Source organism: Streptomyces sp. NPDC007896 (assembly GCF_042959425.1).
In the GTDB taxonomy this organism is placed as follows: domain Bacteria; phylum Actinomycetota; class Actinomycetes; order Streptomycetales; family Streptomycetaceae; genus Streptomyces.
Genome location: NZ_JBIBKX010000019.1, coordinates 113,062 through 170,732 on the forward strand (window position 1 = coordinate 113,062; position 57,671 = coordinate 170,732).

The window sequence follows — 57,671 nt, forward strand, 5'->3', positions numbered from 1 at the left end:
CGCCCTGCGCAACTGGCTCGACGAACGCGGTGACGGCAGCGAGGGCGTCTTGCCCCGCGCCCTGATCCCCGTCTCCAGGCGCCGCCCGCGCACCGCGCACCCTCAGGGCAACCGGCTCTCCGGTTACCTGATACGGCTTCCCGTCGACGACCCGGACCCGCTCGGCCGGCTCCGTTCGGTGCGTACGGCGATGGACGCCAACAAGGACGCGGGACCCAACCGGGGAGCGGGCGCCGTCGCGCTGCTCGCCGACCATGTGCCGCCGATCGGCCACCGCCTCGGCGGTCCCGTCGTCGGCCAGGCGGCCCGGCTGCTCTTCGACATCCTGGTCACCAGCGTGCCGCTGCCCAGCCTCGGCCTGAAGCTCGGCGGCTGCCCGCTCACCGAGGTCTATCCGCTCGCCCCGCTGGCCCGCGGCCAGGCGCTGGCGGTGGCCGTGTCGACGTACCGCGGACGGGTCCACTACGGGCTCGTCGCCGACGCACAGGCCGTGCCGGACCTGAACCGACTGGCCCGCGCGCTGTCCGAGGAGGTGGAGACGCTGATCATCGCCTGCGGCCCCTGAAACGGCCCGCGGGGACCGGTGATCATCTCGGGTTTGGCGCCTTGCCCTCTTGCTCCGTAAAATTCCGCCTTCGAAAGCGAGCGCGGTTCGAGCGCGGCGCGAGACCCGAGGAACGGCACACGCGATGACGGTGACAGAGGACGGCCAGGCGGCTCTCGCCGTGGACACGGCTGAGGACGACCGGACGGCTTCCGCCGTGGACGGGGAGGCGGTCTCCTACGGGCCGGGCATCGACCCGGAGCGGCTGGCCGTCTGCCTCGGCGTGCTCGACGAGCTCGACAAGATCGAGGTCGACCATCCGGACGCCATCGCCGTGCGCCGCGCCACCGCGGGCGTCTACCGCACGGTCAAGCAGCGCCGCCGCCAGGAGCGCAGGGCCGCCAAGACCGCCCACGACAAGGCCGTCACCGAGTCCACCGCGACCGGCTCCGCCCAGCGCATCGACGACGAGACGGAGGGCATCCTGCCCTCGTCCGTCACCGACGCCGGCGAGATCGCGGGGATACTCCAGCGCCCGCGCTCCTGCTACATCTGCAAGAAGCGGTACGTCGAGGTCGACTACTTCTACCACCAGCTCTGCCAGGACTGCGCCGCCGAGAACCGCGCCCGCCGCGACGCCCGCGCCGACCTCACAGGCAAGCGCGCGCTGCTCACCGGCGGCCGCGCCAAGATCGGCATGTACATCGCGCTGCGGCTGCTGCGCGACGGCGCGCACACCACCATCACCACGCGCTTCCCGAACGACGCGATCCGCCGCTTCAAGGCCATGCCCGACAGCGACGAGTGGATCGGCCGTCTGAAGATCGTCGGCATCGACCTGCGCGACCCGGCGCAGGTCGTGGCCCTGGCCGATTCGGTCGCCGCCGAGGGCCCGCTCGACATCCTGATCAACAACGCGGCCCAGACCGTACGCCGTTCCCCGGGGGCCTACAGCGAGCTGCTCGCCGCCGAGTCCGGCCCGCTGCCCGCCGGTGAGCTGCCGCCCGCCGAGGTCATCGGCACCTTCGGCTCCGGCGCGGTGGCCGCGCTCCCGGTCGCCGGGGGGGGCGCGCTGACCGCGCAGGACGTCACCGACCTGGCCCTGGTGTCCGGCTCGGCCTCCCTGGAGCGGATCGCGGCCGGTACGGCCATCGACGCGGGCGGGCTCGTGCCCGACCTGCACGACACCAACAGCTGGATCCAGTCGGTCGAGGAGGTCACGCCGGTCGAGCTCCTTGAGGTCCAGCTCTGCAACTCGACGGCCCCCTTCATCCTGATCAGCCGGCTGCGCGCGGCGATGGCGGCCTCCGGGGCCGACCGCACGTACATCGTGAACGTCTCCGCCATGGAGGGCGTCTTCAACCGCGGCTACAAGGGCGCGGGCCACCCGCACACCAACATGGCCAAGGCCGCCCTGAACATGCTCACGCGCACCAGCGCCCAGGAGATGTTCGAGAAGGACCGCATCCTGATGACCGCCGTCGACACCGGCTGGATCACCGACGAGCGCCCGCACCCCGACAAGATGCGTCTCGCCGACGCGGGCTTCCACGCCCCGCTCGACCTGATCGACGGCGCGGCCCGGGTGTACGACCCGATCGTGCGCGGCGAGCAGGGCGAGGACCTGTACGGCGTCTTCATGAAGGACTACGCGCCCGGCAAGTGGTGACCCCACCGTCATCCGCGGGTGAAGGTGCCCAGGCCGTCGTGGTCCCAGGCCTCGACGGTCACCCGCGACGCCTTCGAGCCGCCGGACCCCGGTGAGCCCGAACCGACCTTGAACGTCACCCCCGAGAGCCCGGTCGCGTTCTCGCCGACGGTCCGGAAGCTGAACCTGTCGCCGTCGTAGTGGGTGAGCCGGAACTTCGTGTGCTTCGGGCCCAGGCTCATGCCGAGTTCGCCGTTCGCGGCCGTGACGGTGAGCGGACCGTAGTAGGCGTTGCCGTACGTGCCCGTGTACGTGTCGAGGGCGCGGGCCGGGGACGCGTTCCGCGGGGGGCTGCCGTAGTCGGTGGGGGAGCGGCCCTGCTGCTCCTGCTGCCGGTAGACCCGGTCGATCAGGGGCAGCCAGTCCGTCGTGGGCTTCCCGTACTGGGCGGTGTCGAAGAAGTCCTGCGCGACCGAGTCGGCGAGGCCCACCGGCGCCGCGTTGGTCAGGACGGTGATGCCGAGCTGTTCGCCGGGCAGCATCGTCACATTGGTGTTGGCGCCGAGTTCGAAGGCGCCGGAGTGGCTGAGGCGCAGTCGGCCCTGGTCGTCGTATCCGACGTTCCAGCCGAGGCCGTAGAAGCCCGCGCGGCCCGCCGGGGCCTGCGGGGGCTGGGCGACGATCTCGGGCAGGTGGGTGCGCTCCAGCGGTGCGGCGGGGATGATCTGCCTGCCGTCCAGCTTCCCGTTCGCCAGTTGCAGTCGCATCCAGGTGGCCATGTCACGGGCCGTGGAGCTCGCGCCGCCCGCGGGCGACTGGGCGTCGGCGTCCCGGACGTACTTCGCCTGCCACCCGCCGTCCGCGTTCTTCACATGGGTGACGGCCTTGTCCTTGGCCCGGTCGTAGTCGAAGAAGCGGGAGCTGGTGTTCTTCATGCCGGCGGGGCCGTACAGCGTGTCCTGGGAGAGCTTGTCCCAGGTCGTGTCCTTCGCGTTCGCGACCGCCTGGGCCGCGGCGGTGACCCCGTAGTTGGTGTAGGCGTAGCTGGCGCGGAACGGGCTGAGCGGCTCGTATCTCAGGTGGTCCAGGATGTACGCCCGGTCGTAGCCGAGGTCTTCGAGGAGGTCACCGGAGTGGTCGGGCAGGCCGCTGCGGTGGGAGAAGAGGTCGGCGTACGTGACGTGCGCCGTGACCCAGGGGTCCTTGAGCGAGAAGCCGGGCAGATGCGCCGTGACGGGGTCGTCCCAGGCGAGCGTCCTGCCGCCGACGACCCCCGCGACGACGGTCGAGGCCAGCGGTTTGGACAGGGACGCGAGCTGGAAGACGGTGTCCGGGTCGACGCCCCCGGACCGTCCCGTCCGACGCTCGCCGAAGCCCTTCAGATAGACCACACGGTCCTTGTGGACGACGGCCACGGCGACGCCGGGAACGCCGGTCTTCTTCATGGCGTCCCGCACGATGCCGTCGAGCTTGCCGACGGCATCGTCCACCTCGGCCTGGGTGAGCCGCTGCGGCGGCTGGGGTGGCGGGGCCGCCGCGACGGCGGAGCCGGAGGCGGTGCACCCCGCGCTGAGCAGGGACGCCGCGGCGGCCGCGATCAGCGCCCTGCTTCGGTGGTGTCCCGCCCGTCGCCGCACACCCATGGTCACCATTGAACGCGCGCTGTGAGGCTTTGTCCTGCGGAGTCGGGCGGGGGCCGTGCGGAGCCCTGCGGGGGCGGGCGGGAGATGGGCCTGAGCCGCAGGGAGCCGGGCTGGCCTTTATGCGTCGGGCGCGCGGGTCCGCAGGCGTTCGTGGACGGTGTCGGCGGGAGAGTGCGCGGAGCGGACCCGGGTCCCTCCGTCGACCAGCAGATCGGCGCCCGTGATCCACCTGGCCGCGTCCGAGGCCAGCCAGACCACCGCTCGCGCGATGTCCTCGGGCCGGCCGATCCGGCCCAGCGGGAGCCCCGCGCCGAGCTCGTCCTCGGCGTTCTCCCAGACGAACCGAGCCATCTCGGTGCGGACGAGCCCCGGCGAGACGGAGTTCACCCGCACCTTCGGGGCGAGTTCGCCGGCGAGCTGCTGGGTGAGGTGCAGGAGGGCCGCCTTGCTGGTGCCGTACGCCCCCACGTTCGGCCCCACATGCCCGGCGCCCTCCGTGCACACGTTCACGACGGCGCCGCCGTGCTCGCCCATCCAGGCCCGCCAGGCATACTGCACCAACCGCAGCGGGGCCTCGACATTGACCGTGAACGCCTCGCGCCAGTGGTCCGGATCGGCGTCCATGAGCGGGCCGTACGGCTGGTTGGTCGCGGCGTTGTTCACCACGACGTCGATGCGCCCGAACTCCCGCAGCGCCAGCTCGGTCAGCTCCCGCAGATGCGCCGGATCGGCCACCGAGCCCGCGAGCCCGACGCCGCCGAGCCGTTCGGCGGCCCGGCCCACCGCGTCCGGGTCCCGGGCCGTCACACACACCCGCGCCCCCGCTCGGGAGAGCTCCTCGGCGACGGCGAGACCGATCCCGCGCGAGGCCCCGGTGACGATGGCACCCCTGCCCTCTAGCCCGTACGGCGTCGTCATCCGCGTACCGTCTCATGACGGACCGTCAGTCGACAGCCCCGAGCCGCGAGTGCTGCGCCGCCACCAGCTCCAGCACCGTGCGCCAGTCCTCAAGGACCCCGGCGTCGAGACCGGCGACCCTGCCCGACTCGTCCGAGTGGCGCAGGCTCAGCATGTCGTCGGTGTCCGTGTCGTCGGCCCATCCGCCGGTGTGCAGGCGGACGAGCCGGGAGACCCGCTCACCGAGCAGCGGCCGGACCAGGTCCGCCGCCAGGTCGGCGTGTCCGGCCGTGTCGCCGGGCCGCAGCAGGTGCCCTACGGCGTGGACCAGGCCCGCCACCTGGAGTTCCTTGTCCGCGGGACGACTTCGGCGCAGGAGCGCGGCGGTCTGCAGGGCGTGGTCGTGCAGATCGACTCGGCCGCCACAGCGGCCCGGGGTGTCCCGCGCGCCCCGGCAGGCGTGCAGCAGATCCATCAGCTCCTCGACGCTGCGCAGCTCCATGCGTCAGTCCTCCCGAGTCCTCCCGCGGGAAAAAGCCGTTTCCGGGCGCCAGCAGATCATGGCTGCCTTGCGAATCGGCCAACGGGACCTGAACTGCGCGCCGTGTTCAGTGGTGCCCGTGGCCCTCGGCCCCCGGTGCCCCGTGCCCGTGGCTGTGGGCGTCCGGCGCCGGTGCCCCGTGATGGTGGGCGTCCGCCCCGGGTGCCCCGTGATGGTGGCCCTCCGGCTCCGGCGCCCCGCCCATCATCCGCAGCATCTCCCGGCCGCCCGTGCGCAGGAACCGCCACACCAGGGCCGCCGCCAGCAGCAGGAAGGCGATGTTGAGCCAGGTCGTGTAGTTCCAGGAGACGCCCTCCATGGGGATCTCCGCGTCGGCCTGGTCGGGGATGAGCCCGAGGCCGCCGAAGAGGAACTCCACGACGTATCCGGCGAGCACCATGGCGGCGTAGAAGGTGACCAGGAGGAAGCCCGTCATCCGGAGCCCGTAGTACTTCCGGTAGATGTTCAGGATCGGCAGGATCAGCAGGTCGGCGAAGATGAACGCGACCACACCGCCGAAGCTGATCCCGCCCTTCCACAGCACGACGGCCAGCGGCACGTTTCCGATCGAACAGACGAACGAGGCGATCGCCACGAGCGGGCCGACCAGGGGGCCGATCAGTTTCGCGGCGAGGGGATGGCCGTCGAGGAAAAGGGACTGCCAGAACGCGTCGGGCACCCAGGCCGCGATCGCGCCCGCGATCAGCAGGCCGATCACCAGATCGCGCAGGATCGCCGCCCACTCCATAACAAACACGTGTGCGACGGAGGTGTAGCCGTCGCGCGAGAGCAGCCGCCGTGCGAACGAGCCCTCCGTCTGGATCGACATGTCCATCGCGGCATGCCCTTCCATCGACCCAGCGAGCCCGCGCTCCGCCTGCTCCCGGGCCTCGCGCAGCAGTCGTTCGCGCAGAAAGATCCGGAAGAGCACGGCCAGCACCACGATCATGATCGGGCCGCCGACGAATTCGGCGACCGTGAACTGCCAGCCCATCAACAGGGCCAGGATCACGCCGAGTTCGACGACCAGATTGGTGGAGGCGATCTCGAACGCCATCGCCGCGGTGAAGTTCGCGCCCTTGCGGAACAGTGAGCGGGCGAGCGCGACGGCCGCGTACGAGCAGGACGAGGACGCCGCACCAAGCCCCGCGGCCAGCGTGAGGGTCCGTGGCCGGTCGTCACCGAGGAGCCGCACGATCGTCGCGCGACGCACCACGGCCTGGACGACGGCGGAGAGGCCGAACCCCAGGATCAGCGCCCAGGTGATCTCCCAGGTCATCGACCCGGTGATGGACAGTGCGTGCAGGATCGCGTGCATCGGCCTCACTCTTTCCCGTCCGGCTTCCCCGATTCACGCGCGACTATACCCCCTAGGGGTATGGGATACCGTGTGGTGACCGGGCGGGTCGCGCCGGTTCAAGGTTCCGCAAAGACTTCGGAGGGCTGCCCCGAGGGGAGGGCCGGGCTCCGCGGATCGGCCCATCGTCCCCGTCCGGGCGCCGGGTTGAGTCTTCCAGTCCTGGTCACGCGGGGTCTGGCGGTATGCCGAACGGGTGGTGCGCGAGAGGGGATACATCATCAAATAGGGCCAGATCGGGGGCCGATGGACCCTGATCGACGCAAGACGGTTACCTCGTGTTTTCAGCCCCATCGAGCGGGGACCCGCTCATTTGGTTACCCTGTATCGGACGGACAGCCTGAAGGGTTCCACCCACACCCAAGGTCCGTCCCGGGACAGCCGGTCACCACGGACTGCTCTCAGATGAGTTACCGGCGCCACCGCGTCCTTAACTGCCTTCGACTCATACCCGAGGGGATGTCAGGCGACCGGAAGCAGACTGGCCCTGTACGTCCCGAGGGTGACCCGACACATAAGGAGTGCGCGGTGACACCGGAGAAGACGAATCGCGATCAGCGCCCCAAGGAACGCACGGAGCGCGGAGGCCGGCCCGAGAAGAAGCTCGGCAGCCTCGACGTGTGGGCCAGGTCCGCCCCGATCCGCCTCGCGGGGTACGAGGACGACCTCGCCGAGCCCCACATCCTGCCCAGCGTGGACTGACCGCTCCCGGCGGGACTCATCGCGATCGTCGACGGCATGGGCGTGCCAGACTCACGCCCATGCTGATCAGAGAAGCCGCGGCCGACGACTGGCCGCGGATCTGGCCTTTCTGGCACCGGATCGTCGCCGCGGGTGAGACCTACACCTGGGACCCGGGCACCTCCGAGGAGGCGGCCCGGGCCCTGTGGATGGCACCGGGCAAGCGTGTGTACGTCGCCGAGGACGCCACCGGAGCGGTCGTCGGCTCGGCCTACGTCACCCCCAACTACGGCGGCCCCGCCGCCCGCGTCGCCAATGCCGGATTCATGGTCGACCCCGACCACGCCGGGCTCGGCGTCGGGCGCGCGCTCGCCGAGCACATCCTCGCCGCGGCGAAGGCCGACGGCTACCGGGGCATGGTCTTCAACGCCGTCGTGGAGACCAATCCCGCCGTCACGCTGTGGACCGCGCTCGGCTTCACGATCCTCGGCACCGTGCCGGACGCCTATGAGCATCCCCGGCACGGGCGGGTGGGACTGCACATCATGTACAAGCCGCTGTGAAGCCCCCGCGCCCCAGGCCTGATCCGAACGACAGGCCCTGGGGGCTGTCGCCGCTCCTCAGTCCAGTGGCGCCGTCCGTCGCCACGGCCGCAGTTCCTCCAACTGCCCCGCCAGCTCCAGGAGTTCGAGCTCGGTTCCGGGTCGTCCGACCAGCTGTACGGCCGCCGGGGCCCCGCTCGACAGGGTTCCGAACGGTACCGCCATCGCGGGCCACCCGGTGAGGTTCCACGGCGGCGTCAGCGGCGAGTAGTTGGTGTTGACCAGCACATTGCGCAGCCAGCCCCGCTCGTGCCACGGCGCGGCGGCCGGCCCCCGCCGGGCCAGTGCCGGGGTGAGCAGCACGTCGTGCTCCGCGAAGAACGGCCGCAGACGCCCGCGCAGCTGCTCGCGGCGCTCACCCGTGCGCACCCCCGCCACGAAACGGCGCCCCACGGCGGCGTGCACCCGGGTCCGCCGGGTCAGCCGGCGCGGGTCGAGGTCCTCGGCGTCCACCGCGGTGCCCGCCGTCCAGTGCATCAGCGCGGCGGTGCCCAGCCAGTAGGGGTAGGGCGGGTCGGCGGGCCGCACCTCGTGGCCCGCCCCGGCCAGCAACTCGGCGGCCTCCCGGGCCGCGTTCGCGTAGGGACGGGCGACACTCACGCCGACCAGCGGACTGCGCACGGAGACGGCCACCTTGCGGACGAGGTTGCCCGAGGGGCGTATCGCCTCGGTGTCCGACAGGACCGCGAACATCAGGCGGGCGTCCTCGACCGTGGTCGCGAGCGGCCCGTTCTCCGACATGCCGAACCAGTCGCCGTGACCGATGCCCGCCGGGATCGTGTCACGGCCCGGCTTGAGGCCGACGATGCCGCAGTTGGCGGCCGGGATGCGCAGCGAACCCATCCCGTCGTTGCCCAGCGCGATCGGCACCATCCCGGCGGCGACCGCGGCCGCGCTGCCCCCCGAGGAGCCGCCCGCCGTGCGCGAGGTGTCCCAGGGGTTGCGGGCCGTGCCGTGCACACCCTCGGAGGTGCCGAAGACACAGAGCTCGGGCACGTTGGTCAGACCCACGACCACGGCGCCCGCCGCGCGCAGCCGCGCCACCGTCGGATGGTCGTGATCGGCGGGGGTGTCCGCGGTCGCGGCGGAGCCGTTGCGGTTCGACTCGCCGCGCACCGCGAGGTTGTCCTTGACGGCCACGGGCACCCCCGCGAGGGGGAGTTCGGCCAAATCCGCGCGGGCGGCCAGCTCGTCGGCCTCCGCGAGCGCGGCTTCGGACCGCACGACACGGAAGGCACCCACGCGCGCGTCGAGCCGCTCGATCCGCGCGAGGTGACCGGCCACCACCTCGCGGGGCGTGGCCCGCTTCTCGCGTACGGCTGTGGCGATCTCGGTGGCGGTCCGGCCGGCCCAGCTGGTCACGGGTGCTCCTCGGGGACAAGGGATTACTGGTGAGTACGAGGAGCACTGTGCCCGGCGGCGGGGTGCCGCGTCGAGGGCCGTCGCCCTTGGACATTCGGACCGGTCTTCTTGGACTTTTGCGCTCGGGCTTGTCCGGTATCTCCGCTGAGTTGCAGATCATCCGATCACTTACTCAACTTTCGCACCTGCCCGCCCCATTGACAGGATCTGGTGGCGCCTCAATCATCAAACATCCGATGAATTGGAGCCGCTATGAGCACGTATCCAAGACGTCAGGTTCTGGGCGCCGCGGCCGGAGTGGCCGTCGCGGCCACTCTTCCCCTCGCGGCCACGGCCGAAGCGCGACCGGCGGTCGAGCCGCACGGCCAGTGGGTTCCCGTCCCCGACCCGATCCCCGTACCGCTCGACGCGTACACCGACAACGACGGCATCGACACGGCGGCCGCCCCAGGCGGCAGCTTCGACGGCTCGGGGTACACGTTCCCCGGCGAGGAGCTCCCGGCGGGCCCCGTAGAGGTGGACGGCATCGCGTTCGTCTTCCCCTCCTCCGCCGCGGGCGCCCGGAACAACGTGGTCGCCCTCGGCCAGCGCATCGACCTCCCCCGCGGACGCTATCTCTCGGCCCACTTCCTCACCGCGGGCAGCTACGGCGACGCCTCGGGGCGGGCCACCGTGCACTACGCCGACGGCTCGACGACCACCGCCGGGCTCGGCGGCGCGGACTGGTACGCGACGGGTGGGTCGCTGTCGGCCCCGTACCGCTACCGGCCGGACGGCACGAAGGACGAGCACGGCGTGGGGATCGGCACGGCCGAGGTCTGGATCGACCCCCAGCGCGAGGCGGTCGCCCTCACCCTGCCGACCACCAACCCCGCCGAGGCCGGCAAGGCCTCCCTCCACCTCTTCGCACTCTCCCTGCAACCGGCCGCCCAGGGCCGGGCGTTGGCCCTGCGGGACGCGCACTCCACCTTCTCCCTGCTGGAGTCGAGCGGCGCGCAGAGCGTGGAGGTCACCGTCGTCAACGCGGGCACGGTCGCCGTCCTCGCCGGCGACCGGGTGTCCGTCGGCGTCGACGTGCCGGGCGCCCGCACCGTCGAGCCCGCGCACGTGATCCGCCTCGACCCCGGCGAGCAGGCGCGCGTCCGGGTCGGCATCCGCAACCGCGTGGGCACGGCACCGGGCACCGCGCGGCCCGGAACAGTGACCGTCACCGGACGCGGTCAGCAAGTCACCTCCGCGGGGCGTGAGTTGACCCTCGGCGTGCCGGACTACCAGCCCACCGAGAGCTCTCTGGCCGGCCACCAGGCCCCGTACTGGTTCCACCGCGCCAAGTTCGGCATCTTCATCCACTGGGGTGTCTACTCGGTGCCCGCCTGGTCTCCGGTCGGCAAGCAGTACGCCGAGTGGTACTGGAACCACCTGCAGAGCCAGGACAACGCGGTGTACGCCTACCACCGGGACACATACGGCGAGAACTTCGCCTACGACGACTTCATCCCGATGTTCACGGCGGAGAAGTTCGACCCCCGGGCCTGGGTGGAACTCTTCCGTGACGCAGGAGCCCAGTACCACGTCCTCACCTCCAAGCACCACGAGGGCTTCGCCCTGTGGGACACCAAGGTCTCCGACCGCAACGCCGTGAAGATGGGCCCGAAGCGCGATCTGATCCGTGAACTCTTCGACGCCTCGAAGAAGTTCACGCCCGAGCTGCACCGCGGCCTGTACTTCTCCATGCCCGAGTGGTTCAACCCCGACAACCCGTGGATGGGCCACGCCCCCCGCAATCCGTACACGCTGGAGCCGCTCCCGTACACCGGATACACGGCGGGCAAGGACTATGTGAAGGACTATCAGGCCCCGCAGATGCTGGAACTGATCCACAGCTACGACCCGTCCCTCATCTGGTGCGACATCGGCGGCGCGAACGACAGCCTCCATGTCCTCGCCGAGTACTTCAACCACGGCAAGAACAGACCCAAGCCGTACGAGGTGACCGTCAACAACCGTTCGGGCATCGGCTTCCACGACTTCACCACCCCCGAGTACACGACGTACGAGAACACGGTCGTCGCGAAGTGGGAGTCGAGCCGGGGCCTCGATCCCTTCAGCTACGGCTACAACAAGGCGACGCCCGACGCCGCCTACATGACCACCGAGGAGGTCGTACACAGCCTGGTCGACATCGTGTCGAAGAACGGCAACTTCCTGCTGGACATCGGCCCCCGCGCGGACGGCACCATCCCGGAGATCATGCAGACCCGGCTGCGCGAGACCGGCCGCTGGCTCAGGACCAACGGCGAGGCGATCTACGACACCACGTACTGGTCACGGATGGCACAGCTCGGCGAGGACCTGCGCTTCACGGTCCGGCAGAACAAGGCGTTCTACATCCACTCGCTGACCGCGCCCGGCGCCACACTGACCGTCGAGGCGCCGGTGCCGATCCGCGGCGGGGACAAGGTGACCATGCTCGGTCACGACCGTCCGCTGACCTGGACGGTGAGCGGCGGGTCGCTGGTCATCGACGTGCCGGAAGCGGCCCGCAAGGCAGGGCAGTACGTGTGGGTGTTCAAGGTGGAGTGGCATGGCTGACCAACGCGCCGCACGGTCCGTTCGGAGCAGGTGGACGCGGAGGGCCGTCGGCTGCGTGGTGGCGCTGCTGCTGACGGTCGCGACGCCGGTCCCGGCGCTGGCGCGCACGGCGGAGGCGCGGACGGCGGCGGTGCCTCCCGTCACGGTCCCCGCCCTCTCCGACTGGACACCGCGACAAGGCAGTTACTCCTTCGGCCCCGGCTCCCGCATTGTCGCGCGCGACCCGGCGGCACGCCGGGTCGCGGACACCCTCGCCGACGATCTGCGCGCGGCGGGCCACGGCACCGTTCCCGTCCTACGGCAGGGCGCGCACGCGGGTGACATCGTGATCGGCGTCGATCCCTCCTCGTCGCGGCTCGGCGCGGAGGGCTACGAACTGCGCGCCGGCAAAAGCCTGGTGGTGACCGCCGCCGCCGAGACCGGTGCCTTCTACGGCACCCGCACCCTCCTCCAGCTCCTCGCCCGGAGCGACCGCGTGCCCGCCGGGAGCACGGTCGACGTGCCCCAGTACAAGGAACGCGGTGTCGGCGTCTGCGCCCGCTACGTCCACATCTCGATGCCCTGGTTGGAGAACCTCGTACGCGACATGGCGTACCACAAGCTCAACCAGCTGCTGCTCGAACTGAAGGTGAAGAGCGACGTCCATCCCGAGTCCGACACCTGGGGCTACTACACCAAGGACGAGATCCGCCGGCTCGTGGCCCTCGGCGAGAAGTACCACGTCGAGATCATCCCGGAGATCAACTCGCCCGGACACATGGACCCCTGGATCCAGAACCGCCCGGACCTCCAGCTCAGCGACGCCGACGCAGTGAAGCAGCCCGCCCGGCTCGACATCACACAGGACGCGGCCTTCACGTACTACACGAGCCTGATCGACGAGTACGCGCAGGTGTTCACGTCCGGGTCCTGGCACATGGGCGCCGACGAGTACATGCTCGGCTCCGACTTCGCCAAGTACCCCCAGATCCTCGCCTACGCACGGGCCAGGTACGGCGCGAGCGCCACTCCGCAGGACGCGTTCATCGACTTCGTCAACCGCGTCCAGGCCTACGCGGCGGCCAAGGGCAAGAAGCTGCGCATCTGGAACGACGGTCTCACCGGCGCCAACACCGTGCCCGTCACGGCCGGTACGACGGTCGAGCACTGGCTGGACGTGGCGACGAAGCCCAGCCAACTCATCGCCCAGGGCCATCCGTTGATGAACGCCGCCTACTCCCTCTATCTCGTCCGCGGCGGCTTCCACACCGACACGAAGGCGCTGTACGACCAGAGCTGGGACCCGCGCAGTTTCGAGGGCGAGAAACTCGCCTCACGCGCGGGCGTCACCGGGGCGAAGATCAGCCTCTGGCCGGACAACGGGCGCGGGGAGACCGAGAACGAGGTCGCGACGGCCATGGACCCGGCCCTGCGGCACATCGCCCAGGTCACCTGGGGCTCGGCGCACCCCGACCCGACGTACGCGGAGTTCACCGCGCGCGGTGCGGCCGTGGGGCACGCGCCCGGGTGGCGGGACCTGACCCGGGTGCCGGTGGCCGAGGGGACGTACACCTTCCGCGGTGGGGCCGCGACCGCCGATCTCCAGGTCCGGCGGACCGCGGACGGCTATGTGACCCTACGGTCCACGACGGGTGGCGGCTGTCTGGAGGTGAGCGGCGGAAAGCTCACGCTGAACGTGCCCCTGGACCCCGGTGTCGAGGTGACCGAATCGCCGTGCGTCGCCGCGGACACCTTGCAGCGCTGGGAGCTGGAGCCGGTGCGCGGCGGCGGATACCGGCTGGTCAACGCGATCACGCGGATGGCGGTGCACGTGACGGACGAAGGGCGGCTCCTCCAGTACCCGCCGGACCAAGAGCAGCCGTCCGTCTGGCAGCTGACCATCCACTGATGCGAGGAGCCCCCACCCCATGACCATCTCCAGACGCCTCTTCGTCCTGGCATCCACCGCCCTCGTCGCGTCCGCCGGCACATCCGTCGCCCTCGCGGCGCCCGGCGAAGCTCCCTCCCGCATCCCCGTCAGCCCCTCCGACACCGAGGACGACCTGGTCCGCAAGGCCTCCCAAGTGCGCCCCACCACACGGCAGATCGCCTGGCAGAACCTCGGACGAACCGCCTTCCTGCACTTCGGCGTGAACACCTTCACCGGCCTGGAATGGGGCACCGGTGACGAGGACCCGGACGTCTTCCAGCCCGTCGGGCTCGACACCGACCAGTGGGCCCGAGCCCTGCGCGACGGCGGCTTCGAGCTCGCCATCCTCACCGCCAAGCACCACGACGGGTTCGTCCTCTACCCGTCGCGCTACACCGACCACTCGGTGGCGTCGAGCGGTTGGCGCGGCGGCAGGGGCGACGTGCTGCGCTCCTTCACGGACTCCATGCGCCGCCACGGGATCAAGGTCGGCGTCTATGTCTCACCGGCCGACGAGAACCAGTACCTGCACGGCGTGTACGCCAACGGCAGCGCGCGCACGGAGCGCACCATCCCGACGCTCGTCGAGGGCGACGACCGTACGGAACCGAAGGCGTTCACGCTGGACGCCACCGACTACGGCGCCCATATGCTCAACCAGCTCTACGAAGTGCTCACCGAGTACGGACCCGTCGACGAGGTGTGGTTCGACGGAGCCCAGGGCCGCATTCCGCCCGACAAGGTGGAGAAGTACGACTGGGACAGCTGGTACGCGCTGGTCCGTGCCCTCGCCCCCGACGCCTCGATCGCCGTGTCCGGGCCCGATGTGCGCTGGGTCGGCAACGAGGGCGGGCTCGCCCGCGAGGACGAGTGGAGCGTCGTACCGGTCACGGAGAAGGACAACGGCCGCACCGACTACGCGCTGGCCTACGACGCACCCGACGAGGGCAGCCGGGCCGCGCTCGTGGCGGCCCGTCCGGTGGCCGACTATCTCCAGTGGTGGCCGGCCGAGTGCGATGTGTCCATCCGCGACGGATGGTTCTACCACGCCGACCAACAGCCCAAGAGTGTGGACGAGTTGACCGACATCTACTTCCGCTCGGTCGGCCGCAACTCAGTGCTGCTGCTCAACATCCCACCCGACACACAGGGCTTGCTGCCGGACGCCGACGTGGTGCGGCTGCGCGAGTTCCGCGAACGCGTGGACCGGGAGCTGCCGGAGGACCTGGGGCGCGGGGCCGTGGTCCGGTCCTCCCCGGGGGTCTTCACCGTCGACCTCGACGCGGAGCGCGAAGTGGACCGGATCCGGCTCGCCGAGGACATCCGGCACGGCCAGCAGGTCGAGAACTTCGTCGTCGAGGCGTACGGAGCGGGCACCTGGAGTCGGGTGGCCGGGGCGGGCACGATCGGAGCGAGCCGGATCCTGCTGCTTCCCGCGCCCGTACGGGCCCGGCGCTGGCGCCTTCGGGTGACGCGGTCGCGGCAGACCGCGCGGATCGCTGAGTTCGCGCTCCATCGCTCACGGATCTGACGCGTACGGGGGTGGACGCCCCGCACGGCGTCCACCCCTCAGCGTCTGCGGCTCCGGGTCCTCTCCTCAGCGTCTCCGGCTCCGCGTCCACCCCTCACCCTCTCAAGCCCCGCAGGGCCCCGTACTCTCCCGTTCGATCAGCCGCGGCACCGGTACCTGCACCGTCCGGGCGGGACCGCCGTCCAGTAGCGCGGTGAGTTCCTGGGCGGCCGTGCGGCCGAACTGGACGGTGTCGCGGGAGAGGGCCGACAGCCAGGGTTTGACCATGCGGCACAGGGGCGAGTCCTCCCAGGCGACGACCGAGACGTCGCCCGGTACCAGGAAACCGAGTTCCGTGGCGGCGGCGACGCCGGCGACGGCCATCACGTCGTTGTCGTAGACCAGCGCGGTCGGCGGGGCGCCGCTCTCCAGGACGCGGCGGGTGACGGCGGCGCCCTCCGCGTCCGAGTAGTCCGTGGGGACCGAGCGCACCTCCGTCAGACCCCGCCGCCCGGCCTCCGCGCGCAGAGTGCGGATCCGGCGCTCGGTGTGGGCGAGCCCCGGCAGGCCCGCGATGTGCACGATCCGGCGGTGGCCGAGCGCGTACAGCTCGTCCACCACCGCGGCCATCGCGCCCGCGTCGTCCGCCCAGACGGTGGAGATCCCCGGGTGCCCCGCGTCCGGCACGCCGCCGATCACCACGGCGGGCAGACCCAGCTCCTCGAGCAGGTCAGGGCGTGGGTCGTCGGTCCGCGGGTCGACGACCATGACACCGTCCACGCGGTGCTCGGCCCACCAGCGCCGGTAGACCGCGCACTCGTCGGCCACGTCCTCCACCACCTGGAAGAGCAGGCCGAGATGACGCTCCGCCAGCACCTCCTGGATACCGGAGATCAGCTGCAGGAAGAACGAGTCCACGCCCAGGGTGTCGGCGGGGCGGGCCACGACGAGACCGACCGTGGCGGCGCCCTCGCCGGACAGCTGGCGCGCCGCCGTGCTCGGCCGCCAGCCCAGCTGTTCGGCGACGCGGCGGACCCGGTCGCGGGTGATCTCGGAGACCCCGGGCCGGTCGTTGAGCGCGAAGGAGACCGCGCTCTCGGAGACCCCGGCGCGCTGCGCGATGTCCTTCATCGTCGGTCGGCGCGCGGGTGACCGCTTGGCTGGCAACCCTGTTCCCCGTTCTGCTGAGCTGATGTACTAATGCGCTTGAGCTGAGGCAATCTAAAGCGCATTAGTGATCGATTGCAAGAGGCTGGGCGAACGTCTGTGACCAGCCATGTTGTGGCACTAATGAATTTAGCTGAGCCAAATCCATTGACTTGCCCGGCGAGTTGGCTGCAAGGTCTGCCCCGGCACCGTTACCCCTGCTGCAAGAGGAGCCCCATCCGTGCGCATCTCCCGCAGAGCTCTCGCCGCCGCTGCCACCGTCGCCGTTCTCCTGCCGCTGAGTGCCTGCGGTTCCGGGAGCGACGGCAGTGGCTCGACGGACGCCTCCGGCAAGGTCGAGGGCGACATCACCTTCCAGACCTGGAACCTGAGGGCCAACTTCAAGCCGTACTTCGAGGGCGTGATCGCCGACTTCGAGAAGAAGTACCCCGGCACCCACGTGAAGTGGATCGACCAGCCTGCCGAGGGCTACGCCGACAAGATCAGCGCGGACGCGGCCGGCGGCACCCTGCCCGACGTCGTCAACGTCTCGCCGGACCTCGTCGCCCCGCTCACCAAGGCGGCCCTCGCCCTCGACCTCGACAAGTCCGCCGCGCAGTACAAGAAGGAGTACCTGGACGGCGCCTGGGCCAGCCACCAGATACCGGGCATGACCGGCACGTACGCCTTCCCCTGGTACCTCAACACCGGCCCGCTCTTCTACAACAAGTCCCTCTTCAAGGAGGCGGGACTCGACGCCTCCAAGCCGCCGACGACGTACGACGAACTCTTCGCCGACGCCCTGCAGCTCGCGAAGAAGAACGACGGCAAGGTCGCCACACTCGCCAACGTGCCCACCGTCGAGGACTTCGGCCGCTACGGCGTCGAGCTGATGAACAAGGAAGGCACCGCTTTCGCCTTCAACGACGCCAAGGGAGTCGAACTCCTCACCAAGTACAAGGAGTTGTACGACGCGAAGGCGCTCGACCCGCAGGCGCTGACCGCGACCCCGGAGTCCTCGGGCAAGAAGTTCCTCACCGAGGCCGTCGCCATGAACCCCGGCAGCGCCCTGGACCTCGGCAACTTCAAGAAGCAGGCCCCGAACCTCTACAAGAGCATCGGCATCACGGACCAGATCACCAGCACTGGCAAGGTGAACATGTACGTGATGGGCGTGATGGTCAACTCGCGCACCAAACACACTCCCGCCTCGGTCGCCTTCGCGCACTTCGTCACCGACGCGCAGAACCAGATGTCCTTCGCCAAGAAGGTCGCGATCTTCCCGAGCACCGCGGGCTCGCTCGACGACCCGTACTTCACCAAGGAGGACGGCACCGACGAGACGCGCGTGCGGATCGCCGCCGCCAAGTCCCTGAAGAACGCGGTCAACTACACGCCGGTCCTTTTCAGCGAGCAGATGAAGACCGCGCTGCGCAACGAGGTCGCCAAGGCCCTGCAGGGCAAGGAGAGCCCCAAGACGGCTCTTGACAACGCTGTCAAGGCCTGCGACACGCTGCTCAAGCAGCAGGGCTGAGCGGGGCCATGGCGAGTTCCTCCGGCACCGCCCGCGTACGGCGCCAACTGCCGACCAGTCCCTGGCTGTTCGCCGCTCCCGGCCTCCTGGTCGTGGGCGTGTTCATCCTCTATCCGTTCGTCTCGACCGTGGTCAACGCCTTCACCGACCGCCGCACCCTGATCCCGGGCACGTTCGTGGGCCTCGCCAACTTCCGCGAGCTGCTGCACGACGACATGTTCTGGATCGGTCTGCGCAACAGCACGCTCTACGTCCTCGGGGTCGTCCCCGCGCTCGTCCTGCTGCCGTTGCTGCTCGCGCTGCTGGTCCAGAAGAACATCCCCGGGATCACCTTCTTCCGGTCGGCCTTCTACACCCCGGTGGTCGCGTCCATCGTCGTGGTCGGTCTGATCTGGGTGTGGCTCCTGGACGAACGCGGCCTGGTGAACTCGCTGTTGGAGTCGATCGGCGTCGGCAGGGTCGGCTTTCTCAGCGACCAGTGGCTGCTCCTGCTGAGCGCCATGGCCGTCACGGTCTGGAAGGGCCTCGGCTACTACATGATCATTTATCTGGCCGCGCTCGCCAATGTGCCACGCGAGCTGCACGAGGCCGCGTCGGTCGACGGCGCCGGCGCGGTCCGGCGCTTCCTCACGGTCACTGTGCCGGCCGTCCGCTCCACCATGGTGCTGGTCGCCGCGCTCTCCTCGGTCGCCGCCTTCAAGGTGTTCTCCGAGGTGTACCTGATGGCGGGCCCGGACGGCGGCCCGGCGGGCGAGGACACCACCCTCGTCATGCTCGTCCAGCGCACCGGTACCGGACTGACCGGCCGGGTCGGCTACGCCTCCGCCATCTCGGTCGTCGTCTTCGTCGTCACCGTCGCGCTGATGCTGCTCGTGCTGCGCGCCGACCGCAAGGAGGACGTGTGAGCGCGCCGGAGGGAGGACGTGTGAGCGTGCGGGACGGAGGATGTGTGAGCGTGCGGGAAGGAGGACGTGTGAGCGTGCGGGGAGACGGACGCGCGAGCGTGCTGGAGAAGGAGCGTGTCGCCGAACGGCGTCCGCCGGCCGGGCGCGGGCCCCGTCGCCGCCGTATCACCGACGAGCACGGCCGCCGTGTCCGCGGCTGGGAACTCGCCCTGCGCTACCTGCTGTTGCTCGCCGTCCTCGCCCTGACCGTCGGCCCGTTCCTGTGGCAGCTGTCCACCTCGCTCAAGGGCCCGACCGAGGACATCTTCAGCTCGCCGCCGAAGTTCCTGCCGGGCGATCCCACGCTGCACAACTACAAGCGGGTGGCCGACACCATCCCCGTCTGGGACTACGCCTTCAACTCCCTGAAGGTCGCGGGCGCCAATGTCGTCACGAACTGCGTCGGCTCGGCCCTCGCGGGCTACGCCCTGGCCCGCCTGCGCTACCGAGGCAGGCGGGTGGCGACCCTCGTCTTCATCCTCGCGATGCTGGTCCCCGTCGAGGGCATCATCATCGCCCAGTTCACCACCATGCGTGAGCTCGGCCTGAACAACACGCTCATCGGGGTCGTCCTGCCCGGCTGCATCGGCGCGATGAACGTCCTGCTGATGCGCAATGCCTTCCTCAACCTGCCGTACGAGATCGAGGAGGCGGCCTTCGTGGACGGCGCGAACACCTGGCAGCGGTTCCTGCGGATCGCGCTGCCCTCGGTGAAGGGCACGCTCGCCGTCGTCGCGATCTTCGCCTTCATGGGCGCCTGGGACGACTTCCTGTGGCCGCTCATCGTGCTCAGCGACCCCTCGAAGTTCACCCTCACCATCGGCCTCAACTATCTGCACGGCACCTTCGCCAACGACGAACGGCTCGTCGCCGCGGGCACGATCATCGCCGTGGCGCCGCTCATCGCCCTCTTCGCCTGCCTCCAGCGGTACTTCTTCCGCGGGGTGGGGGAGGGCGCCGTCAAGGGCTGACCTCCCGCACCCCCGATTCGCTTCGCAAGGATCCTGCATGCCTTCTGCCGTGCGCTTCGGCGTCAACTACACGCCCAGCGAAGGGTGGTTCCACCACTGGCTCGACTTCGACCTCGACTCCGTACGCGCCGACCTCGACTCCATCGCCGCGCTGGGCCTCGACCACATCCGGGTCTTCCCGCTGTGGCCCTACTTCCAGCCCAACCGCGCGCTGATCCGCCCGCGCGCCGTCGAGCAGCTGCTCCAGCTCGTCGACGCGGCCGGAGAGCGGGGGCTCGACGTCAACGTGGACGGTCTGCAGGGCCACCTGTCGAGCTTCGACTTCCTGCCCGCGTGGACGCGGACCTGGCACCGGCGCAACCTGTTCACCGACCCGGAGGTCCTCGACGGCCAGGCGGCCTATCTGCGTACGCTCGCCGCGGCCCTCGCCGACCGCCCCCACTTCATCGGCATGACGCTCGGCAACGAGGTCAACCAGTTCTCGGCGGGGCCGCCGCATCCGGACCCCGACCGGGCGAGCAGCGCCCAGATCGACGACTGGCTGGAGCGGATGCTCGCCGCCTGCGAGGAGGGCGCCCCGGGCAGGCTGCATCTGCACGCCGAGTACGACGCCACCTGGTACCAGGACGACATGCCGTTCACCCCGGGCCAGGCCGCCCGCCGCGGCGCCGTCACGGCCGTGCACTCCTGGGTCTTCAACGGCACCGCCCAGCGGCACGGCCGTACCTCCGTGCCGACCGAACACCACGCCGCGTATCTGATCGAGCTGAGCAAGGCCTGGGCCGACGACCCGCACCGGCCCGTCTGGCTCCAGGAGGTCGGCGCACCCGCCCCGCTGATCCCGCCCGAGCACGCCGCCGCCTTCACCGAGGCCACCGTCGGGGCCGCGCTGGACTGCCCCGACCTGTGGGGCATCACCTGGTGGTGCTCCCACGACGTCTCCCGCGACCTCGCAGACTTCCCCGAACTCGAATACGGGCTCGGCCTGTTGACCAACGACCGGCGCCCCAAGGACAGCGCGCGGACGCTGGCCCGCGCCGCCCGCGAGCACCACCACACGCCCGCCCCCCGCACCACGGCGCTGATCGTCCCCGCCGACCCCGCCGTCCGTTCGCTGTGCGCCCCGGGCGGCGCCGTCTTCGAGGCGTTCTTCCGGCTCACCGCCGACGGCGCCCGCCCCACCACCGTCCTCGACGTGCGCGTGGACGACAAGGAACACCTCGCCGCGCGTGGCATCACCGAAGTCGTCAGTCCCGATCAGGTACTCCCCATCCCACAAGGAGAAACCCGCTCGTGAACCCCACCAGACGCACCGTCCTGCTCGCCGGCGCGGCCGCCGCGCTGCTGCCCGCCCTGCCCGGTCTGCCCGCCGTCGCGGCGACGAAGGCCGCCGCGACCGCGGCACCCCCGTACGCCTCCTACTGGTACCCCGACTCGCTGCCCTCGGGCACCCCCGGCACCGGCATCACCTGGCGCAGTCTCAAGGCATGGAGCGCCGCCACCGACGCCGACCTCGCGTTCAACGCGTCGACCGTGCCGCTCGCCGCGCGCTTCACACCGACCCCGGCCAACACGACGGCCCACAGCGGACAGGCCCGGATCCAGTCCCTCGTCTCCTTCGGCCCCACGTCGAGCAACCCCTCGCAGGGCGCCGCCACCGCCGACTACTACGCCCTCACCCACTGGGCGTACCTCGACCAACTCGTCTTCTGGGGCGGCTCGGCGGGCGAGGGCCTGATCCTCGCGCCGAACGCCCCGATCGTCGACGCGGCCCACCGGCACGGCGTGCCCGTCCTCGGCAATGTCTTCCTGCCGCCCGTCGCCTACGGCGGACAGCTCCAGTGGACCCGCGACCTGGTGCACAAGGACTCCACCGGGCACTACCCGCTCGCCGCGCAGCTCGTCGCGGTGGTGGCGGCGTACGGCTTCGACGGCTGGTTCATCAACGCCGAGACCAGCGGCGGGAACACCGCGCTCGCCACCGACATGCTCGGCTTCATGAACGAGCTCAAGGCGCTCGGGACGGCCGAGGGACAGCGCGTCACCTGGTACGACGCGATGACCGTGAGCGGCTCGGTGAGCTGGCAGGGCGCCCTGAACAACCAGAACAAGACGTTCTTCCAGGCCGCCGACTCCATGTTCGTCGACTTCCGCTGGTCCCGGAGCAGCCTGGCCTCCTCCGCGACGACGGCCAGGCAACTCGGGCGCAGTCCCTACGAGTTGTGGGCGGGCGTCGACGTCGAGGCGAACGGCACCAGCGCGTCGGTCAACTGGGACGCCATCGTGCCGAGCAGCAAGGCCCACGTCACCTCCCTCGGCTTCTACCGGCCCGAGTGGACCCGCAACCACCTGCCCGCGAGCCGTACCCCCGGCGACTTCCACGCCGCAGACGACCTGTTCTGGACCGGCTCCTCCCTCGACCCTTCCGAACCGAACGCGAGCGCGAGCTGGCGCGCCCCGGCCGTCTCCGTCGCCGACCGCTCGACGGTCGCCTCGCTCCCGTTCGCGACCGTCTTCAACACCGGCCACGGACTGAAGTGGTACGAGGACGGCGAGGCCACCTCGGACACGGCCTGGAACCACCTCGGCCTCCAGGACCGGCTGCCCTCCCGCCGCTGGGTCGTGCGCACGACCGGACAGCGCCCCGCCGTCACCTTCGACTTCGCGGACGCCTGGCGGGGCGGGAGCAGTCTGCTCGTCGCCGGCGCCCTCGACGCGCCCACCACGCTGGACCTGTACGCGACCAGGCTGCCGCTCACCGCGGACACGGTGGTCGAGCTCACGTACCGCACGGACGCGGGCGCCGCCGCAGTGGAGCTGGCCGTCGCCACCGCCGAGCCGGGCGCGGCGGGCGGGGAGCCCCCGTACACGTACTTCCCGGTCACGTCCTCGGGCGACGGCTGGGGGACCACCACCGTGCCGCTGACCGGGCTCACGGGGACCGTGCACGCGCTGGGCGTACGGCTGACGGCGAGCAGTGGGTCGGTGCGCTGGCGCCTGGGCGGGCTCGCGGTCCGCGATGCCGTGCTCACCCCCGCCGCACCCACCGACCTGCGCGTCACCGGCGCCGACGGAGGCAACCTGCGCTTCGCCTGGCAGGGCGCCCCCGGAGAAGTACACCACTACGAGCTGTACCGGACGCTCCCCGACGGCACACGCCGCTTCCTCGGCGGCACCTGCCAGAGCGCGTTCTACGTCGGCGGTCTCACCCCCGAGCAGGGTGAGTCGGCCGGGGGGTTCGAAGTGCGCGCGGTGGGGGAGCTGTTCACCGTCTCGACCGCCGCCACGACGACCCACACCTGGTAGCAGCACCACCTTCCCGCATCGTCTTCACCCCACGGAGCACCCCATGCATGACGACCGCACCCTGGTCGAAGCCCGCCTCAAGCGCGTCCTCGACGAGCGCATCCGACCCGCCGTGTACCCCGAGTCCGTGCCGCTGGACGTCGCGGTGTGGCACGCGCCCGGTGAGCCGGTGCCCGTCGCCGAGGGGCTCGCGGCCACACCCGAGCCCATCGAGGTGGGTGCGCGCTGGGGCGCTCCGTGGGGCACCAGCTGGTTCCGGGTCACCGGGACCGTCCCGCAGGCCTGGGCCGGCCGGACGGTCGAGGCCCTGCTGGACCTCGGCTTCGACGAGAACATGCCCGGCTTCCAGTGCGAGGGGCTCGTCTACCGGCCCGACGGCACTCCGGTGAAAGGCCTCAACCCGCGCAACCAGTGGGTGCGGATCGGCGCCCCGGTCGAGGGCGGCGAGGAGGTCCGGCTGCACGTCGAGGCCGCCTCCAACCCGGTGATCCTCGACTACCACCCCTTCCTGCCCACCCAGTTGGGCGACAAGGAGACCGCGGGCAGTGAGCCCCAGTACACCCTCACCCGGATGGACCTCGCCGTCCTCGACGAGACCGTGTGGGAGCTGGTGCTCGACCTGGAGGTCCTCGGCGAGCTGATGGCCGAGCTGCCGGTGGAGTCGGCGCGGCGCTGGGACATCCTGCGCGCGGTGGAGAAGGCGCTCGACGCGGTCGACCTCCAGGACGTGGGCGCGAGCGCCGCAGCCGCCCGCGCACGGCTGGCCGGGGTGCTCGCCGAGCCCGCCGTGCCGTCCGCGCACCGCATCAGCGCCGTCGGGCACGCGCACATCGACTCCGCGTGGCTGTGGCCGCTGCGCGAGACCGTCCGCAAGGTGGCCCGGACCACCTCCAACATGACCGCGCTCATCGAGGACGAGCCCGACTTCGTCTTCGCGATGTCCCAGGCCCAGCAGTGGGCCTGGGTGAAGGAGCACCGGCCCGAGGTGTGGGCGCGGGTGAAGAAGGCGGTCGCTGAGGGGCGGTTCGTGCCCGCGGGCGGCATGTGGGTGGAGTCGGACACCAACATGCCGGGCTCGGAGGCGATGGCCCGTCAGTTCGTGCACGGCAAGCGGTTCTTCCTCGACGAGTTCGGCATCGAGAACGACGAGGCCTGGCTGCCGGACACCTTCGGCTTCGCCGCCGGACTCCCGCAGATCATCAAGGCGGCGGGCTCCAAGTGGCTGCTCACCCAGAAGATCTCGTGGTCGCAGACCAACAAGTTCCCGCACCACACCTTCCAGTGGGAGGGCATCGACGGCACCCGCATCTTCACGCACTTCCCGCCCGTCGACACCTACAACTGCTCCATGCGGGGCAGCGAACTCGCCCACGCGGCCAAGAACTTCAAGGACAAGGGCGTCGCCCGGCACTCCCTCGCCCCCACCGGCTGGGGTGACGGAGGCGGCGGCACCACCCGCGAGATGGTCGCCAAGGCGGCCCGGGTCCGTGACCTCGAAGGCTCCGCCAGCGTGGTGTGGGAGACCCCGACGGAGTTCTTCAAGAAGGCCGAGGCCGAGTACCCGAACGCGCCCGTCTGGGTCGGCGAGCTGTACCTCGAACTGCACCGCGCCACGCTCACCAGCCAGGCGAAGACCAAGCAGGGCAACCGGCGCAGCGAACATCTCCTGCGCGAGGCCGAACTCTGGGCGGCGACCGCGGCCGTCCGCACCGGAATCCCTTACCCGTACGAGGAGTTGGACCGCGTCTGGAAGACGGTCCTGCTCCACCAGTTCCACGACATCCTGCCCGGCTCCTCCATCGCCTGGGTGCACCGGGAGGCGCGCAGGACGTACGAGCGGGTCGCCCAGGAGCTGACCGGCATCATCGACGCGGCGCAGCGGGCGCTGGCGGGTGAAGGCACCACGGAGCTCGTGTTCAACTCCGCGCCGCACAGCAGGGACGGGGTCCCGGCGGGCGGGGCCCTGCCCGCCGCCGTCGCGAGCGAGGTGGCGCTCGCGCCGCGCGTAGGCGGCGGCCACGTCCTCGACAACGGCCTCCTGAGGGTCGAGATCGACGCCCGGGGCCTAGTGGTCTCCGCCTACGACCTCGACGCCGACCGCGAGACGATCGCCCCGGGACGCGCCGCGAACCTGCTCCAGATCCACCCCGACTTCCCGAACATGTGGGACGCCTGGGACGTCGACGAGTTCTACCGCAACACGGTCACCGACCTGGTCGACGCGGACGAGGTCGTGCCTGGTGAGGACGGCGTGTCGGTGCGGATCGTACGGTCCTTCGGCGTGTCGCGGGTCACCCAGGTGCTGTCGCTCGCGCCGGGGGAGCGGCGGCTCGGCATCGACACCGAGGTCGACTGGCACGAGACGGAGAAGTTCCTGAAGCTCGCCTTCCCGCTCGACGTGCACGCGGAGCGGTACGCCTCCGAGACGCAGTTCGGGCACTTCTACCGGCCGACGCACACCAACACGTCCTGGGAGGCGGCCAAGTTCGAGGCGTGCAACCACCGGTTCGTGCACATGGAGGAGCCGGGCTGGGGTGTCGCGCTCGTCAACGACTCGACGTACGGCCATGACGTGACCCGTACCGTCCGCGACAGCGACTCCGGTACGACCACCACCGTGCGCGTCTCGCTGTTGCGCGCCCCGCGCTTCCCCGACCCCGAGACCGACCAGGGCGTCCACCGCTTCCGGCACGCGCTGGTGCCGGGGGCCGGCATCGGGGACGCGGTGCGCGAGGGGTGGCGGATCAATCTGCCGGAGCGGCGGCTGAGCGGCGGGCGTGAGGTCGCGCCCCTGGTGGAGGTGGCGCAGGACGCGGTCGTGGTGACCGCGGTCAAGCTCGCCGACGACGGCAGCGGGGATGTGGTCGTACGCTTCCACGAGTCCCGGGGCGGGCGCACCAAGGCCACGCTGACGGCCGGGTTCGGGGTCGGTGACGTCACCGTGACCGACCTGCTGGAGCGGCCCCTGACCGATGCGGCCACCCCGCGGCGTGACGGCGACCGGGTCACCCTGTCGCTGCGCCCCTTCGAGCTGGTGACCCTGCGGCTGACGCGCGCCTGAGCGGTGCGTGCCTGAGCGGTGCGTGCCCGAGCGGGGGCGTGCCTGACCCCTTCCCGGGCTGCGGATCCGGCTACTGCGTGAGCTGGGTCCGCAGCCACTGCTCGACCTCGCCCACGTGCGCGGCGGCGGACGCCCTGGCCGCCTCCGGGTCGTGGGCCACCAGCGCGCGGTGGATCGCCGCGTGTTCGCGGCGCGTCCGCTCGAAGGCGCCCTCCTCCTCGTAGCCCCGCCAGACCCGGGCACGGAACGTGCGCGAGGACAGGCCCTCCAGGATGGCGGCCATGGTCTCGTTGCCCGCGGCGGCCGCGATCTCGCGGTGGAAGGCCAGGTCGTGGGCGAGGATCTCCTCCGGGTCGTCCGTCGCGTTCATCGCCATCAGGTGTTTCTCGACCTCGGCGAGCTGGTCGGCCGTGATCCGCGCCGCGGCCAGCGCGGTCGCCGTCGACTCCAGGATCCGCCGCACCTCCAGCAGCTCGACCAGCCGCGGCCCACGCGAGAGGTCGGCCACCACGCCGAAGGTCTCCAGCAGGTCCCCGGCCTCCAGCTGGGTGACATAGATGCCCGAGCCGTGCCGGGCCTCCAACACACCGAGGACCGTGAGCGCGCGGATCGCCTCACGCATCGAGCTGCGGGACATGCCCAGCTGAGCGGCCAGATCACGTTCGGTCGGCAGGCGCTGCCCGGGCTCCAGCCGGCCCTCGCCGATCATCGCCTTGATCCGCTCGATGGCGCGCTGCGTCACGGTGCCCTTCTGCGGGGCCGACTCGTCCACGCCGTCTCCTCCTGTCGCCGGGTGCGCCGCAGTCTAACCACCAGAGTGGTCGGACCACTACGGCTGATAACGCGGAAATTTTGGCGCACGGGGGTGTTGCGGAGGCGAAGTGGTCTGATAAATATTCGTCCCGGTTGAGCGGGACGCTCGGCCACGCACCGTCACACCCGATCGATCTCGCTCAACGAGGAGCCGTCAGATGGCCGGCAGAAACGTGCGGAACACGCGAATTGCGTCGCGGGCAGTGCGTGCGGCGGCTGCGGCCGCCTGCGCGACCCTCGTGCTCGCGGCATGCGGCAGCACCAAGGACTCCGTGTCGTCGGGCGGCGGGGGCACCGGCAAGGTCGGGGTGATCCTGCCCCTGCTGACCTCGCCGTTCTGGCAGTCCTACAACGACTACGTGCCGAAGATGGCGAAGTCCGAAGGGGTCGACGCCCTCAAGACCGTCAACTCCAACAGTGATCCTTCCCAGCAGATCACCGACATCAACAACCAGCTCAACCAGGGTGTGAAGGGCCTCGTCGTGGCCCCCCTGGACAGCGCCGCGATCGCCGCCGGGCTCGACCAGGCCGAGCGCAAGGGCGTGCCCGTGGTCGCCGTCGACGTGGCGCCCGAGAAGGGCAAGGTCGCCATGGTCGTTCGCGCCAACAACGTCGCCTACGGCGAGAAGGCCTGTGAGTACCTAGGCAAGCAGATCCCCTCCGGCAAGGTCGTACAGATCATGGGCGACCTGGCCTCCGTCAACGGCAGGGAGCGCTCCGAGGCCTTCCGCACCTGTGTGCAGAAGAACTACCCGAAGCTGAAGGTCCTGGAGATCCCCGCCAAGTGGGAGTCCGACACCGCGGCCTCCAAGCTCGACACCCTGCTGAACGCCAACCCCGACATCAAGGGCATCTACATGCAGGCGGGCGGCGTCTACCTCGCGCCGACCCTGCAGACCCTCAAGTCCAAGGGCATGCTGAAGAAGACCGGCCAGGCGGGCCACATCACGATCGTCTCGAACGACGGCATCCCGCAGGAGTTCGACGCCATCCGCAAGGGCGAGATCGACGCCACCGTCTCCCAGCCGGCCGACGCGTACGCCAAGTACGGCATGTACTACATCAAGGCCGCGATGCAGGGGAAGACGTTCAAGACCGGCCCGACCGACCACGACTCCGAGATCGTCAAGCTGCCCAGCGGCATCCTGGAGGACCAGCTGCCCGCGCCGCTGGTGACCAAGGACAACGTCGACGACCCCAAGCTCTGGGGCAACACGGTCAAATGAGCACCCCACTGGTGGAGGCGCGGGGGATAGCCAAGCGGTACGGCCCCACCGTCGCCCTCCAAGACGGCCGGCTCACCGTTCTCCCCGGTGAGTCCCACGCCCTCGTCGGGCGCAACGGCGCGGGCAAGTCCACCCTCGTCACCATCCTCACCGGCCTCCAGGCCCCCGACGAGGGCGAGGTCCGCTTCGACGGTGAGCCCGCGCCCGCGCTGACCGACCGCGACGCCTGGCGTCGCAAGGTGGCCTGCGTCTACCAGAAACCCACCGTCGTACCGGAGCTGACGGTCGCCGAGAACCTCTTCATCAACCGGCAGCCCGCCGGGCGGGGCGGCTTCATCAGCTGGCGCAGGCTGCGGGCCGAGGCGGCGCAGGTCCTGGACACCTGGGACGTGCACGTCGACCCGGAGGCCCGCACCGCCGACCTCAAGGTCGAGGACCGCCAGATGGTGGAGATCGCCCGGGCGCTCAGCTTCGGCGCCCGGTTCATCGTCCTCGACGAGCCGACCGCGCAGCTCGACAACCGGGAGATCGAACGGCTCTTCACCCGGATGCGCGCGCTCCAGGAGTCCGGTGTCACCTTCCTGTTCATCTCGCACCACCTCCAGGAGGTGTACGAGGTGTGCCAGACGGTCACCGTGCTGCGCGACGCCCGCTGGATCACCACCGCGCCGGTCGCCGAACTCCCCTGCACGGCCCTGGTGGAGGCCATGGCGGGGGAGTCGATCGCCGAGCAGACCGTCACGCACCAGTCCGTCGCCGCGGACGCCCCGGTGCTGCTCGACGCCCGGGGGCTCACCTCCGACGCGTACGAGGACATCGACCTCACCGTCCGCCGCGGCGAGGTCGTCGGCCTCGCCGGCTCCAGCGGCAGCGGCAAGATCGAGCTCGCCGAGTCCTTCGCCGGACTGCACACCCCGACCGGCGGAACGGCTCAACTCGATGGTGATGGGCTGCCGTTCGGTGACGTGCAGGCCGCGCTCAAGGCGGGCGTCGCCTGTGTCCCGCGCGACCGGCACGAACAGGGTCTCGTCTCCGGGATGACCATCGGCGACAACACCACCATGAGCGTCCTGAACCGGCTCGGCCGCTACGGCTTCATCGGCGCCGCCCGCAAGCGCGGCTTCGCCACCGAGCTGATCGAACGCCTCGACATCCACACCGAGGGCCCCGAACAGCCCGTCTCCGACCTCTCCGGCGGCAACGCGCAGAAGGTCGTCATGGCCCGCGCCCTCGCCTCCGACCCCCGCCTCCTCGTCCTCATCAACCCCACCGCGGGCGTCGACGTGAAGTCCAAGGAGTCACTGCTGTCCCGGATGGACAGCGCCAGCGAGGACGGCACCGCCGTGCTCGTCGTCTCCGACGAACTCGACGACCTGCGCCGCTGCGACCGCGTCCTCGTCCTCTTCCACGGCCGTGTCGTCGCCGAGCACCCGGCGGGCTGGCACGACCACGAGCTGATCGCCTCCATCGAAGGAGTGGACCATGGCTGACACGAAGGCCCCGTCGGCCTCGTCGCCCACCTCCGCGCGCGTCCCCGACGCACGGGCCGCCAAGACCGTACTGCTCCGCAGGGCCCGCGAACTCGCCCTCGTACCAGCCCTGTTGGTGCTCCTGGTGCTCGGCGCGATCGTCAACGACTCGTTCCTCACCGAACGGAACCTGATCTCCATCCTGGGCGCCTCGGCGGCCCTCGCGATGGTGGTCCTCGCCGAGTCCCTGGTGCTGATCACCGGCAAGATCGATCTGTCGCTGGAGTCGGTGGTCGGCATCGCGCCCGCCGTCGGCGCCCTGCTGGTGCTGCCGTCCGCGCAGTCCGGCTGGGGCACGGAATGGTCGGCCGCGCTCGCCCTCGTCGCGATTCTCGTCGTGGGCGGAGTCATCGGCGCCTTCAACGGCATCCTCGTGGTGAAGTTCAAGCTCAACGCCTTCATCGTCACCCTCGCGATGCTGATCGTCCTGCGTGGCCTGCTGGTCGGCGCCACCAAGGGCAAGACACTGTTCGGTATGCCCGACGCGTTCTTCTCACTGGCCACCTCCACCTTCCTGCGGGTCCCGCTGTCGGTGTGGCTGGCCGCGGTCGCCTTCGGCGTCGCCGGACTGATCCTCAAGTACCACCGGGTCGGTCGCGCCCTGTACGCCATCGGCGGCAACGCGGAGGCGGCCCGCGCCGCCGGTATCCGCGTCGACCGGATGCTGCTCGGCGTCTCCGTCGTCGCCGGCGTCCTTGCCTCGGTCGGCGGGATCATGCAGACCGGGTACGTCGGCGCGATCAGCGCCAACCAGGGCAACAACATGATCTTCACGGTGATGGCGGCGGCGGTCATCGGCGGCATCAGCCTGGATGGCGGCAAGGGCACCATGTTCGGCGCCCTGACAGGCGTACTCCTCCTCGGCGTGGTGCAGAACCTGCTCACGCTCGCCCAGGTGCCGTCCTTCTGGATCCAGGCCATCTACGGCGGAATCATCCTGGTCGCCCTGATGATCGCCCGCGTGACCACCGGCCGCGCCCAGGACTGACCTCCCTTCGTCTTCGTACGGATCCAAGGACCCACGGATCCACGGACCCCTCCGTACGCCCCTGTCCCGGACCGAAAGGCCTCCCGTGTCCCCAACTGCCGCCCGTATCACCGCGGTCGACACCTACGACATCCGTTTCCCCACCTCGCGCGAGCTCGACGGCTCCGACGCGATGAACCCGGACCCCGACTACTCGGCGGCGTACGTCGTGCTGCGCGGCGACGCGGCGGACTGTCCCGAGGGGCACGGCTTCACCTTCACCATCGGGCGGGGCAACGACGTCCAGGTCGCCGCGATCGAGGCGCTGCGCGGGCATGTGGTCGGACGCTCGGTCGACGAGCTGTGCGCGGACCCGGGCTCCCTGGCCCGGGACCTGATCGGGGACAGTCAGCTGCGCTGGCTCGGGCCCGAGAAGGGCGTGATGCACATGGCGATCGGCGCCGTCGTCAACGCCGTGTGGGACCTGGCCGCCAAGCGCGCCGAGAAGCCCCTGTGGCAGCTGCTCGCCGACGCCGAACCGGAGTGGCTGGTCCGCCAGGTCGACTTCCGCTACCTCACGGACGCCCTCACACCCGAGGAGGCGCTCGAACTGCTCCGTCGTGGCCGGGAGGGCGCCGCCGAGCGCGCCGCGATCCTCCGGGAGAGGGGCTTCCCCGCCTACACCACCTCGCCCGGCTGGCTCGGCTACAGCGACGAGAAGCTCACCCGCCTCGCCGCCGAGGCCGTCACCGACGGCTTCCGGCAGATCAAGCTGAAGGTGGGTGCCGATCTCGCGGACGACGTACGCCGCTGCCGGGTCGCCCGCTCGGTGGTCGGCCCCGACATCCGGATCGCCATCGACGCCAACCAGCGCTGGAACGTGGACGAGGCGATCACCTGGACCAAGGCCCTCGCCGAGTTCGAGCCCTACTGGATCGAGGAGCCCACCAGTCCCGACGACGTCCTCGGCCACGCCGCCGTCCGGGAGGCCGTCGCCCCCGTCAAGGTCGCCACCGGCGAACACGTCCAGAACCGTGTCGTCTTCAAACAGCTCCTCCAGGCCGGCGCCATCGACGTCCTGCAGATCGACGCCGCCCGCGTCGCCGGCGTCAACGAGAACCTCGCCATCCTGCTTCTCGCGGCCAAGTTCGGCGTGCCCGTCTGCCCGCACGCCGGCGGGGTCGGCCTGTGCGAACTCGTCCAGCACCTGTCGATGTTCGACTTCGTGGCGCTCTCCGGCACCACCGACGACCGGGTCATCGAATACGTCGACCATCTGCACGACCACTTCCTCGACCCGGTGGTGATCAGGCAGGGTCACTACACGGCACCCACCGCGCCGGGCTTCTCCGCGACCATGCGGCCGGAGTCCATCGCGGAGTTCACCTACCCCGGCGGCACCTTCTGGGCCGCCGACCTCGCCCAGCAGACGTCCGGCAGTCAGACGAGCGAAAAGCAGAAGGGGGAAGCGGCGTGAGTGCCGACTTCGAAGGACTCAAGGCGCTGGTGACCGGTGGCGCCTTCGGCATCGGCCGCGCCACCGCCGAGCTGCTCGCCGCCCGTGGGGCGCGGGTCGCCGTCCTCGACCTGGACCCCTCGACGGTCGAGAAGCCCCTGCTCGGCTTCCGCGCCGACGTCACCGACGACGCGTCCGTACGCGGGGCCGTGGCCGCGGCCGTCGCGGACCTCGGCGGACTCGACGTGCTGATCAACAACGCCGGGATCGGTGCCCAGGGCACCGTCGAGGACAACGCCGACGACGAGTGGCACCGGGTCCTGGACGTCAACGTCGTCGGTATGGTCCGTACCGCTCGCGCCGCCCTGCCCCACCTGCGGGTATCCGCACACGCGGCGATCGTGAACACCTGCTCCATCGCCGCCACCGCCGGGCTGCCGCAGCGCGCCCTGTACTCCGCCACCAAGGGCGCCGTCCTCTCCCTCACCCTCGCCATGGCCGCCGACCACCTCCGCGAGGGCGTCCGCGTCAACTGCGTGAACCCCGGCACCGCCGACACCCCCTGGGTCGGCCGCCTCCTCGACGCCGCCGCCGACCCGGCCGCCGAACGGGCCGCGCTGGAGGCCCGCCAGCCCTCCGGCCGCCTGGTCTCGGCGGACGAGGTCGCGGGCGCCATCGCCTACTTGGCGAGCCCGCTGTCCGGCGCCACCACCGGCACCGCCCTCGCCGTCGACGGCGGCATGCAGGGACTGCGACTGCGGCCGGTGGGCCAGTGAGCACGCTCGGAAGGCGCACGCTCGGGAGGAGCGGCGTCGCAGTCAGCGCCCTGTCCTTCGGCGCCGCGGGCATCGGCAACCTGTTCACCGCCATCAGCGACGAACAGGCGTACGAGGCCGTGGACGCCGCATGGTCCGGGGGCATCCGCTACTTCGACACCGCCCCGCACTACGGCATCGGCCTCTCCGAACGCCGTCTCGGCGCCGCCCTGCGCGATCGCCCCCGCGCCGAGTACACCCTCTCCACCAAGGTGGGCCGTCTGCTGGAGCCCACGGACGCGGGTGGCGACGACCTGGCCGACGGCTTCGCGGTGCCCGCCACGCACCGCCGCATCTGGGACTTCAGCGCCGAGGGCGTACGACGAGGCCTCGAGGCCGGCCTCGAACGCCTCGGCCTGGACCGTGTGGACATCGTCTACCTCCACGACCCGGACGACCACGCCGAGCAGGCCTTCCACGAGGGCTACCCGGCCCTGGAGAAGCTCCGCTCGCAAGGCGTGGTCGGCGCGATCGGCGCGGGCATGAACCAGGCCGAGATGCTCACCCGCTTCGTTCGCGACACGGACGTGGACGTGGTGCTGTGCGCGGGCCGCTACACCCTGCTCGACCATGCCGCGCTGACCGAACTGCTGCCCGCCGCCCAGGAGCGCGGCACCTCAGTGGTCATCGGCGGTGCCTTCAACTCCGGCCTGCTGGCCGACCCGAGGCCCGGAGCGACGTACAACTACGCGGCGGCCCCGGCGGAGTTGCTGGACCGCGCCCTGCGGCTGAAGGAGATCGCGGAGCGGCACGGCACCACCCTGCGCGCCGCCGCGCTGGCCTTTCCCGCCGCCCACCCGGCCGTCGCGAGCGTCCTGGTCGGCGCCCGCTCGGCGCACGAAGTCCGCGACTGTGTCGCACAGTTCACGTCGCCGGTGCCGGAGGAGTTCTGGCGGGAGCTGCGCGAGGCGAAGCTGCTGCCCGAGGACGCCCCCGTACCCGTACCCCCACAGGACCCGTCATGAGAGTCGCCCTGCACACCAAGGTCCGCGCGGACCGTACAGCCGCCTACGAGGCCGCCCACCGGGAGGTCCCGGAAGAGCTTACGACGGCCATCCGCGCCGCCGGAGCCACCTCCTGGACGATCTGGCGCAGCGGCACCGACCTCTTCCACGTCCTGGAGTGCGAGGACTACGGGCGCCTGCTCGCCGAACTGGAGAAGCTGCCGGTCAACATCGCCTGGCAGGCACGCATGGCCGAACTCCTCGACGTCGTGCACGACTATTCCGGCGAGGGTGCGGCCGCGGGGCTGCCCGTCGTGTGGGAGCTGCCGTGAGGGTGGACGCGCACCACCATGTGTGGGACCTCGCGGTCCGTGACCAGGACTGGATCACCGGGCCCGAACTCCAGCCACTGCGACGTGATTTCTGCGTGGCGGACCTCGCACCGCAGGCACGGGCCGCCGGGGTCGACCGCACGGTCCTCGTACAGACGATCACCGTGCCCGAGGAGACCCCGGAGTTCCTCGCCCTCGCGGCGGAGAGCGAGTTGATCGGGGGTGTGGTCGGCTGGACCGACCTGACCCGGCCGGACGTCGCCGACGAGCTGGCCCGGCTGCGGGAGCTGCCGGGCGGCCACCATCTCAAGGGCATCCGCCACCAGGTGCAGGGCGAGCGGGACCCGGAGTGGCTGCTGCGTGCGGACGTACGGGACGGGCTCGCCGCCGTCGCCGAGGCGGGCCTCGTCTACGACCTGGTGGTGCTGCCGCACCAGCTGCCCGCCTGTGTCCGGGCCGCCGCCGACCACCCCGAACTCACCTTTGTCCTCGACCACTTGGGCAAGCCGCCGATCGCCACGGGCGCGCTGCAACCGTGGGCGACGGCCGTCCGGGACCTGGCCGCGCTCCCCAACACCGTGTGCAAACTCTCCGGCATGGTCACCGAGGTGGACCTCGCGAAGTGGACGGTCGACGAGCTGCGCCCCTACGCGGACACGGTCCTGGACGCCTTCGGGGCCGGCCGGCTGATGTTCGGCTCCGACTGGCCGGTGTGCACACTGGCGGCGTCGTACGGCCAAGTGGTCGATGTGGCGGAGGAGTTGACCGGAGGCCTTGGCGCGGAGGAACGCGCCGAGATCTTCGGTGGCACCGCCACCCGTGTCTACCGGCTCTGATCCACCGGTCCGATCTGCCGTGTCTGATCTACCGGCTCTGATCCACCCACTCCAGCCGCATCGGCGGCAGGAACTCCCGCACATACGTCCGGTGCCAGCATGCGCCCGTCTCCCGCAGCTCATGCCACGTCGTGTAGCGGTAGCGGTAGAGGCGGGCGCGGACGTACCTGGGCGGGGCGTCCCCAGGGAACGGGGAGCGACGCAGCAGCCGTAGCGTGTCGCGGTCGTTCTCCAGGAGCCGTTCGACCAGGCCCGTGAACCAGGAAGCGGCGTACACGGGGGAAAGCGCCGCGAACCACATCAGCCAGTCGAGCCGCAGATGGTACGGCGCGTACTGGCGCGGCCAGTGGCGGGGATCACCCGGTTTTCCCTTGAACTCGTACTCCTTCCACTCCGAGTCCTCCCGCGGCAAGGGATCCGCCGTTCCCTCGACGACCACCTCGTGGCGCACCCGGCTGACGCTGCCGAACGCGCCGTAGGTGTTGACCAGGTGCAGCGGGTCGAAGGAGCGGTTCATGACCTGGCGCCGGGAGATCAGGTTGCGGGCGGGGCGGTAGCTGAGGGCCACCAGGCCCACGGCGACCGCGAGGACCACGATCTCGTACCAGAGGGGCGGGCCGGCCACGTGCGGGGGAGTGGTGGGGAACTCGATCGCGGACAGGGCCAGCACGATGGTGGTCCAGTTCAGCCAGGCGAAGTTGCCGGACAGGACCAGCCAGAGCTGGGTGAGGACCATCAGCGACGCGGCTGCCGTCGAGACCGGCCGCGGGGCGAAGAGGAGGACGGGTACGACGAGCTGGGTGAAGTGGTTCGCCGCCACCTCGACCCGGTGGAAGGGCTTGGGGAGGTGGTGGAAGAACCAGCTCAACGGTCCCGGCATCGGCTGGGTCTCGTGGTGGTAGTCGAGGCAGGTCAGCTCCCGCCAGCAGGAGTCCCCGCGCATCTTGATCAGCCCGGCGCCGAACTCCACGCGGAACAGCACCCAGCGCAGCAGGAAAAGGACGACGACCGGCGGGGCCACCTCGTCGTTGCCGAGGAACACGGCGAGGAATCCGACCTCCAGGAGCAGGGACTCCCAGCCGAACGAGTACCAGGTCTGGCCCACATTGACGATCGACAGGTACATCGCCCAGGGCACCAGCCACAGCACCATGGCCCCCCAGAGCGGGAGCCGCTGGTCCAGGCCGGCGATCAGCGCCGCCGACACCGCGCAGCCCGTCCAGGCCCAGGCCGCGAAGAAGCGGTCCGAGTAGCGCAGGTGGAACACGCTCGGCGCGTCGCGGAACGCGACCCGCGCCACGAACCGCGGCACCGGAAGCATCCCCCGCTCCCCGATCAGCGCACGGAACTGGAGCGCCGCGTCCAGGAAGGCGACGAGGTACAGCACGGCCAGGGCCCGCTGGAAGACCAGCCGGCTCAGCCAGTAGTCGGGGGCGACGAACCACTCCACGCGAGCCACTCCTCTTCCCTTGTCTCCATTGTGACGCTGGGTGACCGTCTCCGCTTGCGTGTGCCAACTGGGCGACGCAGACAATAGTGGACGAAATGCCCTGAGTGACCGGGAGGCCGTGGTGCAGCGGGAGCAAGCAGTGCAACGGGAGAACGTGGTGCGACAGGAGAACAGCGTGGTGCACATACCCACCCGAGCCTTCGTCATGGCCTGCGCGCTCTCGGCGGCGCTCCTCGTCGCCGGGTGTGGCGGCCGAGGCGGCGAGAGCGCGGCGTCCGGGGCCGACGGCGGTGAGGTCTTCCTGCAGCCGGTCGCCGGCGGCGGCCGCGACCCGTTCACCGCGTCCACGGCCGCCGACTCGCCGTTCATCACCCGAATGCCGTACCCGGCGGCACCCGCGAACCGTGGCTCCGCCCCGCAGGGCGTGCGCTCCTTCCCCGGCTCCACGCCCGGCCTCTACGGCGGCACCCGGGCCATCGGCAGCTGTGACGTCGAGAAGCAGATCGGCTTCCTCGCCTCGGACCCCGGCAGGGCGCGCTCCTTCGCGCAGGCCGCGGGCGTCCCGCAGGCGGCCGTCCCGGAATTCCTGCGCGGTCTGACCTCGGTCGTGCTGCGCGCCGACACGCAGGTCACCGACCACGGCTTCCGCGACGGCCGGGCGACCAGCTTCCAGTCGCTCCTCCAGCGAGGCACCGCGGTCCTCGTCGACAACCGGGGCATGCCGCGCGTGCGCTGCGCCGGCGGCAACCCGCTGAACCCGCCCGTCGTGTCCAGGACGACCCCGGGCACGCAGGGACAGCCCTGGTCCGGTTTCCGTCCTGGCAACGTTGTCGTCGTGACCCCGGCGTCCACGGCGATCAGGAACCTCACGATCATCGACATCGTCGACAACAGGTGGATCGAACGGCGGATCGGCGACGACGGCCACCGGGACGTCGTCCTACGGCCGCCGGCCTCGGCCGCGAGCCCCGGCCGTCGTACCAGTACGAGCCCCAGTACGAGCCCCGGCACGAGCCCCAGTGCGAGCCCGAGCACGATTCCGGAGCAGAGCCCGCGGACGGGCCCCTTCGCGGGCGAGTCGCCGTCCGACTGCGTGACGCCCACCCTGACCGTCACCCCGGACGGAACCCCGGGCATGCGGGACAGCGGGGCACCGGCGGAGGCTCCGGTGGCCGCGGTGTCGGACTGTTTCCGGCCCACCACGACCGACCCGCCGACGGTCCCGCCGACCGCTCCACCGACCCCACAGCCCGGTATCTCCCCGCCGCCCCTCGCGCCGAAGACCCCCGCTCCCACCTCCACGGAGAACGACCGGAACGTTCCGCGGGACCCCCTCGCCCCGCTGGACCCCTCGGAGGAGGAGATCGGCCCCGACACCGTTCCGGAGATCCCCGACCTGCCCGACGGCGGTGGCCTGATCCCCGACGAGTCACCCGATGCGGACACCGTCTTCGACGCCCCGACCGACGTCTTCGACGGCTGAGCGCCGAGTGATCGGGGGAGCCCGAATCCGGACTCCCCCGAAGTCGAATTCCGGACTTCCCCGAAGTCGAATTCCGGACTTCCCAGAAGTCGAATAATCGGCCGAATGCTGGCAAGGTGGGCGCATGGTTGATCGGGGAGCGAGCGCCCTGTCACTCCCGGACGACCGGCCCGCCCACCCGGATCCGATCCTGGCGCTCAACCGCATGGGCAGCTTCGACTGGGATCTGGACACCGGTCTGATGCAGATGGACGCCCAGGCCCACGATGTCTTCGACGTGCGTCCCGAGGAGTACGACGGCCGCCCCGAGACCCTGTCCCTGCGGGTGCCCGCGGCCGAGGGGATCCGACTCGACACGCTGGTCTCGCACGCCCTCAAGGACGGCAGCGAGAACTACGGCGCCTACTTCCGCATCCGCTGCCGCGACGGCTCACTGCGCTGGACCCACACCCAGGGCTACATCCGCCGGGACGGGACGGGCCGGCCGCGCCGGATCATCGGCATCGTCCGCGACGCCACGCAGGAACTCGGCGAGAGCGCGGCGCGCCGCGAACAGGCGGCCCAGGACGAGGCGCGGCGCCAGCAGACGAACGTCGTGCAGATCACCACGGCCGCCCTCGCCCACGCCCGCACCGTCCAGGACGTCATCGACGTCCTCAAGGACTCCCACGGCCTCACCCACCTGGGCGCGACGAGCCTGGTCATGGGCCTGGTCGAGGCCGGACGCATACGGCTGGTCGCAGAGGGCCCCGAGGGCAGCTTCGTTCCCGGCACCATGGTCACCCGCATCGACGAGCAGTACCCGATGAGCGAGGTCGTACGTACCCTCGCCCCGCGCTTCATCGAGTCGCCCGAGGACTTCGCCGACTCGTATCCGCTGCTGTGGCCGCACATCACCGACCTCAAGATCACCTCGGCCGCCTACCTGCCGCTCATCGCGCAGGCCCGCCCCATCGGCGCGATGGGGCTGCTCTACAACGACCGGCGCGGCTTCTCGTCGGAGGAGCGCAACGTCCTCGTCGCGCTCGGCAGCAGCATCGCCCAGAGCCTCCAGCGGGCCATGTTCTACGAGCAGGAGAAGGACCTCGCGCAGGGCCTCCAGCAGGCCATGCTGCCGCGCTCCATACCGAACGTGCCCGGCGCCGACATCGCCGTCCGCTACCGTTCCGCCTCCCTAGGCCGGGACATCGGCGGCGACTGGTACGACGTGATCCCGCTGCCCGGCGGCCGCGTCGGCGCCGTCATCGGGGATGTCCAGGGCCACGACACCCACGCGGCCGCTGTCATGGGCCAGTTGCGGATCGTGCTGCGGGCCTACGCCGCCGAGGGGCACACCCCCGCCACCGTGATGGCCCGCGCCTCGGTCTTCCTGCACGAACTCGACACCGACCGCTTCGCGACCTGCCTGTACGCGGAGGCCGACCTGTCCACCGGAGTCGTCCAGCTGGTGCGGGCCGGCCACATCGACCCGCTGATCCGGCAGAACGACGGCACCTGCCGCCGGCAGTCCGTCGAAGGGGGCCTGCCGCTCGGTCTGTCCGCCTTGTTCGGGCGCCTCGAATACCCCGTCGACACGGTCGAACTGGACCCCGGGCAGACCCTGGTGCTGTGCACCGACGGCCTTGTCGAGCAGCCCGGCGTCGACCTCGACGAGGGCATGCACACCCTCATGGAGCTGATCCGCTCGGGCCCGGACGACGTACGCGACCTCGCCGACCGGCTCATCGACGTGGCCGAGGAACGCGGCGGCGACGACGACGTGGCCCTGCTGGCGCTGCGCCGCCGCGGCCCCGGGCCCCAGCAGTCCGGCGGGCGGCTCCAGCAGCATGTCGCGCCCGGCGACCCCGAGGCGCTCACCGAGGCCCGGCACATGATCCGGGCCGCGGTCCGTGCCTGGGGCGGTGTGGAGCGGGCCGACGACGTCGAACTGGTCGCCGACGAGCTGATCACCAACACCCTCATGCACACCGAAGGCGCCGCGATCGTCACCCTGCGGGTCCTCAGCGGCCCGGGCCGTCGGCTGCGCGCGGAGGTCGAGGACTCCTCCAGCGCCCTGCCGCGCCGCCGCGAGGCGGGCGAGTCCGGAGTCTCCGGCCGCGGGCTCCTGCTGGTCGACCGCCTCGCCGACGTCTGGGGGGTGGAGGCGCGCGGCGGCGGCAAGTGCGTGTGGTGCGAGTTCCTCGTCCCGGAACGGGAATGACCGCGTGTCGCGGGGGAGCGGCCGGCGTTGCCTCGGAAGGTGGGCGGTCCGGATGGTGTTGTCGGTGGGGGGTGGCACTCTGGAGCCATGCCGGAACTGCCAGAGGTCGAAGCGCTCAAGGACTTCCTGGCCGACCATCTCGTCGGCCGCGAGGTCGTGCGCGTGCTGCCCGTCGCCATCAGTGTCCTGAAGACCTACGACCCGCCCGTCACCGCCTTCGAGGGCCGCGAGGTGACCGCAGTGCGCCGGCACGGCAAGTTCCTCGACATCGAGGCCGACGGACTGCACTTCGTGACCCACCTGGCCCGCGCGGGCTGGCTGCACTGGAAGGACACGCTGCCCGACGGCCCGCCCCGCCCCGGCAGGGGCCCGCTCGCGCTGCGTGTCGCCCTGGAGACCGGCGAGGGCTTCGACCTCACCGAGGCCGGCACACAGAAGAGACTCGCGGTGTACGTCGTCCGGGACCCGGCGGAGATCCCAGGCGTGGCCCGCCTCGGTCCCGATCCGCTCGCCGCCGACTTCGACGAGGCACGGTTCGCCCGGCTGCTCGCGGGTGAGCGCCGCCAACTCAAGGGCGCACTCCGGGACCAGAGCCTGATCGCCGGCGTGGGAAACGCGTACAGCGACGAGATCCTGCACGCCGCCAGAATGTCCCCCTTCAAGCTGGCCGCCTCACTGACCCCCGAGGAGACGACCCGTCTCTACGAGGCGCTGCGGTCCACGCTCACCGAGGCCGTGGAGCGCTCCCACGGTCTGGCCGCGGGGCGCCTCAAGGCGGAGAAGAAGAGCGGGCTGCGGGTGCACGGCAGAACGGGTGAGCCCTGCCCGGTGTGCGGCGACACCATCCGCGAGGTCTCCTTCAGCGACTCCTCGCTGCAGTACTGCCCGACCTGCCAGACGGGAGGCAGGCCACTCGCGGACCGCCGGTTGTCCCGGCTGCTCAAATAGTCCGGGAGCAGCGGGGAACAGCCCGGGATCAGTGGGGCGTGACGGTCACCAGGTGCTTGCCGTCCGCCGTACGCACCTCGAACCGGCTGATCTCGTCGGACTTGAGTGCCGCGCCGCCCTGCAGGGTGGTCGCCTCTCCGTTGTGCGCGGGCACCATCCAACTCGTCACCGTCTGCTGCGAACCGTCCTTGCCGATGGCGACGAGCTGGCAGGGGCGCGGGCCCCCGGCGTCCTTGACCTCGACCTCGACCTGGCTGCCCCAGATCCGGTCCGCGGTGGTGACCTTGGCCCATACGCCGGTCTGCGCGTCCGTCGACGCGACCGCGGCCGTCTGTGACCCGGAACCGTGCGACGTGACCATCGCGATCGACGGACCGCCCACCGCGAGCACCACGGCGGCGGCCACCGCGTACAGCCAGCGCCTGCGCCCGGCCCGGTGCCGGGTCGCCACCTCAGTGAGGAGTTTGTCCATCAGGCGCGGCCCGGGGGCGGCGAAGGGGTGCACGGAGCGCGGGGTGGCATGCCGGTACAGCATCAGCTGCCGCGTGGCGGGCCTGAACTCACTCACGTGCGCCGCGCACTGGGGGCACTCCATGAGGTGATCCTCGAAGCGGAACGCCTCCGCCTCGTCCAGCACGCCGAGCGCGTAGGCGCCGACGTCGCGATGCCGTTCCAGGGACCTCATACCGAATACCGAATCCTCGTGGCGATGGTGCGGGGGTGGGAGTGGTGTTGCTGTTGCCCACGGGTACGCACCAGACCGTCGAATCACTCAAGACTCGTCCGGAATCGCGGCCAAGACATTCGGAGCGGGTGGGCTCGCGGATTGGTGCGAGCCCGAAAAAAGTTGTGCGGAAAACTTGTTTGGCGGAGCGCGGAGCCATGAACTGGGGTTACCGGCGGTCCGCCCGGTCGTGGCGATCAGAAGAGATGGATCGCCAGATGCCCCAGGGGCAGACCCAGCCGCCAGGCCGGTGTCCACACCTTCGGACCGTCGTCCTCGCCCGGGATCGGGCCGCCGCCGGGCACGGCGTCCAGGTCCGGGGCGAGCAGTTCGGTCTCCTCCAGCCAGCGCCAGGCCGCCGTCGCCAGTTCCAGGTCCGGGGCGGGGCCGCCGGACTCGACCGCCTCGGCCGAGCGCCGCGCCATGTGCTCGCGCACCCAGTCCTGCCACGGCTGGTCGTACGCCGTCAGCGAGAGCCAGGTCTCCAACTGCGAGACGACCCGGATGCCCGAGAGCTCGCCGTCGGTGTCGGAGAGGAAGATGGTCAGTGCCAGGGCGTCACGCCCGGCGCGGAACTCGAAGGACGTGGGCGGCATCAGGTCGCCGGTCCGCAGCAGCTCGTCGGCGATGTACTCGGCGTACAACCACGCCATGGGGACGGTGAGTTCCCCACCGCCGGTGCCGTCCGTGCTCTCTTGGCCTCTGTGCAGCATCCCTTCCTGCCTTCCTCCGGTTTGCGTGCGCGTCGCCCGATCCCGAGCCCTTGGGGGTTTCCCCCCAATCCGGAACACGGATGAGGACAGCTGATTGCTCAACCATGGTCCTCAGCAAGGCGCTTTACGGAGGTTTGACTCGGCCTTCGGTTTCACCGCAGGTCGGCCGCGTATCCCGGAAGAACCCGGCGCAGGGCGCGCAGTGCGTAGTACGCACGAGACTTCACGGTACCGGGCGGAATTCCGAGCGCCGCGGCGGCCTCCGCCACACTCGCCCCCTGGAAGTACACCAGCACCAGGACTTCACGGTGCTCGGGAGTGAGTGTCTTCACAGCCTCCCGCACATCGAGCGTCGCCGCCGACCTTTCGGCGTGATCCGCGCAGACCCGCGCGCTGTCCAGCACCGCGCCCCCGACCTCCGGCGGACGCGCCTGGCGGGCCCGCCGCGCATCGATCGCGAGCCGCCGTCCCACGGTGAGCAGCCAGGGACGTACGGAGTCGAAGTCGTCGGCGCGCAGCGCCTCGGGGTGTTGCCAGGCGCGGACGAACGTCTCCTGCAGCAGATCCTCGGCGCGTTGGCGGTCGCCGTCGGAGAGCCGCAGGAGCAGGGCGAAGAGGGGCCGGCCGTGCTCGCGCTGCAGCGCGGCCAACTCGTGTTCGGCGGTCGTCTTGGTGGTGGTTCCGGCCGTCATGGCCTGTATGCCAGCGGGTGCCGCTCCGCTGGGACAGGGCCGGGGCACGGGTCTGCGGTGGGCGGTCGATGCCGTCGGTGAACGGCGCGGTGAACGGTTCAGCGGGGGCCCGGTGGCGCCCCAACGGGCAGTTCCCCGAGGGCCGGACGGGCTACGGGTGCGCGTCGTTCCTTGACTCCATCCTCTCGATTGGGTGGATTTGCCTTACTTCCTAGTTAAATATGACTGCATCGAGGCTGGGCATGATCACACGTAGCCGACTGGCCGGCATCGCTCTCGCGGCCGTACTCGTCGTGGGCGCCGGCTGCAGGGCCGACCAGCAACCATCGGCCCGCAGCACCGCGCACCCCGGCGCACCCCTCACCCCCCACGGCTTCACCCTCGTCGCCTCCGGCGACATGCTGGCGCACACCTCGGTCACCGAGCGGGCGAACGCCGACGCGGGCGGCAATGGGTACGACTTCCTGCCGATGTTCGAAGGGGTGAAACCCCTCGTCTCCGGCGCCGACCTGGCGATCTGTCACATGGAGACCGTGTACGGGTCCGACGGCAACCGCACCGGCAACCCGGCCTTCAAGATTCCACCGCAGGTGGCCGACGGGCTCGCGGCGACCGGGTACGACGCCTGCTCCACCGCCTCCAACCACTCCCTGGACGACGGCGCCGCGGGCGTACGGCGCACTCTGGACGCCCTCGACCTCGCGGGCGTACGGCACGCGGGATCGGCGCGCACGGCGCAGGAGGCGTACGTGCCCACTCTCCTGCGCGCGGGCAGCGCGACGGTCGCCCACCTCGCCTACACCTATGGCACGGACGGCTCCCCGATGCCTCAGGGGCAGCCGTGGAGCGTCAACCTCATCGACCGCGACCGGATCCTCGCGGACGCCCGGGCCGCCAGGAAGGCGGGTGCCGACGTGGTCGTCGTGTCCCTGCACTGGGGCACCGAATGGCAGGAGCAGCCCGACACCCAGCAGGTGACACTGGGCCGGGAGCTCACCGCCGCCCGCACGGGCGGGCGGCCCGACATCGACCTGATCCTCGGTACGCTCGCGCGCGTCCCGCAGGCGTACGAGAAGGTCAACGGCACGTGGGTCGTCTACGGGATGGGCGACCAGATCGCGGGCGAGATGTTCAACCGCCAAGGCTTTCAGGACTCCCGGGGCAACGAGAGCACCCTCGCCCGCTTCACCTTCGCCCCGCCCGCGCACAAGGGGGACCGCTGGGAGGTCACGAGGGCGGAGTTCGTGCCGCAGGTGTTCGACGTCGACGCCGGGCGGGTCGTCGACGTCAACACGGCTCTGGCCCAGGGTGCCGACCTGGCCGGCGTACGCGACCGCATCCGTGACGTGGTGCTCAGCCGCGGCGCGGCTCACGACGGTCTGATGATGGGGCAGTAGGACCCACGGAGTCCACGTTGTCCCTGGGGTTCTCTGAGGTCTTTGAGGTCTCTGAGGTCTATGGGACGACCGTGACCGGCCAGCGGCCCGCCTTCACCATCCGGATCGCCACCGACCCGATGATCCGGTGCCCCGCCTGCTCGGAGGCGCCGACCACCACCGCGTCCGCCTTCAGCTCGTCCGCCGCCGTCACCAGACCGTTGTAGGGATCGCCACGGAAGGTGTGGAACTCCCAGCGCACCGCGAAGATGTCCTTGACCTGCTCGGTGGCCTCCCGGATCTGCGCGATGAGGTCCTCTGCGATCCGGTCGGTCGTCTCGGCGACCGGCGCCCCGAGTGCCGCTCCCGCCGCCATGACGGGCTGCACGTACACGAGGGCGAGCAGCGCGTGCTGCCGCCTGGCCAGCCCGGCGGCGTAGGCCGCCGCGCGCAGCGACGAGTCGGAGCCGTCCACGCCGACGACGATGACCTTGGGACCGTCCGTGCCACGCTCGAACCGGTGCGAGGGTTGCTGTTCCGCCACACCACCGAGGCTATCGGAAGCCGCAGGTCGGGAGCAGGGCGGGCCCGCGGCGCCCCGCATGGGTCGGAACGGGTGAAGTGTCCGCCGCCACGTCCCGGCACGACCGCCCTGCGCGTCGGCGACGAGGGGCACGGCGCTCGACGGGCGGGTCCGGCCGGGGCTTCCTAGAGTCGACACCATGAGCGCCACCGTGGAGGCCCGCGGACCGAGGGACGTCACGGGTCCCGTACCGCCGTCCCGGGCCGGCTTCCTCAGCAAGGTGCCCGAAGGCTTCGCGGTCTTCTTCGGCGCCCTCTCGCTGCTGTGCGTCCTGCTGGCCTTCTTCGCCCCCGTGCGCCGTCTGCTGCACCCCGTCGTGGCCTTCCTCGACCTGTTGATCGTCCCGGTCAGCGCCAACCTCGCGTACGCCGTCTTCCTCCTCCTGCTCGCCGCCGCGACCGCCGCCCGCAAGAAGGTCGCCTGGTGGCTGGTCGTCGTCTACCTCGGCCTGCTGGTCTTCTTCGACATCATCGGCCTGTCGATGGGCCTGTACGCCGAGTCGCTGCCGTCCTTCGTCGCCTGCGGACTGCTGCTGGTGCTCCTGATCGTGGCGCGCCGCGAGTTCTACGCCGACTCCCGGCGCGGCGCCGTGTGGCGCGCCCTGGCCGTACTGCTCGTCGGACTCGCCGTGGCGATCCTGATCGGCTGGGGCCTGGTCGAGTTGTTCCCCGGCACGCTGGCCTCGGAAGAACGGCTGCTGTGGGCGGCCAGCCGGGTGTGCGGCGGGCTGGTCTCCAGCAGTTCCTTCAGCGGGCGCCCGCCCCGCAAGCTCTTCTTCGTCCTCGGCCTCCTCGGCGCCCTCGCCCAGCTCAACGCCGCCGCCACGCTCTTCCGCTCCCAGCGCCTGGAGGCGGCCCTGCGCGGCGACGAGGAGGCCCGCATCCGTGCCCTCCTTCGGGCGTACGGCGCCGACGACTCCCTCGGCTACTTCGCCACCCGCCGTGACAAGGCCGTCGTCTTCTCACCCAGCGGCAAGGCCGCCGTCACCTACCGCGTCGAGGCCGGCGTCTGCCTGGCCAGCGGCGACCCCGTCGGCGACCGCGAGGCCTGGCCGCACGCCATCGAGGCCTGGCTCGACCTGGCCCGCCGCTACGCCTGGGCGCCCGCCGTCATGGGCGCCTCCGAGGACGGCGCCAAGGCCTTCGCGCGCGCCGGGCTCGGCGCGCTCGAACTCGGCGACGAGGCGATCCTGCACGTCGCCGGCTTCGACCTGGACGGCCGCGACATGCGTGTCATCCGCCAGGCCGTGCACCGCGTACGGCGCACCGGCGCCACCTGCCGGGTGCGCCGCCACTCCAGCCTCACCGACGCGGAGATGGAGGAGCTCATCGACAAGGCGGACGCCTGGCGCGACACCGAGACCGAGCGAGGCTTCTCCATGGCCCTGGACCGGCTCGGCGACCCCGCGGACGGCGACTGCCTCCTCGTCGAGGCCCTGACGCCCGACGGCAAGCTCCTCGCGCTGCTGTCCTTCGTGCCCTGGGGCAAGGACGGCATCTCGCTCGACCTCATGCGCCGCGACCGCAGCGCCCCGAACGGCGTCATGGAGTTCATGGTCGCCGAGGTGTGCGCGGCGGCCGGGACGTTCGGCGTACGCCGCATCTCCCTCAACTTCGCGGTGTTCCGGTCGGTCTTCGAGGAGGGCGCCCGGATCGGCGCGGGGCCGGTGCTCCGGCTCTGGCGCGGACTGCTGCTGTTCTTCTCCCGGTGGTGGCAGCTGGAGGCCCTCTACCGGTCCAACGCCAAATTCCAGCCCGAGTGGTACCCCCGCTTCATCTGTTACGGCGACACCGGCTCCCTCGCCCGCATCGGCCTGGCGTCCGGCATCGCCGAGGGCTTCGTCTCCGTGCCCTCGCTGCGCAAGCTCTGGGGCAAGGGGCACCCCAGGACCGGACCCCAGCCCGCGAGCACCGTGGGCCTGCCCTCGCTGTCGGCCCTCGGCCTCGACAAGGGCGAGGAGGCGGCGGCCACCGATCCGACCGCGGCCCTGCCCGAACAGATCCGCCTGCGCCACCGCACACTCGACCGGCTGCGCGCCGACGGAGTCGACCCCTACCCGGTGGGCGTCCCGTCCCGTACCCACACCCTCGCCGAGGTCCGCGCGGGACCGGCGGGACAGCACGTGACCGTAGCCGGGCGCGTCGTTCTCGTACGCGACTTCGGCGGGATCGTGTTCGCCGTCCTGCGCGACTGGTCAGGCGATCTCCAGCTCGCCTTCACCCGGCTGGAGTCCGGACCCGAGCTCAAGCGCTTCCGCCATGACGTCGACATCGGCGACCACATCACCGCGAAGGGCCTCGCCGGCGTCAGCGACCTGGGCGAACCGACCGTCTTCGTCTCCTCCTGGCAGCTCACCGGCAAATGCCTGCGCCCGCTGCCCGACAAGCACCGGGGCCTCGCCGACCCCGAGGCGAAGGTGCGCCGCCGCTATCTCGACCTGGTGTCCAGCCCCGACGCCCGCGAGGTCCTGCGGGCCCGCTCCGCGGCCGTACAGGCGCTGCGCCGGGGCCTGCTGGACCGGGGCTACCTCGAGGTCGAGACGCCGATGCTCCAGCAGATCCACGGCGGCGCCAACGCCCGCCCGTTCGCCACCCACATCAACGCCTACGACCTGAACATGTATCTGCGCATCGCCCCCGAGCTCTACCTCAAGCGGCTGTGCGTGGGCGGCCTGGAGAAGGTCTTCGAGATGGGGCGCACCTTCCGCAACGAGGGCGTCTCCTACAAGCACAACCCCGAGTTCACCATGCTGGAGGCCTACCAGGCGTTCGCCGACTACGACGTGATGCTCGACCTCACCCGCGAACTGATCCAGGGCGCCGCGACCGCCGCCTTCGGCGCGCCCGTCGCCCGCAAGGACGGCACCGAGTACGACATCTCCGGCCCGTGGCCGGTCAAGACGGTGCACGGCGCGATCTCGGAGGCCCTGGGGGAGGAGGTGGGCCCAGGCGCGTCCGTGCCGGCCCTGCACCGGCTGTGCGACGGTGCGGGGGTGCCGTATCGGCCGGACGCCGGACAGGGTGACGTCGTACTGGAGATGTACGAACGACTGGTCGAGGAGAAGACCCTGCTGCCCACGTTCTACAAGGACTTCCCGACCGATGTCTCCCCGCTCGCCCGGCAGCACCGCACCGACCCGCGCCTCGCCGAGCGCTGGGATCTCGTCGCCTTCGGCACCGAACTGGGCACCGCCTACTCGGAGTTGACCGACCCCGTGGAGCAGCGGCGGCGGCTGGCCGCGCAGTCGCTGCGGGCCGCCGGGGGAGATCCCGAGGCGATGGAACTCGACGAGGACTTCCTCGACGCGCTGGAGTACGCGATGCCGCCGACCGGCGGGCTCGGCATCGGCGTGGACCGGCTGGTCATGTTCCTCACGGGGCTGACGATTCGGGAGACATTGCCGTTCCCCCTGGTGCGTCGGCGCTGAGCTGGTCCCAACGGGTGCTTTCCCGAGTCCGCACCGGTGTTGCTCAGCCGCGCCGCGCCTCCGCTGGGCGACTGATTAGTCATGAAAAAGGATAAGATGCTCACGCGGCGCCGGGCGTTGATCGCCGGTGTCGCCGTCCTGGGGGCGGCGGGGGCGGCGGGCACGGCCCGCCTGCTCACCGCCGATCCGGCCGCGAGCCCGGTGCGCGGCGCACCCGTGGCCGGGGGCCCGCAGGCGCGCCAGGCACTCAAGCCCTCCGCGTACCGCCTCGAGCCGATGACCGGATTCGCTCCGTCGAACCGGACGCCAGGCAAGCCCGCTGTCCGGCGTGAGCCGATCATGCGGGTGAGCGGGCGCGGCCACACGATGGTGCTGACCTTCGACGACGGACCCGATCCGCGCTACACCCCGAGCATTCTGCGCACCCTGCGCAAGCACGAGGTACGGGCGATGTTCTTCGTCTGCGGGGAGATGGCCGTCGACAACAAGGACCTGCTGGCCGAGATGGCCGACGACGGGCACGTCGTCGGCAACCACACCTGGACGCACCCGTTGCTGACCGAGCTCCGGCGCTCCGAGATCCGCTCCGAGATCGCGCGTACCAGCGACGTCATCGAGGACGCCTACGGTGAACGGCCCGTCTGGTTCCGCGCGCCCTATGGGGCCTGGAACCGGGCGACCTTCCAGATCGGCGCCGACCTCGGCATGGAACCGATGGCCTGGACGGTCGACAGCCTCGACTGGGCCACCCCGGGCACCGCCACCATCGTCGACCGGGTGGAGGAGGGCGCCGCCCCCGGCGTCGTCGTCCTCTCCCACGACGCGGGCGGCGACCGCTCCCAGTCCGTCCGCGCCCTGCGCGACTACCTGCCCGAACTCCTCGACTCCGGCTACCACCTCACGGTGCCGCACCGCCAGGACTTCTGAGCGGGGAGCGGGGAGCGGGGAGGGGGGAGGGGGGAGCGGGCGCGGTCGCGGTCGCCCCCGACTCCGCCGAAGGGCCCGGGATCACTGCCCGGGCCCTTCGGCGGGGAGTTTCAGCGGACCTCGACCAGGCGGGCGAACACGACGACGTTCCCGTCGTAGCCGTGCTGCTTGGAGAAACCGCCTCCGCAGGTGATGACCCGCAATTCCGGGGTGCCCTTGCTGCCGTACACCCGGTCACCGGGGAAGTTGTTCTTCGCGAATACGTCGACGCCGTAGATCTCGAATGTGGCGGTCTTCCCGTCCCTTCGCTGAACCTCGACCCGGTTTCCCTTCTTGAGGGAACCGAGCCCATAGAAGACGGCCGGGCCCCGCATGTTGTCCACATGGCCCACGATCACGGCCGTGCCTTTCTCGCCGGGCGACACCGCACCGGTGAACCAGCCCGCGAGATTGGCGTTGTCGGGCGGTGGCGCGTCGACCCAGCCGGCCGAGTCGAGACCCACCGGCACGACCGGGGCATCCACCTGGATCGCCGGGATCCTGACCCGGTCCACCACGGAGTACGGCAACGCGGCGGGCCCGTTGGAGAAGGTGGCGACGGGTGTCCTGCTGTCCGCTGCCGCCGCCGTCGCGGGCTGCGGAGGGCCCACGTCGAACTCACCGGAACCATTCCGAATGAGTGCGAGGCCGGTCAGCAGAACAAGCGCTATCACGCCCCACGGGGCGCGCTTCTTCTGTCGCTCCTCCTCTTCGGCCACCTCGGACGCAAACATTCGCAATCCCCTCTCGACGCGGCCGTCGCCGCGTCCGTCGCGCATACCAGAACGCTAAGTGCAGCATGCCCGGCAGGCGACGGGGCGCGGGCGAACGGGTGTCGGGCCTCCGCGTGGTGAGCCATCCGAGTTGCCGAGGGCAGGAAATTTCTGACGGTCCGTGACCTGCGGCAATATCCGATTGTGTGGAAATCCTTCGGCGTGTCTTCTCACCAGGACGGACCATTCTCGAAATGCGTCCCTGTGCGCCGCATCTGAGGGTCTGTATGGGAGGCGCTTTCTCGCCGATCGACCGGGGACGGTTCCCGGGGCGTCTTCCGCGGAGGATCACATGCGTACAACTCGTGCCCTGGCGGTCTCTGCCGCCGTGGTCGCCGCGGTGGGGCTCGCCGCCCCGGCGGCGACGGCATCGAATGAACCGGGCAGCAATGAGTCGAGCAACAACGAGCCGAGCAACAACGAGCCGAGCGGTAACGAGCCACTGGGCAACCCCGGTGGACCGGGCAACGGCACAGGGCTGAACAACGGCGGCACAGTGGTCGGCGGCGGTGGGGTGGTCGGCGGCGGTGGCGTGGTGGGCGGTGGCGTGGTCGGTGGCGGGGTGGTCGGCGGCGGTGGCGTGGTCGGCGGCGGTGGGGTGGTGATCGGCGGCGGTGGCGTGGTCGGTGGCGGCCGCCCGGGTGACAACGGTCGGTTCAACGACAATGGCCGGTTCAACGACAACGGCCGGTTCAATGACAACGGCCGGTTCAACGACAACGGCCGGTTCAACGACAACGGTCGGTTCAACGACAACGGCCGCTTCGATGACAACGGTCGGTTCAATGACAACGGCCGCTTCGATGACTTCGGCCGTCGCGAGGTGCGGAACATCGTCGTCCGGCCCCGAGTCATCGCACGGGGCGGCCAGCTGTCGATCACCGTGAACGGCGAAGCGTGCGAGAGGCCCGGCAGTACGGTCTCCTCGCGGGCCTTCCGCACCACCCTGCTGCGCCCGGTGGGCGGCGACACGTCCATCGCGACGGTCATCGTCGACCGTGACGCGCGCCCGGGGTCGTACGACGTCACGGCCCACTGTGACGGCCGAAGGCTGACCCGACCCGCGGCCTTCACCGTCATCGGCGGTGTCAGCGGTGGTCTCGGTGGCAGCGTCGGCGGAGCGGCGCCCGCCGACATCGCGATCGGCGGCGGACTGCTGACCGCCGGCGTCGTCGGCGGTGGGCTGTTCTGGCTGCGCCGCAGGTCCGAGCGGCGAATCTGATCGGTGCCGTCATCCTTGGCAGTTCCCCGCGGAGACCCCGTGTGACAGGCCTTCGCCCCGGACCTTCTCGCCGAGATCCTCGCCGAGATCCGGGGCGAGCGGCGCTGCGCGTGGCGAGCGATCAGGACTCCTCGTCCGTGACGCGGCGGCGCGTCATGGACCACGCGGTGCCGAGACAGCCGGCGATGAGCGCGGTTCCCAGGCCGATCTCCTTGAGGTCGAAGCCACCGCCGGAGCTTCCGCCGACACCGGCCTTGACGCCTCGCTGCACGGAGGCAGGGACCTGGACCTGGGCCGGGTCGGAGTAGTTGGTGCCGGAGCGGCCGGGGGCGATGGTCAGCTCGGTGTGGCCGCTCTCGTTGCCGCACTGGAACGTCACCTGGTGCACCGAGCCCGCTCTGGCGTCCGCGTCGATCAGGGCCGTCGCCGACGAATGGCCCTTGGGGATCGTGACCGTGTCGAAGACTTCCGAGGAGACCCTGGCGACGGAGTCGCAGCTCTCCGCGGTCAGCCGGAGCCGGCCGCCCGCCGCGATGCTCTGTGGCTGCACGTTGAAGCCGAACGAGGTGATGTTGTTGTTGCCCCGGCCACTGTCACGGCCACTGTCACGGCCGCCGTCACTGTTCGCGTCGCCGTTTCCGGCCAGCGCGGCGGTTGCGGAAAGGGTGAGGGCGCTCACGCCCAGCAGTACGGCCGAAGCGACGCGTATCGCGTGCATGGTGAGCCTCCGGGTCCCCGAGGAGCGTTGCTGCGGACCTTCCGCCTGCGTCTGAAAAGCGCCTCGACGTTCGAAACGCTAGGAAGGCGTGCACGTGGGCGCGATCGCAGTAGCGCGAATGGGGTAACCGTATGGGCCGTACGGGGGAATGCGCATGCGCGATCGGGGGACGGACGCGGCGTGGCGTCCGTCCCCCGATCCTCCGGTCCCTAAAGGAGGACCGTCACTTCGGAAGGTGCGGGAACAGCGCCGTGAACGGTTCCGCCGAAGCTGTGATCCCCCGGCTGTAAGGCGCGTCGAAGTCCCAGATCAGGAAGAGCAGGAACGCGATCAGGGCGGAGAAGAGCCCGGCGAGGATCAGTTCCCGCTTGGTGCGCCTGATCTGGAGCGCGAACACCATCCCGATGGTGACCACGGCTCCGGTGATCAGCCCGAACCACACCACGCCCGGCATGGTCGCGTCCGTCGAGCCGGCGCGGGCGTTGCGTGCCGCGTCGGCCGCGGTCACCTGGTCGACCAGCGGCTGGTAGGCCTGGGCCTCGAAGTCCGACCTCGGCTTGTAGTCGCTGACGTCCTGACGGACGACCTCGAAGAGCCGGCCTCCCTCGGCGGTGACATGGCCGTGGTCGGCCATGGTCTTCCACTCGGTTTTGACGACGTATCCGACGTACGCGCCGACGTCGCCGCGGATACGGTCGCGCACGTCGGGCGGGTAGACGCGGACCCGCTCCGAGATCTCGTGCAGGGCCTGGGCCTCCGCCCGCACATGGTCCTGGGCGCCGCTGCGGGCCTCCCAGACACCGGCGATGGCCAGTCCCAGGACGATGGCGTAGACCACGCCGATCATCATGGTCATGTATTCGATCACGTCCGGGGTCTCGGACGGATCCTCGTCCTCGGGGGCCCGGCGGGTGCGTACGAGGGACACGACGAGGACGACGACACACGCCGCCGCCATCGCGAGGACGAGAACAAGCCATTCCGACAAGGATGCCTCCAGGGGTCAGCGCGGACGCAGCGCCGCGACGGCGAGCAACGCGGGCACGGTGACGAGCAGGGTGAGCGAGACCAGGGACGGTCCGCTGCGGGGCGAGTGCTTGCGCGTCGGGGCGCGGTAGGCCGGATAACTCACCGGGGTCGCCGACGGTTCGGGCCGCGCCCTGTGCGTGGGCGAGGGCGTCGGTGTGGGCTTCGGCTTCGGCGCCGGCGGGGGTGCCGGCCTCGGCGGTGGCGCCACGGCGGGAGGCCGCGGGGTCGGTGAGGCGGGCGGAGGCGGTGGCGGGGGAGCCGGGGGCGGGGGCTTGGGCCTGGGCTTGGGCGGAGGCGCAGGGGGCGGTGGGGGAGGCGGCTTCGGAGCGGGTGGGGGCGAGGGCGAGGGCGGCGGCGGGCTGATGGTGCAGAGGCCGTCGCCGGCCACCGCCACCGCGTCCGTGCCGTCCGGGCCGATGGAGGCGTACGCGCAGGAGTCGGCGACCGCCGCCGAGGCCGGCGCGCCGCCGATGATCCAGGTCAGCGTCAGCAGCGCCAACACCCGTATGACTAGGGCGGACCGGGTCCGCTGTGGTGCATGCACGACGGAGATCATGAGGCGTGCGGCGCCCGCGCACGCCGGAGCTGAGGGGTATTGCCCCCGAACGAAGGACGTCCGGCTCGGACCGGTTTGACGTCTCCGCGGGACACGGCCACCGGGGTGGGCACAGATGCGCGAGAAACATGTCGGCGTGGGGTGTGTCACAGCGTGCGGAAAGTTTTTTGTGCGGCCGTTGAACACATCCGCCACTCCCACCCGTACCTAGGGCCATGCGCGGCGCAGCAGGGCGCTGCAACCCTTAATGCGAACAGTGGGAGTTACCCAATGAAGACCTCCTGGCGGAGCGCCTCACTCGTAGCGACAGCTGCGGCCGTGCTGGCGCTCACGACGGCGTGCGGTCAGGAATCGGGCACCCAGTCGACGGGGAGCCAGAACGTGGGCGCCGCCGCGGCTGCCAACGGTTACGGTCAGGCAACCAGCAGCAGCACCACCTCTCCCAACGGCTACGGCGCCGACCAGCAGAGCGCCGCCCCCAAGGCGGAATCCGCAGGTCAGCTGGCCGTCGCGGAAAGCACGACGCTCGGCAAGGTGCTGACCGACAGCGCCGGGTTCACCCTGTACCGCTTCGAGAAGGACACCGCCGAGCCGCCGAAGTCGAACTGCGACGGCGACTGCGCGACCGCTTGGCCGCCCGTTCCCGCCGACGGCGCCGTGGCCGCCACCGGTGTGGACAAGACCCTGCTCGGCGAGGTCACCCGCTCGGACGGCACCAAGCAGCTGACGATCGGCGGCTGGCCGATGTACCGGTACGCCAAGGACACCAAGGCCGGTGACACCAATGGCCAGGGCGTCGGCGGTACTTGGTACGCCTCCGCCCCCGATGGCAAGAAGGCGACCCTGGCCTCCCTGCCGGGCCTGTCGACCCGCAACGACCCCAAGCTCGGCGAGATCATCGTCGACAAGAACGGCAGGACGGTCTACCGCTTCCTGAAGGACCAGGCCTGGCCCGTCCCGAAGTCCGCCTGCACCGGTGCCTGCCTGGAGAAGTGGCCCGTCGTGGCCCCGGTCTCCGCCAGTGACACCAAGGGCGTGCAGAAGAAAGGCCTGATGGGCTTCACCCGTCCGGACGGCGCCAAGCAGATGACCGTCAACTGCTGGCCCATCTACACCTTCTCCGGTGACAAGGCCGCCGGGGACACCAACGGTCAGGGCGTGGGCGGCACTTGGTACGCCGTCGCCCCCGACGGAAAGCCGGTCGGCGCGCCGAAGTAGAGGATCACCTCCCCAGGGTTGATCGATCTCGCCCGGAACAACGGATCGCGGAAGGGAGTGGACCAGGACTGGCAAGTGTGCCGGACGAACGGAACAACGCGTACGACCCGGGTCCGCCCCCTCCGCACCGCACGGAGGGGGCGGACCGTTTGGCATACCGGAACGGGCGGGGCGCGTGGATCGGACCACGCGGGGCGCGCGGTTCACGGCGCGGTTCACTTGCCGTACGAACGCCCGGAAGTTTTCCACACCGGGGATACCCGACCCCCTGATACCGTCGCGACGCTTCGTAACTCCCGCGAACTTTTTGGAATGCTTCGCATCGATTTCGCGGTGACAGCGGACGGCGTGTTCGACTGACCTGCACCGGGCGCCAATTCGGCACATGCCCGAGGCAGTGACGGTGAACGGACGGTCAATTTCCGTTTTGGCTCGCTCCTTTGGCGGACGATCAGTAGCCTCAGCTCGAACACCGGATCGCCTACGTCGTCGACTACGCCTTGGAGAGATAGATGGAGCGTCCCGCCTGGGCCCCCCGCAGCATTGACATCTCGGTGCCGAGCGTGTCCCGTATCTATGACTACTACCTGGGCGGTTCGCACAACTTCGAGGTCGACCGGGAAGCCGCGCGCAAGGCGATGGAGTTCATGCCGGGACTGCCCAAGATCATGCAGGCGAACAGGGCGTTCATGCGCCGTGCCGTGCGTTTCGCGGCCGACGAGGGCATCGACCAGTTCCTCGACATCGGCTCCGGCATCCCGACCTTCGGCAACGTCCACGAGATCGCCCAGACGGCCAGGCCCGGCGCGCACGTCGTGTACGTGGACCACGACCCGGTGGCCGTCGCGCACAGCCAGGCCGTCCTGCGGGACAACGAGGACGCGGACGTGGTCGCGGCCGATCTGCTCAAGCCCCAGGAGATCCTGGCGACCCCCCAGGTGCAGCGGTTGATCGACCTGAACCGTCCGGTGGCCCTCCTCCTCGTTGCCATACTGCACTTCGTGGAGGACGCGGACGACCCGTACGGTGCGGTGGCCGAGCTGCGCGACGCGCTGGCGCCGGGCAGCCTGGTCGTGCTCACGCATGCCTCGTACGAGGGAATACCGCTCTCGCCCGAGCGGGCCGAGGGCGCGGTCGACGTGTACAAGGACATCCGCAACCCGCTGATCATGCGCTCGCGCGAGGAGATCGCGCGGTTCTTCGAGGGGTACGACATGGTGGAACCCGGTCTGGTGCCGATGCCGATCTGGCGGCCCGACACGGCACCCGAGGACGAGGATCCCTATTCCTTCTCGGGGTTCGCCGGTGTGGGGCGCACGGCGTGACGGGCGAACCGGACGGGCCGGAGGACAGACTGCACAGGTTCGCGACGATCTGGAGCCGGGCGGTCTTCCCGGTCACCTCCACGTCGCTGACCCGGCCGGAGCTCGAGCAGCAACTCCTGCCGCTCGCCCGGCGGTTGAGCGACGCGCTGAAGGCGAGGACCTTCGACGCCGCCGCGGGCCAGACAGTCGGCGCCGCGCTCGTCGCCGCACACTGCACCGACCCCGAGGCGCTCAGCCGCAGCCTCGACTGCGTCGACGCCTATCTGGTGCTCTACTGCGGCGAGGACGGGCCCCAGGAGGCCCTGCGGACCCGCTCGGCGCGCCTGCAGCACGCCATGGCGGCGGGCTACGCGGGGGCACTGCGGGAGCGGACGCTCGCCGAGCAGGAGGCCATCTCCCAGGCGGCGTTGAACGCGCGCAGCACGGTGGCCGAGGCGCTGCACGCGAGCGAGGCCCGGTTCCGCGCGGTCTTCGAGGGCGCGGCGATAGGAATCGGCATCGCCGACCTCGAAGGCAACATACTGCAGGTCAATGGAGCCCTGCTGCGTATGTTCGGCGGTTCCGAGCAGGGCGTGCGCGGCCGCAAGGTCCCCGAGTGGACACATCCCGAGGACGCGCCCCAAGTCTGGCGGCTGTACGAGGAGTTGGTACGCGGCGAGCGCGAGCACTACCACGTCGAAAAAGCCTTCTACCGGCCCGACGGCACCGCCCTGTGGACCAACCTGACGGTGTCCCTGCTGCGCGACGCGGACGGCAGGCCGCAGTACCAGCTCGCGCTGATGGAGGACACCACCGAGCGGCGGCTGCTCAATCTGCGGCTGCGTTACGAGGCCACCCACGACGCGCTCACCGGCCTGCCCAACCGGACCCTCTTCTTCGAACGCCTGGAGAAGGCACTGTCCGCGGGCAACGACCAGCGCTTCGGCCTGTGCTACCTCGACCTCGACGGCTTCAAGACCATCAACGACAGCCTCGGGCACGCGGCCGGCGACCGGCTGCTCGTCGAGGTCGCCGACCGGCTGCAGTCCTGCGCGACCGCGCCCGGCGAGATGGTCGCCCGGCTCGGCGGCGACGAGTTCGTGGCCCTCACCACCGGGCCCGA

47 protein-coding genes (2 of these 47 only partly in view) are annotated in these 57,671 nt (G+C 70.7%); 31 read left to right on the plus strand and 16 right to left on the minus strand.

Annotation, left to right across the window (positions count from 1 at the left end; translation table 11 throughout):
- On the plus strand, positions 1–565 hold the final stretch of the coding sequence (locus ACFZDJ_RS43745; protein ID WP_391067679.1) for a wax ester/triacylglycerol synthase family O-acyltransferase. It extends 767 nt beyond the left edge of the window; 565 of the gene's 1,332 nt are visible here — the last part of the coding sequence; its start codon lies beyond the left edge, outside the window; its stop codon occupies positions 563–565.
- Positions 566–689: 124 nt separating this feature from the next.
- Positions 690–2,213, plus strand: coding sequence for an SDR family NAD(P)-dependent oxidoreductase (locus tag ACFZDJ_RS43750; protein ID WP_384912868.1), 1,524 nt, complete (start codon positions 690–692; stop codon positions 2,211–2,213).
- A gap of 8 nt (positions 2,214–2,221) precedes the next feature.
- On the opposite strand, the gene ACFZDJ_RS43755 is transcribed toward ACFZDJ_RS43750, so the two are convergent.
- The 4 genes from ACFZDJ_RS43755 to ACFZDJ_RS43770 all read right to left on the minus strand — a co-directional run bounded on the left by ACFZDJ_RS43755 (position 2,222) and on the right by ACFZDJ_RS43770 (position 6,591).
- Complete coding sequence (locus ACFZDJ_RS43755; protein WP_391067683.1) at positions 2,222–3,835, minus strand: serine hydrolase; 1,614 nt, start codon at positions 3,833–3,835, stop codon at positions 2,222–2,224.
- Positions 3,836–3,952: 117 nt separating this feature from the next.
- Positions 3,953–4,753 (minus strand): glucose 1-dehydrogenase, encoded by an 801-nt coding sequence (locus tag ACFZDJ_RS43760; protein WP_390936889.1) that lies wholly within the window; start codon positions 4,751–4,753, stop codon positions 3,953–3,955.
- Positions 4,754–4,778: 25 nt separating this feature from the next.
- Positions 4,779–5,234, minus strand: coding sequence for an HD domain-containing protein (locus ACFZDJ_RS43765; RefSeq protein ID WP_391067686.1), 456 nt, complete (start codon positions 5,232–5,234; stop codon positions 4,779–4,781).
- Positions 5,235–5,340: 106 nt separating this feature from the next.
- Entirely contained in the window at positions 5,341–6,591 is a 1,251-nt protein-coding gene (locus tag ACFZDJ_RS43770) for a permease (RefSeq protein ID WP_390936892.1), read from the minus strand.
- Between the two features lie 567 nt (positions 6,592–7,158).
- On the opposite strand from ACFZDJ_RS43770, the gene ACFZDJ_RS43775 reads away from it, so the two are divergent.
- Together ACFZDJ_RS43775 and ACFZDJ_RS43780 are read left to right on the plus strand one after the other, a co-directional pair.
- Positions 7,159–7,332 (plus strand): hypothetical protein, encoded by a 174-nt coding sequence (locus ACFZDJ_RS43775; RefSeq protein WP_165853954.1) that lies wholly within the window; start codon positions 7,159–7,161, stop codon positions 7,330–7,332.
- 59 nt (positions 7,333–7,391) lie between these two features.
- Entirely contained in the window at positions 7,392–7,874 is a 483-nt protein-coding gene (locus tag ACFZDJ_RS43780) for a GNAT family N-acetyltransferase (protein ID WP_168513914.1), read from the plus strand.
- Between the two features lie 57 nt (positions 7,875–7,931).
- Here ACFZDJ_RS43780 and ACFZDJ_RS43785 read toward each other — a convergent pair whose 3' ends face one another.
- Positions 7,932–9,275 (minus strand): amidase family protein, encoded by a 1,344-nt coding sequence (locus ACFZDJ_RS43785; RefSeq protein WP_391067689.1) that lies wholly within the window; start codon positions 9,273–9,275, stop codon positions 7,932–7,934.
- Between the two features lie 252 nt (positions 9,276–9,527).
- On the opposite strand from ACFZDJ_RS43785, the gene ACFZDJ_RS43790 reads away from it, so the two are divergent.
- The 3 genes from ACFZDJ_RS43790 to ACFZDJ_RS43800 are packed head-to-tail and all read left to right on the plus strand — an operon-like array spanning position 9,528 to position 15,307.
- A complete protein-coding gene (locus ACFZDJ_RS43790) occupies positions 9,528–11,867 on the plus strand; it encodes an alpha-L-fucosidase (protein ID WP_391067692.1) in 2,340 nt (779 codons plus the stop codon).
- Positions 11,860–13,755 carry a family 20 glycosylhydrolase gene (locus tag ACFZDJ_RS43795; RefSeq protein ID WP_391067695.1) on the plus strand — a complete coding sequence of 632 codons (1,896 nt, stop codon included), beginning with the start codon at positions 11,860–11,862 and terminating at the stop codon, positions 13,753–13,755. Before ACFZDJ_RS43790 ends, ACFZDJ_RS43795 begins: the two co-directional genes overlap by 8 nt.
- Positions 13,756–13,774: 19 nt before the next feature.
- Positions 13,775–15,307, plus strand: a complete 1,533-nt coding sequence (locus ACFZDJ_RS43800) for an alpha-L-fucosidase (protein WP_391067699.1) — start codon at positions 13,775–13,777, stop codon at positions 15,305–15,307.
- 102 nt (positions 15,308–15,409) lie between these two features.
- On the opposite strand, the gene ACFZDJ_RS43805 is transcribed toward ACFZDJ_RS43800, so the two are convergent.
- The gene (locus ACFZDJ_RS43805) at positions 15,410–16,453 is read right to left on the minus strand and encodes a substrate-binding domain-containing protein (RefSeq protein WP_390936903.1); all 1,044 of its coding nucleotides are present in this window, start codon (positions 16,451–16,453) and stop codon (positions 15,410–15,412) included.
- Positions 16,454–16,673: 220 nt separating this feature from the next.
- On the opposite strand from ACFZDJ_RS43805, the gene ACFZDJ_RS43810 reads away from it, so the two are divergent.
- From ACFZDJ_RS43810 to ACFZDJ_RS43835, 6 genes are all read left to right on the plus strand, one after another.
- Positions 16,674–17,966: an extracellular solute-binding protein gene (locus tag ACFZDJ_RS43810; RefSeq protein WP_391067702.1), complete on the plus strand. Its 1,293-nt coding sequence runs from the start codon at positions 16,674–16,676 to the stop codon at positions 17,964–17,966.
- Positions 17,967–17,974: 8 nt separating this feature from the next.
- The gene (locus ACFZDJ_RS43815) at positions 17,975–18,871 is read left to right on the plus strand and encodes a carbohydrate ABC transporter permease (protein ID WP_168513922.1); all 897 of its coding nucleotides are present in this window, start codon (positions 17,975–17,977) and stop codon (positions 18,869–18,871) included.
- Positions 18,872–18,972: 101 nt separating this feature from the next.
- Positions 18,973–19,881 carry an ABC transporter permease subunit gene (locus ACFZDJ_RS43820; RefSeq protein WP_390937037.1) on the plus strand — a complete coding sequence of 303 codons (909 nt, stop codon included), beginning with the start codon at positions 18,973–18,975 and terminating at the stop codon, positions 19,879–19,881.
- A 37-nt stretch (positions 19,882–19,918) separates the two neighbouring features.
- Complete coding sequence (locus ACFZDJ_RS43825; RefSeq protein WP_390936908.1) at positions 19,919–21,178, plus strand: glycosyl hydrolase; 1,260 nt, start codon at positions 19,919–19,921, stop codon at positions 21,176–21,178.
- The gene (locus ACFZDJ_RS43830) at positions 21,175–23,187 is read left to right on the plus strand and encodes an endo-beta-N-acetylglucosaminidase (RefSeq protein ID WP_391067705.1); all 2,013 of its coding nucleotides are present in this window, start codon (positions 21,175–21,177) and stop codon (positions 23,185–23,187) included. Before ACFZDJ_RS43825 ends, ACFZDJ_RS43830 begins: the two co-directional genes overlap by 4 nt.
- A 43-nt stretch (positions 23,188–23,230) precedes the next feature.
- Complete coding sequence (locus ACFZDJ_RS43835) at positions 23,231–26,248, plus strand: glycoside hydrolase family 38 C-terminal domain-containing protein (RefSeq protein WP_391067708.1); 3,018 nt, start codon at positions 23,231–23,233, stop codon at positions 26,246–26,248.
- A gap of 70 nt (positions 26,249–26,318) precedes the next feature.
- On the opposite strand, the gene ACFZDJ_RS43840 is transcribed toward ACFZDJ_RS43835, so the two are convergent.
- Positions 26,319–27,020 (minus strand): FCD domain-containing protein, encoded by a 702-nt coding sequence (locus tag ACFZDJ_RS43840; RefSeq protein WP_390936914.1) that lies wholly within the window; start codon positions 27,018–27,020, stop codon positions 26,319–26,321.
- A gap of 199 nt (positions 27,021–27,219) precedes the next feature.
- Here ACFZDJ_RS43840 and ACFZDJ_RS43845 point away from each other — a divergent pair, with 199 nt between their 5' ends.
- From ACFZDJ_RS43845 to ACFZDJ_RS43880, 8 genes are all read left to right on the plus strand, one after another.
- Entirely contained in the window at positions 27,220–28,287 is a 1,068-nt protein-coding gene (locus ACFZDJ_RS43845; RefSeq protein WP_101402330.1) for a sugar ABC transporter substrate-binding protein, read from the plus strand.
- Positions 28,284–29,777, plus strand: a complete 1,494-nt coding sequence (locus tag ACFZDJ_RS43850) for an ATP-binding cassette domain-containing protein (RefSeq protein ID WP_391067711.1) — start codon at positions 28,284–28,286, stop codon at positions 29,775–29,777. The genes ACFZDJ_RS43845 and ACFZDJ_RS43850 overlap by 4 nt, the downstream gene beginning before the upstream one ends.
- Complete coding sequence (locus ACFZDJ_RS43855) at positions 29,770–30,804, plus strand: ABC transporter permease (protein WP_389600213.1); 1,035 nt, start codon at positions 29,770–29,772, stop codon at positions 30,802–30,804. The genes ACFZDJ_RS43850 and ACFZDJ_RS43855 overlap by 8 nt, the downstream gene beginning before the upstream one ends.
- An 85-nt stretch (positions 30,805–30,889) precedes the next feature.
- Positions 30,890–32,260, plus strand: a complete 1,371-nt coding sequence (locus ACFZDJ_RS43860) for an enolase C-terminal domain-like protein (protein WP_391067715.1) — start codon at positions 30,890–30,892, stop codon at positions 32,258–32,260.
- Positions 32,257–33,015, plus strand: a complete 759-nt coding sequence (locus ACFZDJ_RS43865; RefSeq protein WP_391067718.1) for an SDR family oxidoreductase — start codon at positions 32,257–32,259, stop codon at positions 33,013–33,015. Before ACFZDJ_RS43860 ends, ACFZDJ_RS43865 begins: the two co-directional genes overlap by 4 nt.
- Complete coding sequence (locus ACFZDJ_RS43870; protein ID WP_391067722.1) at positions 33,012–34,019, plus strand: aldo/keto reductase; 1,008 nt, start codon at positions 33,012–33,014, stop codon at positions 34,017–34,019. Before ACFZDJ_RS43865 ends, ACFZDJ_RS43870 begins: the two co-directional genes overlap by 4 nt.
- Complete coding sequence (locus ACFZDJ_RS43875) at positions 34,016–34,330, plus strand: L-rhamnose mutarotase (protein WP_384912925.1); 315 nt, start codon at positions 34,016–34,018, stop codon at positions 34,328–34,330. Before ACFZDJ_RS43870 ends, ACFZDJ_RS43875 begins: the two co-directional genes overlap by 4 nt.
- Positions 34,327–35,166, plus strand: coding sequence for an amidohydrolase family protein (locus ACFZDJ_RS43880; protein WP_390936928.1), 840 nt, complete (start codon positions 34,327–34,329; stop codon positions 35,164–35,166). Before ACFZDJ_RS43875 ends, ACFZDJ_RS43880 begins: the two co-directional genes overlap by 4 nt.
- Positions 35,167–35,194: 28 nt before the next feature.
- Here ACFZDJ_RS43880 and ACFZDJ_RS43885 read toward each other — a convergent pair whose 3' ends face one another.
- A complete protein-coding gene (locus ACFZDJ_RS43885; RefSeq protein WP_390936930.1) occupies positions 35,195–36,616 on the minus strand; it encodes a lipase maturation factor family protein in 1,422 nt (473 codons plus the stop codon).
- A 175-nt stretch (positions 36,617–36,791) separates the two neighbouring features.
- On the opposite strand from ACFZDJ_RS43885, the gene ACFZDJ_RS43890 reads away from it, so the two are divergent.
- The 3 genes from ACFZDJ_RS43890 (at position 36,792) to ACFZDJ_RS43900 (ending at position 41,247) form a co-directional block, all read left to right on the plus strand.
- On the plus strand, positions 36,792–38,099 hold the full coding sequence (locus ACFZDJ_RS43890) for a DUF6777 domain-containing protein (RefSeq protein WP_390936932.1): 1,308 nt from the start codon (positions 36,792–36,794) through the stop codon (positions 38,097–38,099).
- A 124-nt stretch (positions 38,100–38,223) separates the two neighbouring features.
- Positions 38,224–40,299, plus strand: a complete 2,076-nt coding sequence (locus tag ACFZDJ_RS43895; protein WP_391067725.1) for a SpoIIE family protein phosphatase — start codon at positions 38,224–38,226, stop codon at positions 40,297–40,299.
- 87 nt (positions 40,300–40,386) lie between these two features.
- Positions 40,387–41,247 carry a DNA-formamidopyrimidine glycosylase family protein gene (locus ACFZDJ_RS43900; protein ID WP_391067728.1) on the plus strand — a complete coding sequence of 287 codons (861 nt, stop codon included), beginning with the start codon at positions 40,387–40,389 and terminating at the stop codon, positions 41,245–41,247.
- A 28-nt stretch (positions 41,248–41,275) separates the two neighbouring features.
- Here ACFZDJ_RS43900 and ACFZDJ_RS43905 read toward each other — a convergent pair whose 3' ends face one another.
- From ACFZDJ_RS43905 to ACFZDJ_RS43915, 3 genes are all read right to left on the minus strand, one after another.
- Positions 41,276–41,932, minus strand: coding sequence for an anti-sigma factor family protein (locus tag ACFZDJ_RS43905; protein WP_385368499.1), 657 nt, complete (start codon positions 41,930–41,932; stop codon positions 41,276–41,278).
- Positions 41,933–42,168: 236 nt separating this feature from the next.
- Positions 42,169–42,684 (minus strand): hypothetical protein, encoded by a 516-nt coding sequence (locus ACFZDJ_RS43910; protein ID WP_095851206.1) that lies wholly within the window; start codon positions 42,682–42,684, stop codon positions 42,169–42,171.
- A gap of 152 nt (positions 42,685–42,836) precedes the next feature.
- Positions 42,837–43,376, minus strand: a complete 540-nt coding sequence (locus tag ACFZDJ_RS43915; RefSeq protein ID WP_389600196.1) for a sigma-70 family RNA polymerase sigma factor — start codon at positions 43,374–43,376, stop codon at positions 42,837–42,839.
- A 242-nt stretch (positions 43,377–43,618) separates the two neighbouring features.
- Here ACFZDJ_RS43915 and ACFZDJ_RS43920 point away from each other — a divergent pair, with 242 nt between their 5' ends.
- Positions 43,619–44,773 carry a CapA family protein gene (locus ACFZDJ_RS43920; protein ID WP_391067731.1) on the plus strand — a complete coding sequence of 385 codons (1,155 nt, stop codon included), beginning with the start codon at positions 43,619–43,621 and terminating at the stop codon, positions 44,771–44,773.
- 58 nt (positions 44,774–44,831) lie between these two features.
- Here the strand turns inward: ACFZDJ_RS43920 and ACFZDJ_RS43925 are convergent, their stop codons facing one another.
- A complete protein-coding gene (locus tag ACFZDJ_RS43925) occupies positions 44,832–45,296 on the minus strand; it encodes a universal stress protein (RefSeq protein ID WP_390936941.1) in 465 nt (154 codons plus the stop codon).
- 178 nt (positions 45,297–45,474) lie between these two features.
- Here ACFZDJ_RS43925 and lysX point away from each other — a divergent pair, with 178 nt between their 5' ends.
- Positions 45,475–48,762, plus strand: coding sequence for a bifunctional lysylphosphatidylglycerol synthetase/lysine--tRNA ligase LysX (gene lysX / locus ACFZDJ_RS43930; protein WP_391067734.1), 3,288 nt, complete (start codon positions 45,475–45,477; stop codon positions 48,760–48,762).
- Between the two features lie 81 nt (positions 48,763–48,843).
- Entirely contained in the window at positions 48,844–49,689 is an 846-nt protein-coding gene (locus tag ACFZDJ_RS43935) for a polysaccharide deacetylase family protein (RefSeq protein WP_384912959.1), read from the plus strand.
- Positions 49,690–49,799: 110 nt separating this feature from the next.
- Here ACFZDJ_RS43935 and ACFZDJ_RS43940 read toward each other — a convergent pair whose 3' ends face one another.
- The gene (locus ACFZDJ_RS43940; RefSeq protein ID WP_168513959.1) at positions 49,800–50,462 is read right to left on the minus strand and encodes a class F sortase; all 663 of its coding nucleotides are present in this window, start codon (positions 50,460–50,462) and stop codon (positions 49,800–49,802) included.
- 862 nt (positions 50,463–51,324) lie between these two features.
- Here ACFZDJ_RS43940 and ACFZDJ_RS43945 point away from each other — a divergent pair.
- Positions 51,325–51,723: a hypothetical protein gene (locus ACFZDJ_RS43945; RefSeq protein ID WP_391067832.1), complete on the plus strand. Its 399-nt coding sequence runs from the start codon at positions 51,325–51,327 to the stop codon at positions 51,721–51,723.
- A gap of 121 nt (positions 51,724–51,844) precedes the next feature.
- Here the strand turns inward: ACFZDJ_RS43945 and ACFZDJ_RS43950 are convergent, their stop codons facing one another.
- The 3 genes from ACFZDJ_RS43950 to ACFZDJ_RS43960 all read right to left on the minus strand — a co-directional run bounded on the left by ACFZDJ_RS43950 (position 51,845) and on the right by ACFZDJ_RS43960 (position 54,014).
- On the minus strand, positions 51,845–52,441 hold the full coding sequence (locus ACFZDJ_RS43950) for a hypothetical protein (RefSeq protein WP_391067737.1): 597 nt from the start codon (positions 52,439–52,441) through the stop codon (positions 51,845–51,847).
- 223 nt (positions 52,442–52,664) lie between these two features.
- Positions 52,665–53,429 (minus strand): hypothetical protein, encoded by a 765-nt coding sequence (locus tag ACFZDJ_RS43955; protein WP_391067740.1) that lies wholly within the window; start codon positions 53,427–53,429, stop codon positions 52,665–52,667.
- A gap of 15 nt (positions 53,430–53,444) precedes the next feature.
- Positions 53,445–54,014 (minus strand): hypothetical protein, encoded by a 570-nt coding sequence (locus tag ACFZDJ_RS43960; protein WP_390936950.1) that lies wholly within the window; start codon positions 54,012–54,014, stop codon positions 53,445–53,447.
- Positions 54,015–54,296: 282 nt separating this feature from the next.
- Here ACFZDJ_RS43960 and ACFZDJ_RS43965 point away from each other — a divergent pair, with 282 nt between their 5' ends.
- The 3 genes from ACFZDJ_RS43965 to ACFZDJ_RS43975 all read left to right on the plus strand — a co-directional run.
- On the plus strand, positions 54,297–55,244 hold the full coding sequence (locus ACFZDJ_RS43965) for an SCO0930 family lipoprotein (RefSeq protein ID WP_168513965.1): 948 nt from the start codon (positions 54,297–54,299) through the stop codon (positions 55,242–55,244).
- 512 nt (positions 55,245–55,756) lie between these two features.
- The gene (locus tag ACFZDJ_RS43970; protein WP_391067743.1) at positions 55,757–56,569 is read left to right on the plus strand and encodes an SAM-dependent methyltransferase; all 813 of its coding nucleotides are present in this window, start codon (positions 55,757–55,759) and stop codon (positions 56,567–56,569) included.
- Positions 56,566–57,671, plus strand: partial view of an EAL domain-containing protein gene (locus tag ACFZDJ_RS43975; RefSeq protein WP_391067746.1) — the 5' portion only. 1,030 nt of this gene lie beyond the right edge of the window; 1,106 of the gene's 2,136 nt are visible here — the first part of the coding sequence; the start codon lies at positions 56,566–56,568; its stop codon lies beyond the right edge, outside the window. The genes ACFZDJ_RS43970 and ACFZDJ_RS43975 overlap by 4 nt, the downstream gene beginning before the upstream one ends.

What these genes read in the sequence shown, in the direction of transcription:
- ACFZDJ_RS43780 (WP_168513914.1), top strand. Translation starts at nt 7,392, where the DNA reads ATGCTGATCAGAGAAGCCGCGGCCGACGACTGGCCGCGGATCTGGCCT.
- ACFZDJ_RS43895 (WP_391067725.1), top strand. Translation starts at nt 38,224, where the DNA reads ATGGTTGATCGGGGAGCGAGCGCCCTGTCACTCCCGGACGACCGGCCC.
- ACFZDJ_RS43965 (WP_168513965.1), top strand. Translation starts at nt 54,297, where the DNA reads ATGAAGACCTCCTGGCGGAGCGCCTCACTCGTAGCGACAGCTGCGGCC.
- ACFZDJ_RS43815 (WP_168513922.1), top strand. Translation starts at nt 17,975, where the DNA reads ATGGCGAGTTCCTCCGGCACCGCCCGCGTACGGCGCCAACTGCCGACC.
- ACFZDJ_RS43835 (WP_391067708.1), top strand. Translation starts at nt 23,231, where the DNA reads ATGCATGACGACCGCACCCTGGTCGAAGCCCGCCTCAAGCGCGTCCTC.
- ACFZDJ_RS43850 (WP_391067711.1), top strand. Translation starts at nt 28,284, where the DNA reads ATGAGCACCCCACTGGTGGAGGCGCGGGGGATAGCCAAGCGGTACGGC.
- ACFZDJ_RS43905 (WP_385368499.1), bottom strand. Translation starts at nt 41,932, where the DNA reads ATGAGGTCCCTGGAACGGCATCGCGACGTCGGCGCCTACGCGCTCGGC.
- ACFZDJ_RS43765 (WP_391067686.1), bottom strand. Translation starts at nt 5,234, where the DNA reads ATGGAGCTGCGCAGCGTCGAGGAGCTGATGGATCTGCTGCACGCCTGC.
- ACFZDJ_RS43800 (WP_391067699.1), top strand. Translation starts at nt 13,775, where the DNA reads ATGACCATCTCCAGACGCCTCTTCGTCCTGGCATCCACCGCCCTCGTC.
- ACFZDJ_RS43790 (WP_391067692.1), top strand. Translation starts at nt 9,528, where the DNA reads ATGAGCACGTATCCAAGACGTCAGGTTCTGGGCGCCGCGGCCGGAGTG.
- ACFZDJ_RS43935 (WP_384912959.1), top strand. Translation starts at nt 48,844, where the DNA reads ATGAAAAAGGATAAGATGCTCACGCGGCGCCGGGCGTTGATCGCCGGT.
- ACFZDJ_RS43920 (WP_391067731.1), top strand. Translation starts at nt 43,619, where the DNA reads ATGATCACACGTAGCCGACTGGCCGGCATCGCTCTCGCGGCCGTACTC.
- ACFZDJ_RS43900 (WP_391067728.1), top strand. Translation starts at nt 40,387, where the DNA reads ATGCCGGAACTGCCAGAGGTCGAAGCGCTCAAGGACTTCCTGGCCGAC.
- ACFZDJ_RS43770 (WP_390936892.1), bottom strand. Translation starts at nt 6,591, where the DNA reads ATGCACGCGATCCTGCACGCACTGTCCATCACCGGGTCGATGACCTGG.
- ACFZDJ_RS43875 (WP_384912925.1), top strand. Translation starts at nt 34,016, where the DNA reads ATGAGAGTCGCCCTGCACACCAAGGTCCGCGCGGACCGTACAGCCGCC.
- ACFZDJ_RS43825 (WP_390936908.1), top strand. Translation starts at nt 19,919, where the DNA reads ATGCCTTCTGCCGTGCGCTTCGGCGTCAACTACACGCCCAGCGAAGGG.
- ACFZDJ_RS43750 (WP_384912868.1), top strand. Translation starts at nt 690, where the DNA reads ATGACGGTGACAGAGGACGGCCAGGCGGCTCTCGCCGTGGACACGGCT.
- ACFZDJ_RS43940 (WP_168513959.1), bottom strand. Translation starts at nt 50,462, where the DNA reads ATGTTTGCGTCCGAGGTGGCCGAAGAGGAGGAGCGACAGAAGAAGCGC.
- ACFZDJ_RS43855 (WP_389600213.1), top strand. Translation starts at nt 29,770, where the DNA reads ATGGCTGACACGAAGGCCCCGTCGGCCTCGTCGCCCACCTCCGCGCGC.
- ACFZDJ_RS43970 (WP_391067743.1), top strand. Translation starts at nt 55,757, where the DNA reads ATGGAGCGTCCCGCCTGGGCCCCCCGCAGCATTGACATCTCGGTGCCG.
- ACFZDJ_RS43950 (WP_391067737.1), bottom strand. Translation starts at nt 52,441, where the DNA reads ATGCACGCGATACGCGTCGCTTCGGCCGTACTGCTGGGCGTGAGCGCC.
- ACFZDJ_RS43755 (WP_391067683.1), bottom strand. Translation starts at nt 3,835, where the DNA reads ATGGGTGTGCGGCGACGGGCGGGACACCACCGAAGCAGGGCGCTGATC.
- ACFZDJ_RS43910 (WP_095851206.1), bottom strand. Translation starts at nt 42,684, where the DNA reads ATGCTGCACAGAGGCCAAGAGAGCACGGACGGCACCGGCGGTGGGGAA.
- ACFZDJ_RS43795 (WP_391067695.1), top strand. Translation starts at nt 11,860, where the DNA reads ATGGCTGACCAACGCGCCGCACGGTCCGTTCGGAGCAGGTGGACGCGG.
- ACFZDJ_RS43915 (WP_389600196.1), bottom strand. Translation starts at nt 43,376, where the DNA reads ATGACGGCCGGAACCACCACCAAGACGACCGCCGAACACGAGTTGGCC.
- lysX (WP_391067734.1), top strand. Translation starts at nt 45,475, where the DNA reads ATGAGCGCCACCGTGGAGGCCCGCGGACCGAGGGACGTCACGGGTCCC.
- ACFZDJ_RS43760 (WP_390936889.1), bottom strand. Translation starts at nt 4,753, where the DNA reads ATGACGACGCCGTACGGGCTAGAGGGCAGGGGTGCCATCGTCACCGGG.
- ACFZDJ_RS43845 (WP_101402330.1), top strand. Translation starts at nt 27,220, where the DNA reads ATGGCCGGCAGAAACGTGCGGAACACGCGAATTGCGTCGCGGGCAGTG.